42 protein-coding genes, 1 pseudogene and 2 riboswitches (1 of these 45 running past the window's edge) are annotated in these 57671 nt (G+C 69.8%); of the genes and pseudogenes, 11 read left to right on the forward strand and 32 right to left on the reverse strand.

Annotated features, from left to right (window positions below; genetic code table 11):
- Positions 1–70: 70 nt before the first annotated feature.
- From DSC45_RS30670 to DSC45_RS30680, 3 genes are all read right to left on the reverse strand, one after another.
- Positions 71–874: a M23 family metallopeptidase gene (locus tag DSC45_RS30670; RefSeq protein ID WP_119295263.1), complete on the reverse strand. Its 804-nt coding sequence runs from the start codon at positions 872–874 to the stop codon at positions 71–73.
- A gap of 13 nt (positions 875–887) precedes the next feature.
- A riboswitch (cyclic di-AMP (ydaO/yuaA leader) is annotated at positions 888–1081 on the reverse strand.
- A 313-nt stretch (positions 1082–1394) separates the two neighbouring features.
- Complete coding sequence (locus tag DSC45_RS30675; RefSeq protein WP_119295351.1) at positions 1395–2762, reverse strand: M16 family metallopeptidase; 1368 nt, start codon at positions 2760–2762, stop codon at positions 1395–1397.
- Positions 2763–2785: 23 nt separating this feature from the next.
- Positions 2786–4153: a M16 family metallopeptidase gene (locus DSC45_RS30680; protein ID WP_119295264.1), complete on the reverse strand. Its 1368-nt coding sequence runs from the start codon at positions 4151–4153 to the stop codon at positions 2786–2788.
- 328 nt (positions 4154–4481) lie between these two features.
- Here DSC45_RS30680 and DSC45_RS30685 point away from each other — a divergent pair, with 328 nt between their 5' ends.
- Positions 4482–6932, forward strand: a complete 2451-nt coding sequence (locus DSC45_RS30685; protein ID WP_119295265.1) for a DNA gyrase/topoisomerase IV subunit A — start codon at positions 4482–4484, stop codon at positions 6930–6932.
- A 65-nt stretch (positions 6933–6997) separates the two neighbouring features.
- On the opposite strand, the gene DSC45_RS30690 is transcribed toward DSC45_RS30685, so the two are convergent.
- Both DSC45_RS30690 and DSC45_RS30695 read right to left on the reverse strand, forming a co-directional pair.
- On the reverse strand, positions 6998–7543 hold the full coding sequence (locus DSC45_RS30690; protein WP_119295266.1) for a hypothetical protein: 546 nt from the start codon (positions 7541–7543) through the stop codon (positions 6998–7000).
- A 290-nt stretch (positions 7544–7833) separates the two neighbouring features.
- A complete protein-coding gene (locus DSC45_RS30695) occupies positions 7834–8907 on the reverse strand; it encodes a CobW family GTP-binding protein (RefSeq protein WP_119295267.1) in 1074 nt (357 codons plus the stop codon).
- Between the two features lie 301 nt (positions 8908–9208).
- Here DSC45_RS30695 and DSC45_RS30700 point away from each other — a divergent pair, with 301 nt between their 5' ends.
- Entirely contained in the window at positions 9209–9817 is a 609-nt protein-coding gene (locus DSC45_RS30700) for a DUF6082 family protein (RefSeq protein ID WP_119295268.1), read from the forward strand.
- 123 nt (positions 9818–9940) lie between these two features.
- Positions 9941–10177, forward strand: coding sequence for a hypothetical protein (locus tag DSC45_RS30705; protein WP_119295269.1), 237 nt, complete (start codon positions 9941–9943; stop codon positions 10175–10177).
- Positions 10178–10268: 91 nt separating this feature from the next.
- Here the strand turns inward: DSC45_RS30705 and DSC45_RS30710 are convergent, their stop codons facing one another.
- The 5 genes from DSC45_RS30710 to DSC45_RS30730 form a co-directional block, all read right to left on the reverse strand.
- Entirely contained in the window at positions 10269–11897 is a 1629-nt protein-coding gene (locus DSC45_RS30710; protein ID WP_119295270.1) for a glycoside hydrolase family 13 protein, read from the reverse strand.
- Between the two features lie 79 nt (positions 11898–11976).
- Entirely contained in the window at positions 11977–12867 is an 891-nt protein-coding gene (locus tag DSC45_RS30715) for a carbohydrate ABC transporter permease (RefSeq protein ID WP_119295271.1), read from the reverse strand.
- Complete coding sequence (locus DSC45_RS30720; protein ID WP_119295272.1) at positions 12864–13859, reverse strand: carbohydrate ABC transporter permease; 996 nt, start codon at positions 13857–13859, stop codon at positions 12864–12866. The genes DSC45_RS30715 and DSC45_RS30720 overlap by 4 nt, the downstream gene beginning before the upstream one ends.
- A 6-nt stretch (positions 13860–13865) precedes the next feature.
- Entirely contained in the window at positions 13866–15218 is a 1353-nt protein-coding gene (locus DSC45_RS30725) for an ABC transporter substrate-binding protein (RefSeq protein ID WP_119295273.1), read from the reverse strand.
- Between the two features lie 174 nt (positions 15219–15392).
- Positions 15393–16409 (reverse strand): LacI family DNA-binding transcriptional regulator, encoded by a 1017-nt coding sequence (locus DSC45_RS30730; protein WP_119295274.1) that lies wholly within the window; start codon positions 16407–16409, stop codon positions 15393–15395.
- A 157-nt stretch (positions 16410–16566) separates the two neighbouring features.
- Positions 16567–16654, forward strand: a riboswitch (ZMP/ZTP riboswitch).
- Positions 16655–16675: 21 nt separating this feature from the next.
- Between DSC45_RS30730 and DSC45_RS30735 the strand changes: the two genes are divergently transcribed.
- The 3 genes from DSC45_RS30735 to DSC45_RS30745 all read left to right on the forward strand — a co-directional run bounded on the left by DSC45_RS30735 (position 16676) and on the right by DSC45_RS30745 (position 20075).
- Positions 16676–17545 carry a bifunctional 5,10-methylenetetrahydrofolate dehydrogenase/5,10-methenyltetrahydrofolate cyclohydrolase gene (locus DSC45_RS30735; protein WP_119295275.1) on the forward strand — a complete coding sequence of 290 codons (870 nt, stop codon included), beginning with the start codon at positions 16676–16678 and terminating at the stop codon, positions 17543–17545.
- Positions 17546–17757: 212 nt separating this feature from the next.
- Entirely contained in the window at positions 17758–19401 is a 1644-nt protein-coding gene (locus DSC45_RS30740) for an ATP-binding protein (RefSeq protein ID WP_119295276.1), read from the forward strand.
- Positions 19398–20075 carry a response regulator gene (locus DSC45_RS30745; protein ID WP_119295277.1) on the forward strand — a complete coding sequence of 226 codons (678 nt, stop codon included), beginning with the start codon at positions 19398–19400 and terminating at the stop codon, positions 20073–20075. Before DSC45_RS30740 ends, DSC45_RS30745 begins: the two co-directional genes overlap by 4 nt.
- A 9-nt stretch (positions 20076–20084) precedes the next feature.
- On the opposite strand, the gene DSC45_RS30750 is transcribed toward DSC45_RS30745, so the two are convergent.
- The 5 genes from DSC45_RS30750 to DSC45_RS30770 all read right to left on the reverse strand — a co-directional run bounded on the left by DSC45_RS30750 (position 20085) and on the right by DSC45_RS30770 (position 26565).
- Complete coding sequence (locus tag DSC45_RS30750) at positions 20085–21677, reverse strand: solute symporter family protein (protein ID WP_119295278.1); 1593 nt, start codon at positions 21675–21677, stop codon at positions 20085–20087.
- Entirely contained in the window at positions 21674–22243 is a 570-nt protein-coding gene (locus DSC45_RS30755; protein WP_240434942.1) for a DUF485 domain-containing protein, read from the reverse strand. The genes DSC45_RS30750 and DSC45_RS30755 overlap by 4 nt, the downstream gene beginning before the upstream one ends.
- Positions 22244–22338: 95 nt before the next feature.
- Complete coding sequence (locus DSC45_RS30760; protein WP_119295280.1) at positions 22339–23010, reverse strand: response regulator; 672 nt, start codon at positions 23008–23010, stop codon at positions 22339–22341.
- A complete protein-coding gene (locus DSC45_RS30765) occupies positions 23007–24161 on the reverse strand; it encodes a sensor histidine kinase (protein WP_119295281.1) in 1155 nt (384 codons plus the stop codon). The genes DSC45_RS30760 and DSC45_RS30765 overlap by 4 nt, the downstream gene beginning before the upstream one ends.
- Before the next feature lie 283 nt (positions 24162–24444).
- A complete protein-coding gene (locus DSC45_RS30770; RefSeq protein ID WP_119295282.1) occupies positions 24445–26565 on the reverse strand; it encodes a DNA gyrase/topoisomerase IV subunit B in 2121 nt (706 codons plus the stop codon).
- A 461-nt stretch (positions 26566–27026) separates the two neighbouring features.
- Between DSC45_RS30770 and DSC45_RS30775 the strand changes: the two genes are divergently transcribed.
- Entirely contained in the window at positions 27027–27251 is a 225-nt protein-coding gene (locus DSC45_RS30775; RefSeq protein ID WP_119295283.1) for a DUF7455 domain-containing protein, read from the forward strand.
- Positions 27252–28020: 769 nt separating this feature from the next.
- Here the strand turns inward: DSC45_RS30775 and DSC45_RS36665 are convergent.
- From DSC45_RS36665 to DSC45_RS30810, 7 genes and pseudogenes are all read right to left on the reverse strand, one after another.
- A pseudogene (locus tag DSC45_RS36665) lies at positions 28021–28791 on the reverse strand (serine protease); the annotation flags it as partial.
- Between the two features lie 224 nt (positions 28792–29015).
- The gene (locus DSC45_RS30785; protein WP_276145480.1) at positions 29016–30578 is read right to left on the reverse strand and encodes an RNA polymerase sigma factor; all 1563 of its coding nucleotides are present in this window, start codon (positions 30576–30578) and stop codon (positions 29016–29018) included.
- Positions 30579–30939: 361 nt separating this feature from the next.
- The gene (locus tag DSC45_RS30790) at positions 30940–31845 is read right to left on the reverse strand and encodes a FadR/GntR family transcriptional regulator (RefSeq protein ID WP_119295286.1); all 906 of its coding nucleotides are present in this window, start codon (positions 31843–31845) and stop codon (positions 30940–30942) included.
- Positions 31846–32131: 286 nt separating this feature from the next.
- Positions 32132–34045, reverse strand: coding sequence for an ATP-binding cassette domain-containing protein (locus tag DSC45_RS30795; protein ID WP_119295287.1), 1914 nt, complete (start codon positions 34043–34045; stop codon positions 32132–32134).
- A 104-nt stretch (positions 34046–34149) separates the two neighbouring features.
- Entirely contained in the window at positions 34150–34902 is a 753-nt protein-coding gene (locus tag DSC45_RS30800; protein ID WP_119295288.1) for an NUDIX hydrolase, read from the reverse strand.
- A gap of 259 nt (positions 34903–35161) precedes the next feature.
- On the reverse strand, positions 35162–37252 hold the full coding sequence (locus tag DSC45_RS30805) for a glycogen debranching N-terminal domain-containing protein (protein WP_162929396.1): 2091 nt from the start codon (positions 37250–37252) through the stop codon (positions 35162–35164).
- A 695-nt stretch (positions 37253–37947) separates the two neighbouring features.
- Positions 37948–39426, reverse strand: a complete 1479-nt coding sequence (locus DSC45_RS30810) for a DUF4192 domain-containing protein (protein WP_119295290.1) — start codon at positions 39424–39426, stop codon at positions 37948–37950.
- Between the two features lie 133 nt (positions 39427–39559).
- Between DSC45_RS30810 and DSC45_RS30815 the strand changes: the two genes are divergently transcribed.
- Positions 39560–41722, forward strand: a complete 2163-nt coding sequence (locus DSC45_RS30815; protein ID WP_119295291.1) for a RecQ family ATP-dependent DNA helicase — start codon at positions 39560–39562, stop codon at positions 41720–41722.
- 218 nt (positions 41723–41940) lie between these two features.
- On the forward strand, positions 41941–42621 hold the full coding sequence (locus DSC45_RS30820) for a hypothetical protein (RefSeq protein ID WP_119295292.1): 681 nt from the start codon (positions 41941–41943) through the stop codon (positions 42619–42621).
- A 129-nt stretch (positions 42622–42750) separates the two neighbouring features.
- Here the strand turns inward: DSC45_RS30820 and DSC45_RS30825 are convergent, their stop codons facing one another.
- The 6 genes from DSC45_RS30825 to DSC45_RS30850 form a co-directional block, all read right to left on the reverse strand.
- Positions 42751–43383, reverse strand: coding sequence for a hypothetical protein (locus tag DSC45_RS30825; RefSeq protein WP_119295293.1), 633 nt, complete (start codon positions 43381–43383; stop codon positions 42751–42753).
- A gap of 71 nt (positions 43384–43454) precedes the next feature.
- Positions 43455–44159: a ribonuclease HII gene (locus DSC45_RS30830; RefSeq protein ID WP_119295294.1), complete on the reverse strand. Its 705-nt coding sequence runs from the start codon at positions 44157–44159 to the stop codon at positions 43455–43457.
- A gap of 604 nt (positions 44160–44763) precedes the next feature.
- Positions 44764–46227: a DUF4153 domain-containing protein gene (locus DSC45_RS30835; protein WP_240434952.1), complete on the reverse strand. Its 1464-nt coding sequence runs from the start codon at positions 46225–46227 to the stop codon at positions 44764–44766.
- 646 nt (positions 46228–46873) lie between these two features.
- Complete coding sequence (locus tag DSC45_RS30840) at positions 46874–47782, reverse strand: ADP-ribosylglycohydrolase family protein (RefSeq protein WP_119295295.1); 909 nt, start codon at positions 47780–47782, stop codon at positions 46874–46876.
- Between the two features lie 12 nt (positions 47783–47794).
- Positions 47795–48454, reverse strand: a complete 660-nt coding sequence (locus DSC45_RS30845; RefSeq protein WP_119295296.1) for a histidine phosphatase family protein — start codon at positions 48452–48454, stop codon at positions 47795–47797.
- A gap of 105 nt (positions 48455–48559) precedes the next feature.
- Positions 48560–49165 (reverse strand): YdbC family protein, encoded by a 606-nt coding sequence (locus tag DSC45_RS30850; protein WP_119295297.1) that lies wholly within the window; start codon positions 49163–49165, stop codon positions 48560–48562.
- Positions 49166–49253: 88 nt separating this feature from the next.
- On the opposite strand from DSC45_RS30850, the gene DSC45_RS30855 reads away from it, so the two are divergent.
- On the forward strand, positions 49254–49829 hold the full coding sequence (locus DSC45_RS30855; RefSeq protein WP_276145481.1) for a TerD family protein: 576 nt from the start codon (positions 49254–49256) through the stop codon (positions 49827–49829).
- A 172-nt stretch (positions 49830–50001) separates the two neighbouring features.
- Here the strand turns inward: DSC45_RS30855 and DSC45_RS30860 are convergent, their stop codons facing one another.
- Complete coding sequence (locus DSC45_RS30860; RefSeq protein WP_119295299.1) at positions 50002–52893, reverse strand: vitamin B12-dependent ribonucleotide reductase; 2892 nt, start codon at positions 52891–52893, stop codon at positions 50002–50004.
- 147 nt (positions 52894–53040) lie between these two features.
- Positions 53041–53577 (reverse strand): transcriptional regulator NrdR, encoded by a 537-nt coding sequence (nrdR, locus tag DSC45_RS30865; protein ID WP_119295300.1) that lies wholly within the window; start codon positions 53575–53577, stop codon positions 53041–53043.
- A gap of 464 nt (positions 53578–54041) precedes the next feature.
- Here nrdR and lexA point away from each other — a divergent pair, with 464 nt between their 5' ends.
- Positions 54042–54833: a transcriptional repressor LexA gene (lexA, locus tag DSC45_RS30870; RefSeq protein ID WP_119295301.1), complete on the forward strand. Its 792-nt coding sequence runs from the start codon at positions 54042–54044 to the stop codon at positions 54831–54833.
- A gap of 142 nt (positions 54834–54975) precedes the next feature.
- Here lexA and DSC45_RS30875 read toward each other — a convergent pair whose 3' ends face one another.
- Positions 54976–57015: an ATP-dependent DNA helicase gene (locus DSC45_RS30875; RefSeq protein ID WP_119295302.1), complete on the reverse strand. Its 2040-nt coding sequence runs from the start codon at positions 57013–57015 to the stop codon at positions 54976–54978.
- A gap of 50 nt (positions 57016–57065) precedes the next feature.
- Positions 57066–57671, reverse strand: the 3' end of a protein-coding gene (locus DSC45_RS30880) for an IucA/IucC family protein (RefSeq protein ID WP_119295303.1). 1209 nt of this gene lie beyond the right edge of the window; only the last 606 of its 1815 coding nucleotides appear in the window; its start codon lies off the right edge, out of view — the gene reads right to left on this strand; the stop codon is at positions 57066–57068.

Raw genomic sequence — 57671 nt, forward strand, 5'->3', positions numbered from 1 at the left:
GGGGAATCCGGGGCCTTCGGTGTTCTGGGGTCGGGCATCCGTCACGGAGGACGGTGCCCGGCGGCAGGTGTCAGACGTTGACGCCGTGCGAGCGCAGGTACGCGACGGGGTCGATGTCCGCGCCGTAGTCCGGGCCGGTACGGGCCTCGAAGTGCAGGTGCGGGCCGGTGACGTTGCCGGTGGCACCGGAGACGCCGATCTGCTCGCCCGGCGTGACGGACTGCCCGACCGAGACGCCGATGGACGAGAGGTGCCCGTACTGGGTGTACGTGCCGTCGTTCATCTTGATCACGATCTGGTTGCCGTACGCGCCGCCGTCGCCGGCCTCGACGACCGTGCCGCGGCCGACGGACATCACGGAGGTGCCGGAGGCCGCGTGGAAGTCGATGCCGCTGTGGCTGCCGGAGGACCACATGGCTCCGCCGGTCTGGTAGCCGGTGGACACGTAGGAGCCACTGACCGGGGCGGTGTAGGCGTTGAGGCGCTTGCGCTCGGCCTCACGTGCGGCACGCGCCTTGACCGCGCGCTCCTTCTCGGCGCGCGCCTCGGCCTTGCGCTTCGCCTCCGCCTTGCGCTTGGCCTCGGCGGCGGCCTTCTTCTCGGCGGCGGCCTTGGCGGCGGCGCGGTCGGCGGCCTCCTCCTGGGCACCGGCCTGTGCGGCGATGTGCTGGACGACGGCGCCGTCCACGGAGACGGCCTCGTTCAGGACCGACTTGTCGGCGGTGGTGCTGCTGCTGTCGGCGGCGAGGGCCGGAGCGGCCAGGGTGCCGACGACGCCGGTGGTCGCCAGGGCCGCTACGCCCACGACGCCGGCGCCCTTGCGGGTGAGGCGGCTGGGACGGCGGTGCTTCCCGGTGGCACGGGGGAAAGCCATGAAGCGGCGGGATCCTTTCCTTCCTTCTCGCCTACCGGGTTAGCTGACGGGTTCGGAGCAGGAAGGTCTCCTACGGGCACCCCTGACGGGGCATCCGATTCACCCCAGGGATCGTGCCTCTCGGGCCGCAACTGTGGTGCGGCTGGGGAGAGTTGGGTCCCCGGCTCCCCTGGCTCGCGCCGTACGGGGACTCGGCGATGACTGTCCGGTGCCGCGGTTGCGGCGCATGCCTGGCGAACAGCCGGACCGACGCTAAACGGGACATCTTTCAATCAACAAACGGAGACAGGAGTTTGTAGCGGATGCCACAGGACACAACCGGCGACACTCCTGCAATACGGACATAACGGGGTGTTGGTTGTGGTGTCTGGGAGATCGGATGACGCCCCGGACACCACCCGGCCCCCAGACATGAAGACCCCCGCTCACGGACAAGGACACGAAGGGGACCCCGGCGGCGCACACGCCACCGGGGTCCCCTTCGTGTCCTTGTCCGCAGTCGTAGCGGACCGCGACGGTGTCAGCCCGTCACGACCGACACCTCACCGATACCGAGCGCCTTCACGGGCTCCGCGATCTGCGAGGCGTCCCCCACCAGCACCGTGACGAGACGGTCGACCGGGAAGGCGTTCACCGCGGCCGCCGTGGCCTCCACCGTGCCGGTCTCCGCCAGTCGCCGGTACAACTGCGCCTGGAAGTCGTCCGGCAGATGCTGCTCGACCTGGTCCGCCAGGGTGTCCGCGACGGCCGCGGCCGTCTCGTAACGCAGCGGGGCCACGCCCACCAGGTTCTGCACGGCGACGTCCCGCTCGGCGTCCTCAAGGCCCTCGGCGGACACGGTGCGCAGTACCTTCCACAGGTCGTCCAGGGCCGGTCCGGTGGACTCCGTGTCCACCGATCCCTGGATCGCGATGAGGGACACCCCGGTGCCGTCCGCGGCCGAACGGAGCACCTGGGCAGAGGCACGCACTCCGTACGTGTAGCCCTTCTCCTCGCGCAGCACACGGTCCAGACGGGACGTCAGGGTGCCGCCCAGGCAGTAGCTGCCGAGCACCTGGGCCGGCCACACCCGGTCGTGCCGGTCGGCGCCGGTGCGGCCGATGAGCAGCTGGGTCTGTACGGCGCCCGGCCGGTCCACGATGACGACCCGGCCGGTGTCGTCGGCCGTGACGGACGGCACGGGGCGGGACTCTGCCCCGATGCCGGTCCACTGTCCGAGGGTGTCCGCGAGGACCGCGTCCAGATCGGTGCCGGACAGGTCGCCGACGACGACCGCGGTGGCGGCCACCGGGCGCACGTGCGCGTCGTAGAACGCGCGGACCGCCGCGGCGTCGATGCGCTCCACCGTCTCCTCGCTGCCCTGGCGCGGACGCGACATCCGCGAGTCGGCCGGGAAAAGCTCCTTGAACAGTTCCTTGGCCGCGCGCCGCGCCGGGTTGGCCAGCTCGTGCGGGATCTCGTCCAGGCGGTTGCGCACCAGGCGCTTGACCTCGCTGTCGGCGAACGCCGGTGCGCGCAGCGCGTCCGCGACGAGGCCGAGGGCCTTGGCGAGGCGCGAGACCGGGACCTCGAGCGAGAGGCGTACGCCGGGGTGCCCGGCGTTCGCGTCGAAGGTGGCGCCGCACCGCTCGAGCTCCGCGGCGAAATCCTCCGCCGAGTGCTTGTCGGTGCCCTCCGAGAACGCCCTCGCCATGATCGTGGCGACGCCCTCGATGCCCTCGGGCTCGGCCTCGAGCGGCGCGTCCAGATTGATCTCGACGGCGACGAGCTGCTGGCCGGGGCGGTCGCAGCGGAGCACCGTGAGGCCGTTGTCCAGGGTGGTGCGCTCCGGTGCCGGGAAGGCCCAGGGCTTGGCCGTACCGGCCTGGGGCTGCGGGTGGGAGTCCATCGTCACGTCGATGCCGGTGTCGGTCACTTGGCCGCCTCGTCTTCCTGTGCGTCGCCTTCGGCGGCCTCGGCCGCTTCGGTGTCCTCGGCCGCCACCGGTTCGTACACCAGGACCGCGCGGTTGTCGGGGCGCAGCCGGGCCGCGGCGACCTCACGGACCTCGTCGGCGGTGACGTCGAGCACCCGCCCGACGGCGGTCAGTGCGAGCTGCGGGTCGCCGAACAGGACGGCGTACCGGCAGAGTTCGTCCGCGCGGCCGGCGACCGTGCCGAGCCGGTCCAGCCATTCGCGCTCCAACTGGGCCTGGGCGCGCTCCATCTCCTCGTCGGTGGGGCCCTCTTCGGCGAACCGGGCGAGTTCCTCGTCCACGGCCGTCTCGATGACCGGTACCTCGACATCGCCCGAGGTCTTCACGTCGAGCCAGCCGAGCGAGGGCGCACCGGCGAGACGCAGCAGGCCGAACCCGGCCGCGACCGCGGTGCGGTCGCGGCGCACCAGGCGGTTGTAGAGCCGGGAGGACTCGCCTCCGCCGAGCACGGTGAGCGCCACGTCCGCCGCGTCGCACGCGCGCGTGCCGTCCGCCGGGAGGCGGTAGGCGGACATCAGGGCGCGGGCCGGCACCTCCTCCTCGATGACCTCGCGGTGCTCGGAGCCGTGCACGTCGGGCAGTGAGCCGTCGCGCGGCGGCTGCTTGCCGTCGTGCTGCGGGATGGAACCGAAGTACTTCTCGATCCAGGCGAGGGTCTGCTCCGGGTCGATGTCGCCGACGACGGACAGGACCGCGTTGTTCGGCGCGTAGTACGTCCGGAAGAACGTCCGCGCGTCCTCGAGCGTCGCCGCGTCAAGGTCCGCCATCGAGCCGATCGGCGTGTGGTGGTACGGGTGGCCCTCGGGGTACGACAGGGCGGTGAGCTTCTCGAACGCGGTGCCGTAGGGGACGTTGTCGTAGCGCTGGCGGCGCTCGTTCTTCACGACGTCCCGCTGGTTCTCCATCGACTCCTCGTCGAGGGCGGCGAGGAGGGAGCCCATCCGCTCGGCCTCGAGCCACAGGGCCAGCTCGAGCTGATGGGCGGGCATGGTCTCGAAGTAGTTCGTCCGCTCGAAGCTCGTGGTGCCGTTGAGCGAGCCGCCGGCGCCCTGGACGAGTTCGAAGTGGCCGTTGCCCTGCACCTGCTTGGAACCCTGGAACATCAGGTGCTCGAAGAGGTGCGCGAGGCCGGTGCGGCCCGCCACCTCGTGACGTGAGCCGACGTCGTACCAGAGGCAGACCGCGGCGACCGGGGTCAGGTGGTCCTCGGAGAGCACCACGCGCAGGCCGTTGGCCAGGCGGTGCTCGGTCGCTGTCAGGCCGCCGGAGCCGGCCTGCGCTGTGGCCGTGTGACCCATGGGCATGTGGTCCCTTCGATCGCTGGTGGACAAGCTGCTGCAGGCTGGGCCCCGTCGTCGGACTGCCGTCTGCCGTGCGGCCCTGTCACTGTATGCAACCGCCCCGACGTCTGGCGAAGTTCCCGGATTCGTCACCTGCTCGCTAGGACCCGCCCACTGCCCCGGTGACCCGGGCGTTCGCCCTCCGCGGACACCCGGCGCGGCGGCCGTCGCGAGGTCGTCCGGAGTCGGATCCGACGGGTCGCGGTCCGCGTTGTCAGTGGCTCGGTCCACAATGGTCGGCGTCAGAACTGGAGATTGCCCCGCACAGGTACGTGAAGGAGCCGCAGCAGCGATGGCCCGCCGCAGCACGAAGACCCCACCGCCCGACGATTTCGAGGAGCGGATCCTCGACATCGACGTCGTCGACGAGATGCAGGGCTCCTTCCTCGAGTACGCGTACTCGGTCATCTACTCGCGCGCCCTGCCGGACGCGCGGGACGGCCTGAAGCCGGTGCAGCGCCGCATCGTGCACCAGATGCAGGAGATGGGCCTGCGCCCCGACCGCGGGTACGTCAAGTGCGCCCGTGTCGTCGGCGAGGTGATGGGCAAACTGCATCCGCACGGTGACGCGTCGATCTACGACGCCCTGGTGCGGATGGCACAGCCGTTCTCGATGCGTGTCCCGCTGGTCGACGGCCACGGCAACTTCGGCTCGCTGGGCAACGACGACCCGCCCGCCGCGATGCGGTACACCGAATGCCGGATGGCCTCGGCCACTTCGCTGATGACCGACTCGATCGACGAGGACACGGTCGACTTCACGCCGAACTACGACGGCCAGGAACTCGAGCCCGTCGCCCTCCCGGCGGCGTACCCGAACCTGCTGGTCAACGGCTCGTCGGGGATCGCCGTCGGGATGGCGACCAACATGGCGCCGCACAATCTGGGCGAGGTCATCGCGGCCGCCCGCCATCTCATCAAGCACCCCGGCGCCGACCTCGAGACGCTGATGCGCTTCGTACCGGGCCCCGATCTGCCCACCGGCGGACGGATCGTGGGCCTCGCCGGCATCAAGGACGCCTACGCCACCGGCCGCGGCACGTTCAAGATCCGCGCCACGGTCGCCGTGGAGAACGTCACGGCGCGCCGCAAGGGCCTCGTGGTGACCGAACTGCCCTTCAGCGTCGGCCCCGAGAAGGTCATCGCCAAGATCAAGGACCTGGTCGGCTCGAAGAAGCTGCAGGGCATCGCGGACGTCAAGGACCTCACGGACCGCGAGCACGGCCTGCGCGTGGTCATCGAGATCAAGAACGGCTTCGTCCCCGAGGCCGTCCTCGAACAGCTCTACAAGCTGACGCCGATGGAGGAGTCCTTCGGCATCAACAACGTCGCCCTGGTGGACGGCCAGCCGCTCACCCTCGGCCTCAAGGAGCTCCTCGAGGTCTACCTGGACCACCGGTTCAACGTGGTGCGGCGGCGCAGCGAGTTCCGCCGGAGCAAGAAGCGGGCCCGGCTTCATCTCGTCGAGGGCCTGCTCGTCGCCCTGATCGACATCGACGAGGTCATCCGGCTGATCCGCTCCAGCGACAATTCGGCGCAGGCCAAGGAGCGCCTGATGTCCGCGTTCTCGCTCAGCGAGACCCAGACCCAGTACATCCTCGACACCCCCCTGCGCCGACTGACCAAGTTCGACCGCATCGAGCTGGAGTCGGAGCGCGACCGGCTGAACGCGGAGATCGAGGAGCTCACCCGGATCCTCGAGTCGGACGCCGAGCTGCGCAAGCTGGTCTCGACCGAACTGGCCTCGGTGGCGAAGCAGTTCGCCACCGACCGGCGCACGGTACTGCTCGAGTCGGCGGGCAAGCCCACCACGGCCGTGCCTCTCGAGGTGGCGGACGACCCGTGCCGGGTCCTGCTGTCGTCCACCGGACTGCTCGCCCGTACGGCGACCGGCGAGCTGCCGTTCGAGGAGGACGCCAAGCGGGTCAAGCACGATGTGATCGTGTCGGCGGTGCCGGCCACCCAGCGCGGCGAGGTGGGCGCGGTGACCTCGTCGGGGCGGCTGCTGCGGCTTCCGGTGATCGACCTCCCGCAGCTGCCGGAGACGGCGAGTTCGCCCACACTCTCGGGCGGTGCTCCGGTGGCGGAGTTCCTGACTCTGGAGCCCGGTGAGTCGCTGATCTGCCTCATGACGCTCGACGAGTCCTCACCCGGTCTTGCACTCGGCACCGCACAGGGTGTCGTGAAGCGTGTCGTACCCGACTACCCGTCGCACCGCGAGGAGTTGGAGGTCATCACCCTCAAGGACGGCGACCGTGTCGTCGGCGCCTGCGAGCTGCGCACCGGCGAGGAGGATCTGGTCTTCATCACCGACGACGCCCAACTCCTGCGCTACCAGGCCGCGCAGGTGCGCGCCCAGGGCCGGCCGGCCGGCGGGATGTCCGGGGTGAAGCTGACCGAGGGGGCGAAGGTGATCTCGTTCACCGCGGTCGATCCCGGTGTGGACGCCATGGTGTTCACGGTCGCCGGCTCCCGCGGCACGCTCGACGATTCGGTGCAGACGACGGCAAAGATCACACCGTTCGACCAGTACCCGCGCAAGGGCCGCGCGACGGGCGGCGTGCGCTGCCAGCGGTTCCTGAAGGGCGAGGACTGCCTGTCGTTCGCCTGGGCGGGCCCGGTGCCAGCCCGCGCGGCCCAGCGCAACGGCAATCCGGCGGAACTCCCGGAGATCGACCCGCGCCGCGACGGCTCGGGCGTCTCCCTGGCCAAGCCGGTCGCCGCGGTGGCCGGGCCGGTGTAGGTCCGCGACGTCCTGCCGGGGCGCTGCGGCGGCCCCGGCAGGACCCGACCCCGTGGGTGGGCAGACTAGTTGTGGTCCACGAACCACTTGGTGCAGCCCTTGCCCCCTTCGTCCGGGAAGACGCAGGTGCGGACGGCGTAGCTGCGTCCCGTGCCGGGGATCTGCAACTGCACGCCGTCCGTCGCCATCCAGTCGCCGATGTACGCCTCGTGCCAGCTGGCCGTGTTCCGGCAGCGGCCGTAACTGCCCACCTCGCCGGTGGAGGGGTGCTGCGGCTTGTCGGTCATCTTGAACTTCTTGTAGCTCCGCTGGATCTCGACCCGGTCGCCCACCGTGATGTCTTCCACATAGGCGCGGGCCCGCTCGTCCTCCAGCTTCTCGGTCCAGAGTTCGGCGTTGCGCCCCTTGTAGCTCCTGGTGCCGGAGACGCCGTAGATGCCGGCGACGCCGCCGCAGAACGACGCCTTCGCCTCCGGGGCCGCCGCCCCCGAGGACTGCGGACCCGCCCCCGACGACGGGTCGGCAACGGCGGACCCGCTGGCGGCCGCCGTCCCGGCCCCTGCGATCAGAAGCGCAGTGACACCGATTCGGGCCGTACAGTACTTCCTCATGGTTCTCCCCCGTATGCGATGAACTGTCCAGCCTGCGCTTAAGGATGTCGGCTCGAGACGTCGGCTCAGAGCTTCGACGTAAGGCCTGCGCGGCTGCTCGGCCCATCGTCCCGGTCCTCACACATCCGCACCACGGATTACGGCTCCACCCGAAAGTTCCCGGTCACATGGGTGCGATGGCTGCTACAGCGGTGTCGCGGGCGAACGGGCCACAGAGCCCGCCCCGTTCGCCCCTTCTCGCAGGAGTCGTCAGGAGCGGAGAAGAGTCGCAGGACAGATGCTCTTCCGGGTCACTCCGCCTCGGGTACGAAGCGCAGGACACCCCACAGCGCGTCGTCACGGGGCTCCTGCGGCTCCGTGTCCCGGCATGCCTCGAGCTCCTTGGTGAGGGACGCGGCTTCCACGCCGGTGCCGATCAGGACGAGGCCGGTACCGCGCACTTCACTGTCCGGCCACGGCTCGGGGTAGAAGCGCAGAAAGCGGCCCACCGCGTGGAGCACATAGCGGTTGTGCGGGTCGTGGGTGCCGAAGTCCACATACCCCTTGATCCGGTACAGGCCTTCCGTCCTGCGGTCCAGGAAGTCCAGCAGCCGGCGGGGACCGAGCGGCTGCCGGGTGGCGAACGAAACGCTTTCGTAGGCGGCATGGAGATGGCCGTTGTGGGCCCCCTCCCAGGGCGAGTCGCCCCCATCCGCCATGTCCTCGAAGGACAGCTGGCCGAGCCGCTCCGTCTTCGGTCTGCGGTCGAAGAGCAGCTCCGGGTCGATCCTGCCGTACGTGCTGCTCACCACGGCAGCACCGTCGGCGAGCCCGGTCACCGACCGCAGCAACCGCTCGCGGTCCGTCTCCCCCACCCGGTCGGTCTTGTTCAGGACCACCAGATCGGCAAGGGCGAGATGGCGTTCGACCTCCGGGTGGCGTTCGCGGGTCGCGTCGAACTCCGCGGCGTCCACGACCTCGACGAGGCCCCCGTAGACGATGTGTGGGTTGTCGCTGGCGAGCAGCATGCGCACCAGCTCCTGGGGTTCGGCCAGGCCGCTGGCCTCGATCACGATCACATCGAGGCCTACGGACGGACGGGTCAGCCTCTCCAGGTAGCTGTCGAGTTCACTGCCGTCGACGGCGCAGCAGAGGCAGCCGTTCCCCAGGGACACCGTCGAACCGACCTGACCGGACACGGACATGGCGTCGATCTCGATCGCCCCGAAGTCGTTGACGACGACTCCGACCCGGGTCCCACCGCTGCCCCGCAGCAGATGGTTGAGCAACGTCGTCTTCCCCGACCCCAGGAACCCCGCCAGAACGATCACCGGAATCTGAGCTGTCTGTCCCCGGCTCACCTGCGCCCTTTCCCTCGCTGCCATGCTGTCCTGACCAGGGTAGAACCGCCGCGAGCGCACTCCCCCGCGCAGCGGTCCCGGACGTCGCCGGTAGGGCCCGCCCGACTGCACGATTGTCGGCGGCGCGCACGGGGCACACACAGGACACGGCGCCGGTTGTCCAGACATTCGCATACCTCCGCGCGCCCGCGTTCCGCCTCCTGCCGACCAGCGCCGCTCGGCGATCCTGGAGGACGCAAGAGCACCGCCACCTGCTCGCCGGTCCCGCTCTCCGTCGACCCGCACCCGACGACCGGCGGAACGGTCGCCTGACTCGGGGGTTGACATGGCCACACAGATTCGGCTGAGGGGATCCTGTGCCACCGCTGCAGGGCTCACCCTTGCCGTAGCGGGGATGCTGGCGCAGTTCCGTTCGCAGCACCGCAAGTACGACGAACTCCGCCTGCGGATCGACCGGTTGACGGCCGCGGAGGAGCACCATCGGCACACCGCCCTGATCCATCAGCAGCGTCTTCAGTTGACCCTGCTGTGCAAGGCCGTGGACGATCCCGAACTCGCCGACGTCCTGGACACCTACGACGAGCCGCTCGATCCCGGGGTGCGCCGCCAATACCTCTTCGCGAACGCCGTCTACACCAACGCCCTGCTCGCTCTGCGCGTCGGCATCGTCAACCGCGAGGAGCTCTACGGACACCTTCGGATGATCTGCCGCAGCCCCGTGTTCCAGCAGTACTGGCACGCCACCCGCCATCACCGGGCAAGCCTGAAGGACGGTTCGGACGAGGTGGAGCTGGGACTCCTGGTCGACGGCCTGATCCGTGACCTGGAGGACGCCGACACCGACGAGTGGTGGGTGGTGGGCGAGCCGCCCGGGACACCGGACGGAGCCGCACCGACCCGCGCGGGGGACGCAGGCGAGGACCCCGCGACCTAGGCCAAATGGCTTTTCCCCATGGCGAGTTGGGCTAGACTCCGGCGCGCCTTGACGACGCCGCTCGCGCGCGCGGGGCACTGTACCCCCGTTTGCACCACCGAAACTCCTAGGACCGGGATCCCCTTGAAGATCGTGCGCCGTGTTGGTGCTTCGCCGCGTGAGCGAGGCAGTCTGTCCGGGCAGTCGTGTCCGGACATTTTCGAGCTCAGCGACGGCAACTTCGCCGTCATCGGCACCGAGGCCACAGCGAAGCTCGACTCCGAGCTGCCGGCCGACGCCTCGCGTGCGGACTACGAGCGGATCGTGGTCGTGAGCAGGGACACCCTGCTGCGCGCCAAGAGCGACATCCCCGACGCCTGAGCACCCGGCGGCAACGCCACCCGGCCCGGCATCCCCGTGGATGCCGGGCCTCTGCGTGGCGTCGCTGGGCAGCCCGTCCTTGTCTGCCGTGTCAGACCCTCAACCACACCGCCGTATCCGTCTCCAGGCGGCCGTCGGGCGTCAACGGGGCGCTGGAGAGCAGGAGTTCGCCGTGCGCAGGCAGGTCCGCGGCCTCGGCACCGAGGTTGACCAGGCAGACCAGTCCGTCCGGTCGTTCGAAGGCGAGGACTTCGGGCGGGGACGGAAGCCAACGCAGCGCCCCGTCGCCGAACCCGGGCGAGGTGCGGCGCAGCCTGAGCGCCTCGCGATACAGGGCGAGCATCGACTCCGGGTCCTGGCCCTGCAGGTCGGCGGAGTACGAGGCCCAGTCGTCGGGCAGCGGCAGCCAGGGTTCGGCGGCGGCATCGGTGCCGAACCCGGCATGCGGGGCCTCGGCCCGCCAGGGCAGGGGCACCCGGCACCCGTCCCGGCCGGGGTCCCGGCCTTCGGACCGGAAGTGCATCGGGTCCTGGATGCGGTCCAGCGGGATCTCCGCCTCGTACAGGCCCAACTCCTCGCCCTGGTAGACGTAGACCGAGCCCGGCAGCGCGAGGGTGAGCAGGGCCGCGGCCCGCGCCCTTCGGGTGCCGACCGCCAGATCGCTCGGTGTGCCGAACTCCTTGGCGCCGAAGTCGAATCCGCTGTCCGCCCGTCCGTAGCGGGTGACCGTGCGGGTGATGTCGTGGTTGCACAGGACCCAGGTGGCCGGGGCCCCGACCGGCGCATGCTCGGCGAGGGTCTCGTCGATGACCTTGCGCAGCCGGGCTGGCTCCCAAGGGGCGCTCAGAAAGGCCAGGTTGAAGGCGGTGTGCAGTTCGTCGGACCGCAGATAACGGGCGAAGCGCTCGGAGTCGGGGAGCCACACCTCGCCGACGAAGACCCCGCCGTACTCGTCGGCGATCGCCCGCCACGAGCGGTAGATCTGGTGGAGTTCGTCCCGGTCGATGAACGGGTGCGGGTCGGTCCCCTCGACGAAGTCGGGGAGTTCGGGGTCCTTCGCGAGCAGCGCGGCCGAGTCGATGCGTACGCCTGCCACGCCTCGGTCGAACCAGAAGCGCAGGACCTCCTCGTGCTCCTGACGGACGGCGGGATGCGCCCAGTTGAGGTCGGGCTGCTGGGGTGCGAAGAGGTGCAGGTACCACTCGCCGTCCGGGACCCTGGTCCAGGTGGACGCCGTCGGTGCGAACTGGGACGGCCAGTCGTTGGGCGGCAGTTCGCCGTTCTCCCCGCGGCCGGGCCGGAAGTGGAACAGGTCGCGCTCCGGGCTGCCCGGCCCGGCAGCGAGCGCGGCCCGGAACCAGGCGTGCTGGTCCGAGACATGGTTCGGGACGACGTCGACGATGGTGCGTATGCCGAGCGCCCGGGCTTCGGCGATCAGTTTCTCGGCCTCGGCGACCGTGCCGAAGGCGGGGTCGATGACGCGGTAGTCGGTGACGTCGTATCCGCCGTCGACCATCGGGGACAGGTACCAGGGGTTGAACCACAGGGCGTCGACGCCGAGTTCGTTCAGATACGGGAGCCGGGCACGGACGCCCGCCAGGTCCCCCGTGCCGTCGCCGTCGCCGTCGGCGAAGCTGCGGACGTACACCTGGTAGATGGCGGCCGAGCGCCACCAGTCGTCCCGTTCCACGTTGTTCCGGGCAGGGGAGGGCTGTCCCACGGTGCGAACCTTTCGTTGTGCCGGTTGAGGGAGCTGCCGGGGCCGGCCCGGAGGTGTGCGGCCACCGGGCCTGTCGGGGTCAGCCCTTGGTGCTGCCCGCGCTGATGCCGGCGATGATGTGGCGCTGGAAGACCAGGAACATGACCACCATGGGGATCGAGGCGATCACCATGGACGCGATCACCACGGTCTGGGAGATGTTCTGGGTGAGCTGGACGAGCGCCACGCTGATCGGCTGTTTCGAGGTGTCGGAGAAGACCATCAGCGGCCAGAGGAAGTCCTGCCAGACGGCGACGAGGGCAAAGATGGAGACCACCCCGAGCACGGGCCGCGACATCGGCAGCACGATGGACCAGAGCGTGCGCAGCCGTCCTGCCCCGTCGATCTCGGCCGCCTCCAGGACGTCGCGCGGGATCTGGTCGAAGAACCGCTTCAGGAGATAGAGGTTGAAGGCGTTGGCCACGGCGGGCAGCCAGATCGCCATGGGGTCGTTGAGCAGACTGATGTGCAGGATCGGCAGGTCGGCGACCGTCAGGTACTTCGGTACGACCAGGGCCTGCGCCGGCACCATCAGGGTGGCGAGGATGCCGCCGAGGATCACCTTGCCGAAGACGGGCCGGAGTTTGGACAGCGCGTAGGCGGCGGCCGTGCAGAACACGATCTGCAGGATCCAGGCACCGCTCGCCTGGACCACCGTGTTCCACAGATGCGTGGGCAGCCGCATCAGGTCCCAGGCGTCGGTGTAGCCGCTCACGTGCCAGGAGTCGGGCACCAGGGTCGGGGGCGTGCGCACCAGCTCGTCCGGCGACTTCATCGCACCGGTGACCATCCAGTACACCGGGAACAGGAACGCGACGGCGAAGAGGAGCACCACCCCGGTGAACACGCCCCAGTAGGCGGCCTTCCCGCGCCGTTTGGCGAGCGCGAGCGGCGAGACGAGGGTGCGGGTGGCGGACGAGGGCGGGGTCATACGGCGTCCTCCTGGGATCGCGTGAACCGCAGATAGATCGCGGAGAACGCGCTGAGCAGCAGCAGGAGCATCACGCTGAGCGCGCAGGCACCGCCGAAGTCGTTGTAGAGGAAGGCGTACTTGTAGATCAGGTAGAGGACGGTGACCGTCGAGTTCTCCGGTCCGCCTCCGGTGATCACGAACGGCTCGGTGAACACCTGCATGGTGGCGATGATCTGAAGGAGCATCAGCATCAGGATGATGAAGCGCGTCTGCGGGATGGTGACGTGTCGGACCCGCTGCCACAGGTTCGCCCCGTCGAGCTCCGCCGCCTCGTACAGCTCGCCCGGGATGCCCTGCAGTGCGGCGAGGTAGATCAGTACCGTGCCGCCCATGGCGGCCCAGGTGGACACGATGACCAGCGATACGAGGGCGGTGTCCGCGCCGTTCGACCAGTTCGAGGTCGGTAGGTGCAGGAAGCGCAGCGTCTCGTTGGCGAGGCCGGCGCCCGGGTCGTAGAACCACTTCCACAGCAGTGCGCTGACCACGGGCGGGATCATCACCGGCAGGTAGACGACCACCCGGAAGAACGCCCGGGCGTGCCGCAGTTCGTTGAGCACGAGTGCCATCACGAACGGGACGGCGAAGCCGATGAGCAGGGCGAGCAGGGTGAACGTCAGAGTGTTGCGCCAGGCCGCTCCGAACTCGGGATCCTGGAACACCCGGGTGAAGTTGGCCGTGCCCACCCACTCCGGGTCGGAGCCCGGCGTGTACTTCTGGAACGCGATGATCACCGCGCGTACGGCCGGGTACCAGGAGAACAGCGCGAAGCAGAGCAGTCCGCCGAGCAGGAAGGCGTAGGCCCGCGACTGGTCGGCGATTCTGCGGCGCAGCGGCCGGCGGCGGCTCGCGGGCCCCGGGGTCGGGGCGGGACCGCCCGGCCGACCTGCGGCGGGCGGCCCTGCCCCGGCATCACCGGAGCGCGCGGACTCATGAATCGATACGGTCTTCATCGTGCGTCAGCCCCGGGCCAGGATGCCGTCGATCTTGCCGGAAGCCTCCTTGAGGAGCTTGTCGATGTCGGCGTCCTGCTTGGTGAGGACAGCGGACACGGCACCGTCGAGCACGGAGTAGATCTGCTGGGCCTTCGGCGGCTCGATCTTCTGGTCGAGGTTCTCGTTGCCGTCCAGGAAGGCCTTGTAGTTCTCGACCGGGACGTTCGCGTACTTCTCCTTGACCTTCTGGTCCTCGGCGTCGGACGTGCCGGTCCAGAGGCGGGGTTCGGGCAGGCCGACGGGGGCGTCGTTCTTCTTGTCGCGCGCGTAGTCGAAGTTGAAGCCCTTGCCCGGGGTCAGGAACATCTCGTCGAGCAGTTTCAGACCGGCCTTGATCTGCTCCGGCGAGGCCTTCTTGTTGAACATGTAGCCGTCACCGCCGAGGAGGGTGCCTTCACCTCCCGGCATGGGGGCCAGGGCGAGGTCCTTGTAGTCGCCGCCCTTCTCCTGGACCAGGATCGGAATGTTGTCGGGGGCGGCGAGGTACATGCCGAGCTTGCCCGAACCCATCATCTGCTGGACGTCGTTGAGGATCAGCAGCTGCTTGCTGCCCATCGAACGGTCCTTCCAGCGCATGTCCTTGAGGGTCTGCAGGACGGCCTTGCCCTCCGGGGTGTTCACGGTGGCCTTCTTGCCGTCCTTGCTGACCACGTCGCCGCCCTGCGAGTAGACCTCGGCGGTGAAGTGCCAGCCGCCTTGGTTCTGGGCGCTGTAGTCGGCGTATCCGACCGTTCCCTTGCCGAGCGCGGCTATCTTCTTGGCCGCGGTGCGGACCTCGTCCCAGGTGGCCGGGGGCTTGTCGGGGTCGAGGCCGGCCTCCTTGAAGAGTGCCTTGTTGTAGATCAGGCCCATCGAGTAGTTGGTGCGCGGGATGCCGTACACCTTGCCGTCGACGGTGTAGATGTCCTTCAGTTCCTGCTTGATGTCCTTGTACCCCTTGAGGTCCTTCACGTAAGGGGTCAGGTCCGCGGCCTGGTTGATGTCGACGACGTGCTTGGCGTCGGTGAAGTACGTGTAGAACACGTCTTCCATCTGGCCGCCGGCCAGTTTGGCGTCGAACGTCTTCGGGTCCTGACAGGGGAACGCGTCGTGCGGATCGACGTCTATGTCAGGGTTCCCCTTCTCGAACGTCCTGACGTCCTCCTGGAAGAACTTGCGGTCGAGCTTGGCGCTCTTCGGCGGCATGCAGTTGATCGAGATCTTGGTCTTGCCGCCGGAGCCGCCGTCCCCTCCGGAGCCGCAGGCGGCGAGGCCGCCGATGGCGATGGCGGTGGCGGTGACGGCCGTGCAGGTACGTCGGAACCCTGAACTTGTCATGGGTGGACCCCTCTGGACGCGTGGGAGCCCACAGCGACTCGCTGTGGCGGCGCTCACTCAAGCACCACCACCAGCCGAACGCAATATATCGAGCAGATTTCGCAAAAGATTGACAGCGAGGCGTCCGCTCGTGAATTCCGGGAGCCGGGTCCGTGCCCCGGGCGGGCGGGGCGCCTACGGGGCCGTGCGCCGCGCCTGACCCGTGGAGCCCCGGACCACCAACTCCGGTTCGTAGAGCAGCTCTTCGGGCGGTACGGCACTGCCGACGATCTGTGCGGAGAGCAGCTCGACCGCGGCCCGGCCCATCGCCTCGATGGGCTGCCTGACCGTGGTGAGCGGTGGCTCCGTGCAGTTCATGAACGCCGAGTCGTCGTAGCCGACCACCGAGACGTCCCCGGGGACGGACTGGCCCCGGCGCCGGGCGGCACGCACCGCGCCGAGGGCGATGGGGTCGCTGGCGCAGACGATCCCCGTGACGCCGCGCTCCAGCAGGCGCGCGGCCGCGGCCTGCCCGCCCTCGAGCGAGAACATGGCGCGTGCGACGTGTTCGTCGGGCAGCGGACTGCCCGAGTCCGCGGCGATCGTGCGGGCCGCCGCAAGCTTGCGCTGCGAAGGCATGTGGTCCGCCGGGCCGAGGACGATGCCGATGCGCTCGTGCCCGAGCGAGGCCAGGTGGCGCCAGGCCTGCTCGACCGCGACGACGTCGTCACAGGAGACCGCGGGGAAACCGAGATCCTCGATCGCCGCGTTCACCAGGACCACCGGGATCTTGCGGGCGGCGAGCTGGGCGTAGTGCTCGTGCGGCGCGTCGGCCTGGGCGTACAGACCACCCGCGAACACCACGCCCGAGACCTGCTGTTCGAGCAGCAGCTCGACGTAGTCCGCCTCCGAGACGCCGCCCTTGGTCTGGGTGCACAGCACCGGGGTGAGCCCCTGCTGCGCGAGGGTCCCCCCGATGACTTCGGCGAAGGCGGGGAAGATCGGATTCTGCAGTTCGGGGAGTACGAGACCCACCAACCGGGCCCGCTCGCCCCGCAGTTGTGTCGGGCGCTCGTAGCCGAGCACGTCCAGGGCCGACAGCACCGACTGGCGCGTGGCCTCGGAGACTCCCGGCTTGTTGTTCAGGACTCGGCTGACGGTGGCCTCGCTGACCCCCACCTTCTGCGCCACTTGAGCAAGTCGTCGCGTCATGTGCGCAAGATTAACGCAATTCTTGCGCAGCTGTTGCGTCGTCACGAAACTGCTGCACCCTACACACGGCGTACAGAATTCCCCGCGCCCTGCGGTCGGCGCCGGACGCGACGAGCCGAGGAGACCCCTCGCGCCGCCCTGCCTGTCCACTACGGTGATGGCGGGCCGTGACTGGCGCTGAGGTGGAGCCACCACCGGGGAGCGGCTCCGAGAAGATGTGAATGCCGCGCGCCTGGGCGATTGGTCGAGAGCGCCTGGAGGCAGCGATGTCCACGACCCGGACGGCCCAACTCATGGACGGCAACGGACTTGCCGCACGCATCGTGGCCGAAACCGCCGACAGGGCGGCGGAGATCGCACGGCGTGCGGGCAGCAGCCCCTGCCTGGCGACCGTGCTCGTGGGAGACGATCCGGCATCGGTCACCTACGTCCGCATGAAGCGCGCCCGGTGCGCGAAGGCGGGGATCAGGTCCCGGCACATCGCACTGCCCGCCACCGTCACGACCGCCGAGTTGACCACCGCTCTCACCGGCCTGTCCGAAGATCCCGACGTGCACGGCATCCTGCTCCAGCATCCGTGTGGCCCGCACATCGACGAACGAGCGGCGTTCGAGGCGATCGCCCCCGAGAAGGACGTCGACGGCGTGACGATGCGCTCCTTCGCCGCGATGAGCTTCGGGCTGCCGGGCTACGTGTCCTGCACGCCGGGCGGAATCATGCGGCTGCTCGAGGCGTACGACGTCGATCTGGCCGGCCGGCACGCTGTGGTGGTGGGGCGCAGCCCGATTCTCGGCAAGCCGGTGGGGATGCTCCTGCTGGCCCGCGACGCGACCGTCACGTTCTGCCACTCGCGCACGGCTGACCTGTCCGCCTCGGTCCGGGCAGCCGACGTCGTGGTGGCAGCCGTCGGCCGGCCCCGGCTCGTCCGCGGTGACGACATCAAGCCGGGCGCCGTGGTGATCGACGCCGGGTACAACCCGGGCAACGTCGGTGACGTCGACTTCGAGGCCGCCCGCACCCGCGCCGGTCTGATCACGCCGGTGCCCGGCGGCGTCGGGCCGATGACCATCGCCGTCCTGCTCGCGCAGACGGTGGACGCCGCCGCGGAACAGCTCGGGGTCCCTCGCACCGCCTGACGGCACTGCCTGGCGACCCGGCCCCTCCGCAGGAGCAGCCCGTCGGCCCTCGCGCTGTGCCCGGGCCGAATGGACCTCGGTGGTAGCGAGGATCACACGCCGAGGAGAATCCCAGCCCAGGCCGGGGCGGCGCCCGACCACCGCATCGACCGCGATGCGGTACGCGGGCCGGCAATTTCGGGCTCGGGCCGAGGGACCGTACCGTTCGTCGCATGAGTGCAGGTCGCAGGGTGCGTATCGGGATGCCCAAACGGGTCTTCTCGCAGGTCCTGCTCATGCAGCTGTCGATCGCCGCCGGCGTGGCCGTGCTCGCCACCGGACTCTTCCTGGCCCCGCTCAGCGAGCAGCTCGACGATCAGGCGATGCGCCGGGCCCTGGCCATCGCGCAGACCACGGCGGCGCAGCCGCAGGTCGCGGCCGATCTGCGGGATACGGCCCCCGCTGTCGACGGCCCCGTGCAGGAGGAGGCGGAACGCGTCCGGCGGGCCACCGGCGCCGAGTACATCGTCGTCGTGAACACCCGCGGAATCCGCTGGTCGCACACCAGCCCCGACGAGATCGGCCGCATGGTGTCCACCGATCCGGGCGAGGCCCTGGCCGGGCATGAGGTCATGGAGATCGACAACGGCACCCTCGGCCGTTCCGCCCGCGGCAAGGTTCCCCTGCGCAGCGCCGACGGGGACGTCGTCGGCGCGGTCTCGGTGGGCATCGAGTACGACAGCGTCCGGGACCGCCTCGTGCACACCATCCCGAGCCTCTTCGCGTACGCGGGCGGCGCCCTGGCGGTGGGCGCGCTGGCCGCGTACCTGATCTCGCGCCGGGTCCGGGGACAGACCCGCGACCTCGCCTTCTCCGACATCTCGGCGCTCCTCGCGGAGCGCGAGGCGATGCTGCACGGCATCCGTGAGGGCGTCGTGGCCCTCGACGCGAGCGGTCGCATCCGGCTGCTCAACGACGAGGCACAGCGCCTGCTCACCCTCGGCCCAGAGGCGATCGGCGAACCTCTCGACACCGCCCTCGGCGCCGGCCGCACCACGGACGTCCTGACCGGCCGCGCCACCGGCACCGACCTGGTCACCGTGCGCGGTCAGCGCGTCCTGGTCGCCAACCGGATGCCCACGGACGACGGCGGCGCCGTCGCCACCCTCCGCGACCGCACCGAACTCGAACGCCTCGGCCGCGAACTCGACTCCACCCGCGGACTCATCGACGCCCTGCGAGCCCAGGACCACGAGCACGCCAATCATCTGCACACCCTGCTCGGGCTCCTGGAACTCGAGATGTACGACGAAGCCGTGGAATTCGTCGGCGAGACCGTGGGCACCCATCGCGCCACCGCCGAGCAGATCACCGAAAAGGTCGGCGACCCGCTGCTCGCCGCGCTCCTGGTCGGAAAAGCCACGGTCGCCGCGGAACGGGGCGTCGCACTGCGAGTGTCCGACGACACCCGGCTGCCGGACCACCTCGTGGACCCGCAGGACCTGGTCACCATCGTGGGCAACCTGGTCGACAACGCCCTGGACGCCTCCCTCGGCACCGACCACGCGCGCGTGGAGGTCGCCCTGCGCACCGAGGGGCGGTCCGTCGAGCTGCGGGTACGCGACTCGGGTCCCGGCGTGCCGCCCGAGCGCCAGGAGCTGATCTTCACCGAGGGCTGGTCGACCAAGGAGCCGCCGGCCCACGGACGGCGCGGGCTCGGTCTGCCCTTGGTGCGCCGACTCGCCGAACGCCAGGGCGGTACTGCCCGGGCGGCGAACACCCGCGGGGCAGGCGCCGAGTTCACGGTCGTACTGCCGGAGGCTCTGACTCCGCAGGCGCGGGACGTACAGCCGGGGACCGTCGAGGAGGCACGGTGATCGACGTACTGGTGGTGGACGACGACCGGCGGGTCGCCGCGGTGAACGCGGCATACGTGGCGAAGGTCGCCGGCTTCCGCGTCGCGGCCCAGGCGCACACCGCCGCCGAGGCGGTGGAGCGGATCGAGGCCCTCCATGTCGACCTGGTGCTCCTCGACCACTATCTGCCCGACGCCACCGGCCTCGACGTGGTACGCAGCCTGCGCGAGAGCGGCCGGCAGACCGACGTGATCATGGTGACGGCCGCGCGGGACGTCGCCACCGTCCAGTCCGCGATGCGGCACGGGGCGCTCCAGTACCTGGTGAAGCCGTTCACCTTCGCCGGACTCCGCTCGAAACTCGACGGATACGCGGCCCTGCGCCGCACCCTCGACGGTGGCGGCGAGGCCGAACAGACCGAGGTGGACCGGATGTTCAGCGCCTTGTCCGCCACACCCGCGCCGGAGCTGCCGAAGGGCCACTCCCCCGGTACCGCGGATCTGGTGCGGCGTGCCATGACGTCCGCGGACGGCGCCCTGTCGGCCCAGGAGGTCGCCGACAGGACCGGCCTCAGCCGGCAGACCGCCCAGCGCTACCTGAAGCTCCTGGAACGCACCGGCCGAGTCCGCCTCACCCTGCGGTACGGCGACACGGGCCGCCCGGAGCACCGCTACGAGTGGGCCACCGGGCGCTGACCACCGGTCTCAGACCGCCCCGGCGCCGGTCAGGGCGCGGACCTCCGTCTCCGCATGCTTGGCCTCGTCCGCGGGCTCCCGTGAAGTGACGGTGCCGATCCAGCCGGCCAGGAAGCCGAGCGGGATGGAGACCAGTCCCGGGTTCTCCAGCGGGAACAACTGGAAGTCGAGCCCCGACAGGATCGACGCCTCGCTCCCGGACACCACGGGCGACAGCAGGACGAGGACGAGGGCGGGGACGAGCCCGCCGTACACGGACCACACCGCTCCGCGAGTCGTGAATTGCCGCCAGAACAACGAGTACAGCAGGACCGGCAGGTTGGCGGATGCGGCTACGGCGAAGGCGAGACCGACCAGGAACGCCACGTTCAGGTTCCGGCAGAGCAGGGCGAGGGCGATGGCCGCTACGCCGATCCCGATGGCTGCCACGCGTGCCACGGCGACCTCGCTGTGCTGCTTGGCGTGCTTGCGGCGGAGCGATGCGTAGAGGTCGTGCGCGACCGACGCGGACGAGGCGAGGGTGATGCCGGCGACCACGGCCAGGATCGTGGCGAAGGCCACGGCGGCGACGATCGCGAAGAGAACCGTGCCGCCCGTCGAATCCGCGCCGCCACCGAGGTCGAGCGAAAGGAGCGGAATCGCCGTGTTGCCCGAGCTGTTGGAGCGGCGGACCTCGTCGGTGCCCACGATCGCGGCGGCACCGAACCCGAGCACGATGGTCATCAGGTAGAAGCTGCCGATGAGGCCGATCGCCCACACCACCGAACGCCGTGCGGCGCGGGCGGTCGGCACGGTGTAGAAGCGCGACAGGATGTGCGGGAGCCCGGCCGTACCGAGCACCAGCGCGAGTCCGAGACTCATGAAGTCGAAGCGCGCGGTCCAGTCGCCGCCGTAGTGCAGTCCTGGGGCCAGGAAGTCCGCGCCGTGCCCGCTGCGGTCCGCGGCGGTACGCAGCAGGTCGTTGAAGTCCCCGTGGAAGCGCACCAGTACGAGCACGGTGAGGGCGAGGGCGCCGCCCATCAGGAGCACGGCCTTGACGATCTGGATCCAGGTGGTGGCACGCATGCCGCCGAACGACACGTAGACGACCATCAGCGCACCGACACCGATCACCGTCCAGGTCTGCGCCGCCTGTCCCGTGCCGCCGAGCAGCAGGGCGACCAGACTGCCGGCGCCGACCATCTGCGCCACCAGGTACAGCACGGAGACGGTCACCGACGAGGTGCCGGCCGCGATCCGCACCGGCCGCTCCCGCATCCGGGCGGCGACCACGTCGGCGAGGGTGAACCTGCCGCAGTTGCGGACGAGTTCGGCGACCAGGAAGAGGACGACCAGCCAGGCGACCAGGAAGCCGACCGAGTAGAGGAGGCCGTCGTAGCCGAAGAGGGCGATGAGGCCCGCGATGCCGAGGAAGGAAGCGGCGGACATGTAGTCGCCGGCGATGGCGAAACCGTTCTCCATCGGTGAGAAGAGCCGGTTGCCGGCGTAGAACTCCTCCGGCGAACCCTGCCGCGTACGGCTCACCCAGGTGGTGATCGCCAGCGTGACGGCGACGAACGCACTGAACAGAAGCAGCGCCAGTGTCTGGTGATTGCCGGTCAACGGTCGATCCCTCGGGTCAGTTCCTGAGTGTTCCAGCGCAGTTCGAGCGCGGCACGGTCGCGGCGCAGCCGTGCATGACGGGCGTACGCCCAGGTCAGCAGGAATGTGGTGAGGAACTGCCCGAGCCCGGCGAGCATCGCGACGTTCACCGCGCCGGCCACCGGCCGGGCCATGAAGTCCGGAACCGTCGTGGCCGCCACCACATACGCCAGGTACCAGGTGAAGAAGGCGATGACTGCGGGCACCACGAACCGCCGGTAGCTTCCACGCACTTCCTGGAACGCCGCGCTGCGCTGCACTTCGAGGTAGATGTCGCCGGCGCTCGCGGCCGCCGTCGCGGATTCGGTGCGCGGGCCGGGAGGCGTCGCTGCGGCCCACGGAGCGTTGGCCGGGGCGGCAGTTGTGGTGGGAAGAGCCTTCGTCGCGGCAGGCACCCCGGCACCGTCGAATCCGCTGTCGAGTTCGCCCCAGCCGGAGGCCGAGGCGTCGTCCCACGGGTCACGGTGATCGCCGGGGTCACCGACCCGGACACCGTGCCCGGTCTCGCGGCTGTCGTGCTGGTCCACCGAAGTCTCCTTGTCCGCGGCCGGACGCGGCCGCGGACCCAAGGATGGACAGAACGGGAAGATCCAGGACTCTCCTCCCGGTGCTCTTCACTCCATCAGGTGACTCGCTTCCCGGGTGGGTACGCGATCCCGTGCCGGTACGCATAGCGCACGGCCTGCGCGCGGTCCCGCACCCCCGTCTTCGCGAAGATCTTGTTGATGTGTGTCTTCACCGTGGCCGTGGACACCTGGAGACTGCGGGCGATCTCGGCGTTGGTGAGCCCTTCGGCGATACGGCCGAGGACCTCGCCCTCGCGTGCGGTCAGACCGTCCGGCAGCTCCTGGGGCGGCTGCGGCACGGCCGCGGACTCCGAGAGCCGCTCCAGGAGCCGGCGTTGGATCTGCGGGGCGAGGCCCGCCTGTCCCGCGAGTACCGCGTGCACGGCCCGCACGATCTCGTCGCCGCCCGCGTCCTTGGTGAGATAGCCACGCGCTCCGGCGCGCAGTGCGGGGAAGAGCGACTCGTCGTCGACGTACGTCGTGAGCACGACGACCTGGGTCTCCGGATGCTGTTCACGGATGCGCCGGGTGGCGGTGACCCCGTCGCAGCGCGGCATCCGCAGGTCCATCAGCACGACGTCCGGGGCCAGTCGGGCCACCAAGGACACCGCCTCGTCACCGTCGCCCGCCGATCCGACGACCTCGATCCCCTCCAACAGGTCCAGGATCATCACGATGCCCTCGCGCACCACGGTCTGGTCGTCGACGACCACCACTCGCGCTGTCATGCCGGCACTCGCAGCCGCACCACGAAGCCCTCCCCCTCCGGCTCCGCCCGCAAGGCGCCGCCGAGCAGCTCTGCCCGTTCCCTCATCCCGAGCAGACCGTAGCCGGAACCGGACTCGCCCGGTGGGGCCGCTTCCCGCGTCCGCCCCGAGTCCCTGACCTCCAGGGTGACTTCACTGTGCTCGTATCCGAGCCGCACCTCGATCCGTGCGCCCGGTGCATGTCTGCGGGCGTTCGTCAGCGCTTCCTGCGCGACGCGTCGCAGCGCCTGGGACACCTCGGCCTCCAACGACCTGGGCTCACCGGCCACTTCCACACGGGCGCCGTCCATCGCCGCGATCTCGCGCAGGTACTCGTCCACGGGGATCATTTCACCGCGCAGGGCGGACAGCGCCTGGCGCGTCTCCGCGAGCCCCTCGCGTGCCATCACACGCGCCGCCACCACTCGTTCGAGTATCTGCTCCCGCCCGGCGTCGCGCTCGATCAGCAGCCTGGCGGCCTCCAGGTGCACGGTCTGTGCGGACAGACTGTGGGCCAGCACGTCATGGATCTCCCGGGCGATCCTGGCCCGCTCCCCCAGCGCCGCCGCCATGGTCTCGGCGGCGCGGATCTCCCGCTCCTGGGCCAGGAGCCGGTATCCGGCGCCCCGGGCCTGCTCGTCGACCCGCAGGGTGACTCCGATCAAGGCCACCGCCCCGGCACTCAGCAGGACCTCCCCCAAGCCGTCCCGGGTCACCGCCAAGAGGCCCACGAGGAGCAGCAGTTGCGCGACGACCCCGGCGATCGGCGGCATCCGGGACATGGCGAGCACCGCGACCGACATCCAGAGCAGGACCGCCGGCTGATACGCCCCGGCCAGATGACCGACCAGGCCGACCACACCGAGCACGGAAAGCAGCGCGCACGACAGCCACAACCGGTTGTCCTGGGTGGCTCGCTGAAAAACGGCCGCAGCGGCGATGCAGGTGCCCACCGCACCCAGCACCACGATCTGACCGGCTCCAGGAAGCACATGCGCGTGGTACGCGCCCAGCAGCAGCCACAGGGCCAACCCCGCCCGCAGTGCCAGATCGAGGCCCATCCTCGCCTTCGGCACACCCACTCGCGAGAGCGCCTCAGGCGTGGGCCATTCCGTCCACCTACGCCACCCCATACCGTTCCCCTCCACCTCCGGACACCGCGCCGCGGGCCGGTCGTGCACCGCTTCACTCACCCATCACGGACGGGGTGCCGAGAGCCCGCTCTCCCCCGACATCACCGGTCCACGTCCAAAGTCCTCTGGTCAGGACGATGCTGTCTTCGACGTTACTGGTGTCCGGCGTGCGGCGGATCGGAGCGCGGGTGGATCTTGGGTGGGCCCTGGGTGGAGCCTCTCTCCACCCAGGGGTGCACTCGCTCGCGGGGCACGGCGTCCGGCCGCTGCCCCGCGAGCGAGTTCAGGCGTCGATACGCGAGCGGTCGAGAGTGGCGGCGGAGCTGGTGATGAACTCCTTGCGGGGCGCGACCTCGTTCCCCATCAGGAGGTCGAAGACCTGCTCGGAGGAGTCCAGATCGCTGATGTTGATCCGGCGCAGGGTGCGGAACCGGGGGTCCATGGTCGTCTCCGCGAGCTGATCGGCATCCATCTCGCCGAGGCCCTTGTAGCGCTGGATCGAGTCCTTGAAGCGGATTCCCTTGCGCTCGAACTCGAGCAGGGTCGAACGCAGTTCGTTGTCGGAGTACGTGTAGACGTACTTGTCCTGGCCCTTCTTGGGCTGGACGAGCTCGATCCGGTGCAAGGGCGGGACCGCCGCGAAGACCCGGCCGGCCTCGACCATCGGCCGCATGTACCGCTGGAAGAGAGTCAGCAGCAGGATGCGGATATGAGCGCCGTCCACATCGGCGTCGACGAGCAGGATGATCTTCCCGTAGCGGGCCGCGTCGAGATCGAAGGTACGGCCCGACCCTGCTCCTATGACCTGGATGATCGCCCCGCACTCGGCGTTCTTGAGCATGTCCGAGACGGACGCCTTCTGAACGTTGAGGATTTTGCCGCGGATCGGGAGCAGCGCCTGGAACTCCGAGTTCCGGGCGAGCTTCGCAGTGCCGAGCGCGGAGTCCCCCTCGACGATGAAGAGCTCACTGCGGTCGACATCGTCACTGCGGCAGTCGGCGAGCTTGGCCGGCAACGAGGACGACTCGAGCGCGGTCTTCCGCCGCTGCGCCTCCTTGTGCTGACGGGCGGCGATACGCGTCCGAGCGGCGGCGACGGTCTTCTCGAGGACCGCCCGCGCCTGGGCCTTGGCGTCCCGCTTGGTCGAGGCCAGGAACGCCTTGAGCTCCTTCGCCACGACGTTGGCCACGATGCGGTTGGCGGCGGAGGTGCCGAGCACCTCCTTGGTCTGCCCCTCGAACTGCGGCTCGGCGAGACGGACCGTGACCACTGCGGTGAGCCCTTCGAGGGCGTCGTCCTTGACGACGTCGTCCTCGGCGACCCGCAGCACCTTCTGTGCCCGGAGCTGCTCGTTCACCGTCTTGGCGAGCGACCGCTCGAAGCCGCTGACGTGGGTGCCGCCCTTGGGGGTGGCGATGATGTTCACGAAGGACTTGATCGTGGTGTCGTACCCCGTGCCCCAGCGGAGCGCGATGTCCACACCGAGCTCACGGGTGACCTCGGTGGGCGTCATGTGCCCGAGATCGTCGAGCACCGGGACGGTCTCCTTGAAGGTGCCCTGACCCGACAGCCGCTGGACGTCGCAGATCGCCTTGTCCTGAGCGAGGTACTCGCAGAACTCACTGATTCCGCCGTCGAAGCGGAACGTCTCCTCGCTCTTGCCGATGCCCTCGAGGTCGCGCTCGTCCCGGACGACGATCGTCAGACCCGGAACCAGGAAGGCCGTCTGGCGGGCGCGCTGGTGCAGCGTCTCGAGCGAGAGCTTGGCGTCCTTGAGGAAGATCTGCCGGTCCGCCCAGTACCGCACCCGGGTGCCGGTACGGGTCTTCGGGATCCGCTTGCCCTTGACGGTGCCGCTGGAGGCCTCGAAGGGGGCGTCCGGCCCCTCCTTGGAGAACTGCCCCGGCACCCCGCGCCGGAAGCTGATCGCATGCGTGGCGCTGCGCAGGTCGACCTCGACGTCGAGGCGCGCCGACAGCGCGTTGACCACGGAGGCACCGACACCGTGCAGGCCGCCGGAGGCCGCGTAGGCGCCACCGCCGAACTTGCCGCCGGCGTGCAGCTTGGTCATGACGACCTCGACGCCCGAGAGCCCCGTCTTGGGCTCCACGTCGACCGGGATGCCCCGGCCGTTGTCCCTGACCTCGACGGAGCCGTCGTGGTGCAGGATCACGTCGATGCGGTCGCAGTACCCGCCGAGAGCCTCGTCGACGGAGTTGTCGATGATCTCCCACAGGCAGTGCATGAGTCCGCGGCTGTCCGTCGACCCGATATACATACCGGGGCGCTTACGGACGGCTTCCAGCCCCTCGAGGACGAGAAGGTGCCGCGCGGTGTAGTTGGAGCCGTCCCGGTCTGCTCCGGTCAGCAGCGCAGTGGACGGCACGGACGTCTCGGCGGTCACGCGTTTCGCTCCTCGCTGAATTCTGATGAAGACCCCAGTGAACAGGGTCCGGCGTCGGTCGCCGGTCAGAGGGTACCGAGGCCTGGTAGAGCCGATGTACCGCCACCCTCGTCTGCGCTCAGACTAGTCCACGGTCGCATGGGTGTTCGATCCCTCGATGGGGTGATGCGGATATCACGTTCCCAAGCGCGCATGAACCATTTAGGCTCCGGGCACGTCCTCATGAACAACCAGCCGCACCTGGCTGGGAGGGCCAAGATGATCCACAACCCATTCGACATACGAACTCGGCAGACCAAGCGAAAACCGTAAGACACGTAATACGGCACATTCGCCGCCAACCGGCAGCAGACAGCCGCCTCGGAAAGAATTTTCGAGGGAATGCCACGAGCGGGAACGTTTTGGGGCTGGTTGGATGTTGACCCTGGTACGACAGCTCGTCGAGCTAGAGAAGAGGCGACGTGACTACTGTTCTGACCCCCGCGACCCCGCTGACGGCCGCAGACCGGTGCGACCGCTGCGGCGCCCAGGCATATCTGCGCGTCGTCCTGTTGAGCGGCGGTGAACTGCTCTTCTGCGCCCACCACGGCCGCAAGTTCGAGCCGGAACTCAAGAAGATCGCCGCTGAGATACAGGACGAGACAGAACGGCTTACGGCCGTGCCTGCAAACGACGAGGATCACTGACGCCTCGCACAACGACGAGCCTGGACCGGCTCGAGGCCGGTCAATGGGCGGTGACCCCTGGATCCACCAGGGGCCACCGCCCGTTCTCATGTCCGCGTCCCGCGCGTCGGGTCGCTCAGGACTTACCCGCTCCCGCACGGCCCGGCCCTGAGCCCGCCGCACGCGGGAGCTCAGCACGCTCCGCTGCGCCCGTGTCGGACGTCGGACCGTGCGTACCCCCGTCCTGGCGCGCGCCGTCCTGAGCGGCAGCCCTGGAGGCCTTCTCGGTCCGTTCCGTGGGGCGCTCCGCCGGCGACGCGTCTGCCGGTGCCTCGGCGCCCTCCGCCTGTGGCGCGCCACCAGCGGGTCCTCTGCCACGTGCGGCGGGGCCCGGGGAAGCCGACTGTTCGCCGGCGTCCGACCCTGGACGCCCGCCGCTCTCCTGGGGATCCGTCTCCGTCGCGTCCGGTGCGGAGCTTGCTGAAGCCGACGGTTGCGGGCTACCGGTGGGCCGATCCGTGGCCGGCTGACGGGGCGGCTGGTCCAGCCCGCCCTCGTCCAGTGGCACGCCTTCGTCCGAGCCGGACTCGACGGGGGCGTCGGACTCCCCGGACGGCGCATCGGCGGGCGGACGCGGAGTCTCCGATTCCGAAGCTCCCTCCTCTGCCGGCACGTCGGAGCCGCCGCTCTCGGCAGGACCGTCGCCCGATTCGCCCAGGCCGCCGTCGTCTTCCTTCGTGGGAGACGGGCTGGTGCCGCGCGCCGTCTCGGGGTTCCGGCGCACCACGTCGGAGATCCGCGTGTAGACCCCTGGACTGCCCGCCTTCCCGCAGCCACTGCCCCACGAGACGAGGCCGATGAGCCGCCCGCGCGCCACCAACGGGCCCCCGCTGTCGCCCTGGCACGCGTCCCGGCCACCCGCTTCCTCACCCGCGCAGAGCATGGACGCCTTCAGATACCTGCCGTCCGCCGTGCCCGGGTAGGCCTCCTCGCAATCCCTGTCCGGCAGCACCTTCACCCGGGCAGCCCGCAGCACCGATGCGTAGTCCCCAGTTCCGGTCGTATCCCCCCAACCGAGGACGTCCGCCGGTGTGCCCGCGCGGTACGCCGAGTCGTCGCCCTTCTCTGCCAGAGGCACGGCCGTGGACTTCGGCAGATCGGCGTCCACCGTGAGCACGGCCACGTCCCCGGCGTTCGTGTACTCGTCGTACTCCGGGTCGATCCACACGTCCTGCACGGGCAGTTCACGGCCGTCCTTCTCGCGGAGGTCGCCGCGCCCGGAGATCACCCGGAGGTCCCGCACCTGCCCGAGCGGCGCGCCCAGCACGTCCTCACCCAGACAGTGGGCGGCCGTCAGGACGGTCCGCTTTCCGATCACCGCGCCACCGCAGAACTGGCCGGAACGCGTACCCCCGAACCGGTCACGACTGGAGACCGCGACCGTCCATGGGTGATCCGCGACCTGCACCGGCCGACCGCCGACAATCACGCTGTCCGCCACGGCGGGTGGCGGCGCGACCAGCGGGGCGATGACCGCTGTGACCGTCGCGAGCAGGCCCAGCGTTCCCGGCCACGACCCCGGTGGCGTACTCGTCGGCGTACTCGACTCCGTACCTGCGAAGGGACGGCGACGCATGCGCTCTCCTCACACTGGGTTGCAATGCCACACTCAGCGTCGTCGAGGCCTCACAGCCGCGCATGCGCGCAAAAGCACAGGGCCCGGACTCCTGAGGAGTCCGGGCCCTTCGGCGCGGGGGACGGACCGACCGTCCCCCGACCGGCTGTCTAGTCCAGGTAGTCGCGCAGTACCTGGGAGCGGGACGGGTGGCGGAGCTTGGACATCGTCTTCGACTCGATCTGACGGATGCGCTCGCGCGTCACCCCGTAGACCTTGCCGATCTCGTCGAGCGTCTTCGGCTGACCGTCAGTCAGACCGAACCGCATCGAGACGACGCCCGCCTCACGCTCGGAGAGGGTGTCGAGCACCGAGTGCAGCTGCTCCTGCAGCAGCGTGAAGCTGACCGCGTCGGCCGGAACGACCGCCTCGGAGTCCTCGATGAGGTCACCGAACTCGCTGTCTCCGTCCTCGCCGAGCGGAGTGTGCAGCGAGATCGGCTCACGGCCGTACTTCTGGACCTCGATGACCTTCTCCGGGGTCATGTCGAGTTCCTTGGCCAGCTCCTCCGGCGTGGGCTCGCGGCCCAGGTCCTGGAGCATCTGCCGCTGCACACGCGCGAGCTTGTTGATGACCTCGACCATGTGCACCGGAATACGGATGGTGCGGGCCTGGTCGGCCATCGCGCGCGTGATCGCCTGACGGATCCACCAGGTCGCGTACGTCGAGAACTTGTAGCCCTTGGTGTAGTCGAACTTCTCGACCGCACGGATGAGGCCCAGGTTGCCCTCCTGGATCAGGTCCAGGAAGAGCATGCCGCGGCCCGTGTAGCGCTTGGCGAGCGAGACGACCAGGCGCAGGTTGGCCTCGAGCAGGTGGTTCTTGGCCCGGCGACCGTCCTCCGCGATGATCTCCAGCTCGCGCTTGAGCTTGGGGGCCAGCTTGTCGGAGTTCGCCAGCTTGTCCTCGGCGAACAGGCCGGCCTCGATCCGCTTGGCGAGCTCGACCTCCTGCTCCGCGTTGAGCAGCGGGACCTTGCCGATCTGCTTCAGGTAGTCCTTGACCGGGTCGGCCGTGGCTCCGGCGACCGCGACCTGCTGCGCCGGCGCGTCGTCCTCGTCGTCGTCGGAGAGGACGAAGCCCTTGGCCTCGCCGCCGGTCTCCTCGGTCTCCTCCTCGCCCGGCTTGGCGGGGGCGGCGGCGGTCTCCTCGACCGCGTCGTCGCCCTCGACGAGCTCGTCGAGGTCCTTCTTGCCCGCGGTCTTCTTCGCCGCGGTCTTCTTCGCGACGGTCTTCTTCGCCGTCGTCTTCTTCGCCGGTGCCTTCTTGGCGGCGGCCTTCTTCTCCGGAGCGGTCTCCTCGGTCTCCTCGACCGGGGCGTCGGATGCGGTCGCAGGCGCGGTGGCAGTCGCCTTCTTCGCCGTGGCCGCCTTGGCGGCGACGGTCTTGGTAGCGGTGCGCTTCACCGGACTCTTCGCTGCGACGCTCTTACGGGGGCGCTTCGGCGACTCCGCGGCACTGACCATCAGCGTCACACCCTCTTCCTCGAGGATCTGGTTGAGGCTGCGCAGAACGTTCTTCCACTGAGTGGCCGGAATCTGGTCAGCTTCGAAGGCTCGACGCACGTCGTCGCCGGCGATCTGCCCCTCGGCCTTTCCCCGCTCGATGAGCGCCATGACAGACTCGGACTCGGCGATCTCCGGCGGGAGCGTACGGGATGTGCTGGCCGACACGAACAACCTCTCGGAACGATGGAAACGGCTTCCGGCACCGTCCTCATGGGACCGGAACCGCTGACCGCCGACTGGGGATGGCCGACGGCACGGGCGGGGCGTCAGAGCTGGACAGCGCCGTGAACGGCTGCTGTATTCCCTCCTCGACTGTCGCCTCTTAGGTCATCGCGCTACCTCGTGGAGCGTTACGCCCAATCCGCGTGGCCCGAGTCACACCCCGTAACCGTCTAAAACGGTCAGTGCTTGACATTTATGTACAGATAGCCACCCATGCGCGAGTCGCCGGGCCCGATGGGGAGCCGGCGACTCGGCACGGAGTCCGGAACGGCGCGTGCACCGACGAGGGAGCGCGCTCCGGGGGTCAGTGCTCGCGCGGTGCGGGGACCTCGCGAGGCGCCGGAACCACACGGTCGACGTCCGGGAGCGCGGTCAGCAGCTGCCGCATCGCCCCTTCGGCCGAAGCGCCGTCGCCGGCCGCGAGCGCGTCGACGATGCGGCCGTGCTGGGCGAGCGAAGTGTCGGTCGGACGGTCGCAGCCGGTGACCGGACCGCCGGAGACGTGCAGGGCGGCAGAGACGATGCCCGACAGGTGCTCCATCATGCGGTTGCCCGCGACCTGGATCAGCAGGGAATGGAACTCCGCGTCCGCGCGGGAGAACGTGATCGCGTCACCCGCGTCCAGCGCCCGGCCCATGATGTCGACCATGTCGGCGAGACGCTGCTGGACATCTTCGCGTCCGTGGCCCGCGGCGAGGCGTGCGGCCAGCGGCTCGATCGTCCAACGCAGCTCACTGAGCTCGCGACGCTGGTCGTCGCGCTGCGGGCCGAAGGCGCGCCATTCGATGATGTCGGGGTCGAGCAGGTTCCAGTCGCTGACCGGGCGGACTCGCGTGCCCACGTTCGGGCGGGCGCTGACCAGGCCCTTGGCCTCGAGGACGCGGAGCGACTCGCGGACGACGGTCCTCGAGACCTCGAAGCGCTGGCCGATCTCCTCGGGGACGAGTGGACGGTCCGCCCCGAGGTCACCCGAGACGATCATCTGCCCCAGCTGCTGGACGAGTTGGCCGTGCAGTCCGCGCCCGCGGCTGCCTGCGGGGCGTCGTCCGACCCGTCCGAGGTCGGACTCCGCCCCCTCCCAGGAAGGCGCCGGGGCGCGCCCCGCCGCAGAGGGCTCTGCATAGGGATAGCGGTCGAGTTCACCCGGGCCGGCAAGGCCTGAGCCGGCGGAGCGGGCGGTGGTCATCATGGTGTGCGCAAGGGTACTCACGCATCCTTTGTCGGCTCCGCCTCCAACCCCCTTGAGGTCTTTGGTGAAAAGCACACGAAAGGGTGATCGCTTACCTTGCCGCAATTGACGGCTTATCGTGATGAATCAGACATATTGCTCGGTAACTGTGTGCGATTGCCGGGAGTTGGGATTCGCGTGCCTCAAGTTCCGTTCACTGCACGATTCGTGAGGCCAGACGGTTGCCGTCGCAGTAGAGCGCGGCGGCCGGCGGCAGATTGCCGACAGATCTGTGACCCTCTGTGAACTACCCCGGCACAACGGTCCTCTAGCGAGCCCGGGGCCGCGGCCTGAGCGATGTCAGAACGTAGGCGACGAGGAGGGCGCCCAGGCTCAAGAGGAGGGCGCCGCCCACCGGTTGAGCCAGAATCCGCACAACGGAGGCGACATAGTGGTTGCCGCCCGCCGGCCACGGCACAAGGGCCAGTTCCCGCAGCCTCTCCGGGAGTCCCGTTGCGGAGCGCACGGCCGGTCCGGCCAGCAGCTTCTGCACGGCCGGCACCAGCGCCACAGGAACCGCGAGGACGGCCGCCAGCCCTGCCGCGGTGGACCGGAACACTCCTGCCGCCAGCACCCCGGCCCACGCACAACCCACCGCGAGGGCGATCCAACCCGTCAGCAGAGACGGCCAGTTGCCGGGCACCGCCGTCATCTCGTCGCCGTAGAACAGGTGGAGGGTCGCCCTGTCCGTGAGCAGAGTGATCACTGCGAGGATCGCTGCGGTTACTGCCGAGACGAGCAGTTTCGCCAGCAGGAGGCCGATCCTGCGTGGCACGGTCCCCCGGTCCACTGCCAGCGCAGGGTGCCGGAACTCGTCACCGAACGCCAGGGCACCCAGCAGTCCGGCGCCCAAGGCCGCGGGGGGCAGCGGCATCTCCAGGTGCCAGGCGGCCAGGAGGCGGGGCACCGGAGTGTGACCTGTCCTCGCCAGGACCACGGCGGTCACCGCCGACACGGCCAAGACCGACAGGACGACCAGGAAACCGGTGCTCACGCCGAGTGCCCTCCGCAATTCGTACCGCAGCGGGCGCAACGGCGCCCTCGACGGACGTACGGAGATGGGCGGCGGGAGTGGCGACAACGCTTGGTCCGGCGTTACCGGAAGGGAGGCAGCCACCGGGGACGGTGCGCGGGCCGGCTCCGCACCGCGGGTGGATGCGGTGGCGCCCGGGGCAGTCGTGGTGGTGCATTCGTCCGCTGCCTCGGGCGTGGGCGGGGCCGTCGGAGCCTGGTCGAGATCGCCGTCGGTCCATTCGTGATCGTCGCCGGTCACGTTGCCGGATTCTTCGTGCGGCAGCGGTGCCGATGGGCCGGAGTCGCCTGTCTCGTCAGCGAGTTGATGCACCAGGACGCCGTGCCTGAAGGCGATATCGCCCACCGCCGCACAGCTGCTGCCGTATACCGACAGCCGGTTGCCCCCTTCCCGTGCGACCTCTACCGAACGACGCCCGACCCGTGCCTCCTTCGTGAGGAGAGCAGCGAGCCGTGCCGCGTAGGGCGACACCACTGCGACCCGCGGACGGAGCCGGGTGCGGGCAAAGTCCTCAACTGCCTGGTCACCGACGATCTTTCCGCGCTCAAGAGTGACGACGTGGTCCGCGGTACGGGCCGCCTCCTTCGCATCCGCGGTCGCGAACAGCACCGTGCCACCCTGGCCGGCGTACGCCCGCAGAACGCCGTGCAACCAAGCCGCCTCGCGCGAGGACAGCCCGTCCGCGGGCGAGTCGAGCACCAGAGTGTGCGGGTCACCCAACAACGCACAGGCCAGTCCGAGACGACGGTCCAGGCCACGGGAGAGCGTCCCGAGCCGCTCGTCCCGCAGACTGACCAGCCCGACGACCTCCAGCACGTCGTCAGCTCTGACCACCGGCACGCCCACGGCCGCGCACAGCATGCGCAGTTGCCCCCTGACGGAACGTCCGGGGTGTCCGGGCACCTGCCCCAGCAGCACGCCCACCTCGCGCGACGGATGTGGGATGCGGTGCAGCGGGCGGCCTCTGAAGTACGTGACGCCTCGGCCGGGTTGCAGCTCGAGCATCAGCCGCAGCGCGGCGCCGGTGCCCGAGCCTGCGGCACCGAGCAGAGCCGTCACACGGCCGGCTCGGGCCTCGAAGGACACGTCGTCGACGGTGGGCGGCTTGCCCTGTCGGGTGTGAGTGGTCAGTCCAGTGGCCTGAATCATCGCTTCTCTCGCGGGACGTAGGGATCCCGAAGGGTCTCCAGCAAGATAACGCGATGTTTCCGGCAATTCGGGCAGGGGCTGGGCGGCGAGTGTGGCCGCCACCCTCACACTTCGGGGCGCAGCATCGGTGGGTTGAGAAGCGTGGCCCCACCGGCCCTGAACAGTTGTGCGGGACGGCCGCCTTGGCGGGTGGTCGTCCCACCGGTGGGCACAAGGAACCCTGGCGTACCCGTGACCTTGCGGTGGAAGTTGCGCGGATCCAGCACTACGCCCCACACCGCCTCGTACACCCTGCGCAGCTCCCCCACCGTGAACTCGTTCGGGCAGAAAGCCGTGGCCAGGGAGGAGTACTCGATCTTCGATCGTGCCCGCTCCACGCCGTCGGCGAGGATCTGACCGTGGTCGAAGGCGAGGGTTCCTGTGCCGTCGCTGTCCTGCTCGAGGAAGGCGTCGACGGCTGCCCAGCGGGCACTGTGCGCATCGCCACCGGCCCGGGGTGCGGGCAGGTCGGGCGCGAGCGCGAGGTGCGCGACGCTGACCACACGCATCCGGGGGTCGCGCTTCGGGTCGCCGTAGGTGGCGAGCTGCTCGAGGTGGGCGTCATTGCCGGCTGACGGCGCGGAAGCGTCTGCGTCGTGGACCCGCAGGCCCGTCTCCTCCACGAGCTCACGCGCCGCCGCGGCGGCCAGGTCCTCGTCGTCCCGTACAAAACCGCCGGGCAGGGCCCAGCGCCCCTGGAACGGCGGCTCTCCCCTGCGCACGGCCAGTGCACACAGCTCGTGCCGTCGAACGGTCAGCACCACCAGGTCGACGGTGACGGCGAAGGGCGGGAAGGCCGACGGGTCGTAGGGCGACATGCCGTGATCATAGTCGTCTGCCTGACGATAAACACTCCCTTGCGGAGGAAGATCGACGCTCGCCGGCCACAACTGGTGGCCTGCGCCGGCCGGCCCGCCGTGGGCCGGACGGGCGACGGAGTCGGGCAGTGCGTGGCCGGACCAGGCAAGCCGACGATCGTCCGGCCGAACCTCCGAACGTTCCCCAGCGGCCCCCAGCCCGTACGAGTGGGCCACTGCGCCATCGTCCCAACCCGGCGTTCGTTCGTACCCCCGCGCCTCAAGTCCGCAGACGCATGCCTGGTTTCACCTCCTCGACCATGGCCAGCCCATGTCCGTCGACTCGGGCGGTGAAGGGACTACCGGCCAGCGCGAGTCCCGTGAGAGTCAGGTCGCCGAGCGGCACACTGCGCGCGGGCCGGAGTGTCACCGTCCCCGCCGGGACGTCGGGCCTGACGCCCACCAGTGCGATCAACATGTGCAGCGCCCCGGCGGCGGCCGTGGCAGCCGGCCTGCATGCCGCTGGATGCGGCAACGGAGCGCTGCGCTGCACCCGCTGAAGCCCACCGACCATTTCGGGCAGTCGGTGACCGAAGAACTGAGACACGCACAGCGAACCCCTGACCAACGAAGCAGCATCCGCCTCCCGGCCGACGGCCACCAGACCTGCTGCCGCCACGGCCGTGTCGTGGAGGTGCACCGCTCCGTTGCGCCGGCCCAGCGGGCTGAAGCCACGCTCCGTCGTACCGAGGCTCCGCAGTCCCCACCCGGAGTTCATGGCGGGGCCCCCGAGGAGGTCGGCCAGCCTCCCGCTCTGCCCGCCGTCCAGGAGGGCGGGCGCGAATTCACCCGCTGCGGACAGACCTGGATCCAGGAGGTGCGCCGACCTGCTGTTGAGTGCGACATGGGGCCGCCCGTCGTCGGCCAGGTACGCGGCGGGGCGCCCTCCGTCGCGGTCCGCGACCCAGAAGTCCCTGCGAAACGACCTGCGTAGCTCCCGAGCCCACTGGCGCCAGGCCTCGGCCCCCGGCCAGCCGTAGGCATCGAGGAGGTCGGCGCCCAGAAGCGCGGCCCGGTGCGCATGCGCCTGCGTCGCGGCCCGGAACAGTACGCGCGGCCCGGGGGCCGGGACGTAGGACCCGTCCCCCACCGCTCGTCGGAGCCAGTCGAGGCATCGTTGTGCTGTCGGCACGAGCGGCGCCGCTTCGTGATCCGCCAGCCCCCAGAGCCGCGCCTCCGCGAGCAGGGCGGGGAAGAGCAGCGTCGCTTCGACTTCCGATGCGGACGCGTTCGAACGCCGGCTGGACGTCGCCTGCCCCCGGGATCCGACCAACAGCCCGAACTGCCTCCCCGGCTCCTGGTGTTGAGCCCTCGCCAACGTCCGCATCGTTCCGAACGCGAGCCCCGTTCCCAGCGGCAGGCACATGCGCGCGGCGGCGACGGCCTCACCCGGTGACAGGCCACAACGCCAAGGGACTCCAGCGGCCAGGTACAACTCCCCAGCGTGTTCAGGATCAGGAACAAGCAACCCGCGCAGATCCTGCAGGCAGGTGCGGAGCATCCGGGACGGTCGCGGATCACCGCAGATCGCTTCAGCAGCCGAGAACGGTCCGCGCAACCCCGGCCTTACGGGTGGCCGGACGGCCTCGACGGCCTTCCTCCGACGCATCACCGGACCGGTTGGCTCGACCATGGTCTTCGCGCCTGCCCGTCCGGACGGACGGGCGCGAGTTCGACGGTCCGGCAGGCGCGGCGGTTCACTCGCGGCGTGTACGGCTCGGGTCCGGCCGGCCCAGGCCTGACTCTCCTTGAACGGCTGCACGGTCAGATCGACCACGAAGGTGCCGGCGGGCGGCAGTTGGATGTTCCAGCGCAGCAGTCCGGATTGGGCCAGGGCGTCGTCCGGCGGCGGATCGGCCGTGACTACGCAATCTCCGTCGGCCGACGTCCAACGAAGCCCGGCCGAGCACACCCCGGCCGGAACGCTCGCCGAGCCGAAGCCGTTCACGAGCGCGTCGATATCCGCCAGGTCCGTACCCAAAGAGACCTCAACCGGCATGCGGAGAGCCCGCTGCGCCGCGCTGCGCAGCACGATCCGTTCCCTGCCGGCCGCCACCCTGACGCGCTCCACGATCAGGACCGGATCGGGGCTGCCGGAAGCACTCAGGAGGCCGACGAAGGCGGCTCGGTCGGCCCGCACCATCCGGGCCTGGAGAGGAGTCGGTTCCTGCCCTGCCACCCGCAGGCGACACTGGGAGAGAAGGCGCTTGCCGCCGCTGTAGAACCCTTCGAGTCCCGATCCGGTGATCTGACCGTGCCTCGCCCCGATGAAGAGACGGGGAAGCGCGACACCGATCAGCGCATCGTGCATGGCCGGTACGCGGAACCGGGGCGGGGCAGCCGCACGCCCCTTCCGTCCTCCTGCGACGCCCGCGGTCGGGGCCCGCCGACGTCGCGCTGGGTGCGGGCGGCGCGACGTCCCGGAAGGAAGCGTCGCAGCGGCCGAGGGCGCAGGTGCAGGTGCAGGTGCAGGCGCTTCAGAAAGACGGTGCGGATGCCTGCCCGTACTCGACGCTCGCATCATCTCCGGCCCCTCGCGTCGCCCGACGGGCACCCCTCCCGACGGCGCCGGAGCGGGAGGGGGTGCCGCAACCCGAACCGGAGCCGGTGCGACAGCGTCCGTGGATCGGGCTCGCGATGCCGCGGGACCTCTCGTCACCTCTGCCCTCACCGCTACGTACCGGCCCACCCGATCCGCTTCGCCCGCGATCCTGGCGTCGACACGTCGCACCGGGAACTCCACTCCGTAGCCTCCCGCACCCGAGCGCCCGCTCCGGCGCCGGCGCCGTCCGCGAGGGGTCGCTCGGTGCCCGGCACCGGTCTCCCGGCACGAGCCAGGCGGCGCCGTCCGGTCACGTCCTGCGCCGCCATACCTCACGTCGGTCACTGACACAGCAACACCGGCGCCGACTCCGACGGGCAGACTGGACGGCACACAGGGAGCGGGACGCCGGATCTTCGGCCTCCGCCGCCACCAGCCGGTCCAGCTCCCCGGACCCCAGAGCCTCATCGCCGGCTCCGCGAGCCCGGCGTGCCCGAACGGCGATCGCGCCCTACCGGGCCCGACGCCCTCGAGCCGGGCGAGCGTACGTCGCTGCGTGTCGTCCGCGGACGTCGTGTGCGGTCTCCTCCCCACGGTCCGTTCACGGCTCGGCGAGAAGTGGCCCGACGTTGCCTCGGCACGAGGGGCTTCGGCGCAGGAGTGGGTTTCGAATCCCCCTCCGTGGCCGGCACGCCGGAGTCCGGGTCCGCACCTGGGGAAGTTCCCGCGGTCGCTGCCGTCTCGGTGTCGTCCTGCTCGGGCTCCCGGCCGGAAGCGTCCGGCTCAGGCTCGACAGGGGGCCCGTCCATGGGCTGGGGCGAAGAACCGCTCGCCCGCAGGCATTTCCGCACCGACTCCGGATCGAGTCCTTCGATGATCGCGTGATGCAGGAGACGGGCGAACGTGTAGTCCGGAACACGGCGCAACGCCATGCACAGAACAGCCCGGGCCTCGATCTCGTCCCCCAGGGACCAGGCGACCCACCCGGCCAGCGTGAGTGGGGCGGCCGCGTGCTCGGCGTAGGCCCCCACGCAGCGCCTGGCGAGCGAGCGCCAGAGCCGCAGCGCCGCTGCACCGTCCTGTCCTTCCATCCACTCCGCCGCCCGGTCCCGAGTCGTGCGGTCCTGGAGACCGATGATGAGCGTCGCGGCCTGTCGTTCGCTGAGCAGTGTGTCGTCGCCGATGTCGGCCATCACCCGGCCCGCAGCCGGCGCCGCTGCCCGAAACTGCTCAAGCGCCCTGCCGACCGCCGCCACCGTCTCGTCCGCGGTCTCTGCCCGCGTCTCTTGCTCCAGGATCCGGGGGACCAGCATGCGCGCCGCTGCGTCCAGAGCCCGTTCCTGAGCCTCGGAAGCAGAGCCCTCCAACGGGGTGTACCTGTTCTCCATCTCCCGGATGGATCCGCGTACCTGGAGCCCTGCATAGGCCGCAGCCGCGGCGATGACCGAGGTGCCGGCCACGCTCAGCGGCATTCCCTCGGGCGCGCAGCAGCGAGGGTCCGGGCACAGATAGGACCAGTAGCGCCCGCCCGACAGGCAGAGCGACTCGCTCACAGGAACGCCGGCAGCGACGCAGGCGTCGCCGAGCGCCTCGGCGAGGGGCCGCAGGTACTCCATCACCTGCCGTCCGGTCTGGCCGTCACGCGGCTCGCGACACAGATACACGACCATGGCGTCCGGCTTGGCTCCGCGCCGCACACCGCTCTTGATCAGGCAGTTGGCAAGTTGCTCGGCCGTTTCGGGCCAGTCCTCGACGGATTCCGGGAGGCCCAGGCGTACGCGGCCGCCGAGGGCGCCCTCATCGCCATGTGTGGCTGCCAGGACGACACTCTCGTCGGGGTGGAAGCCCATCAAGTAAGGGAGCGCATCGGCCAGTTCGGCCGGGCTGCGCAGAACGATCGGACGGTTGCCGGAAAGGCCCGTGGCCTCGTTGTGATGCGTCATGCGGCGACCTTCTCCCGAAACGGAAAATTCCGCTTATGCCTGTGGATAACCTGAGCCATGGGCATGCTCAGACTTGTCCACAGATCCCGAAGAGCATTGGCCGGATGTCGGACCCATCGGGTTGCATGGACACATGAGCAACGAAGAACTCCGCACGGCCGCCGACTCCGTACTGGCTCGACTCGTCGGCGACCCCACCGGCCGCGCCAGGCTGCGCGAGGACCAGTGGCGCGCGATCGAGGCCCTGGTCGCCGACAAGCGACGGGCCCTGGTCGTACAGCGCACGGGCTGGGGGAAGTCAGCGGTGTACTTCGTGGCCACAGCGCTGCTGCGGGAGCAGGGCGCCGGACCGACGGTGATCGTCTCCCCGCTCCTCGCCCTGATGCGTAACCAGGTGGAAGCGGCCGCCAAAGCAGGCATCCGCGCCCGGACGATCAACTCGTCGAACAACGAGGAATGGGACACGGTGCAGCAGGAGGTCGCCGCCGGCGAGGTCGACGTCCTCCTGGTGAGCCCCGAGCGGCTCAACAACCCGGACTTCCGTGACGAGGTACTCCCCAAGCTGGCAGCCGCCACCGGCTTGCTCGTCGTCGACGAAGCACACTGCATCTCCGACTGGGGCCACGACTTCCGGCCCGACTACCGGCGCCTTCGCACCATGCTCACGGACCTGCCGCCGGACGTGCCCGTGCTGGCGACGACCGCCACCGCCAATGCCCGGGTCACCGCGGACGTCGCGGAGCAGCTGGGCACGGGCCAGGGCACGGACGCCCTGGTGCTGCGCGGCCCTCTCGACCGGGAGAGCCTCAGCCTGTCCGTCCTGCAACTCCCGGACGCCGCACACCGGCTGGCTTGGCTCGGGGAGCACCTTGAGGATCTGCCGGGGTCCGGAATCATCTACACCCTCACAGTGGCGGCGGCCGAAGAAGTGACGAGCTTCCTGCGCCAGCGCGGCCATCCGGTCCAGTCGTACACGGGGCGTACGGAGAACGCCGACCGGCAGCAGGCCGAGGACGACCTCCTGGCGAACCGAGTCAAGGCGTTGGTCGCCACCTCCGCCCTCGGAATGGGCTTCGACAAACCCGACCTGGGCTTCGTGGTGCACCTCGGGTCCCCGTCGTCCCCGATCGCGTACTACCAGCAGGTCGGCCGTGCGGGCCGCGGCGTGGAGCATGCGGAAGTCCTGCTGCTGCCCGGCCGCGAGGACGAGGCGATCTGGCGCTACTTCGCTTCGGTCGCCTTCCCTCCGGAGGAGCAGGTGCGCCGCACCATCGACGCGCTGGACCAGGCAGGCCGCCCCTTGTCGCTTCCTGCGCTGGAACCCTTGGTCGAACTGCGCCGCTCCCGGCTCGAGACGATGCTCAAGGTGCTGGACGTCGACGGCGCCGTGAAGCGGGTCAAGGGCGGCTGGATCTCCACCGGCCGACCGTGGGCCTACGACGCCGAGCGCTATGCATGGGTGGCCAGGCAGCGGGAGGCGGAGCAGCAGGCCATGCGGGACTACGCGACGACCGCCGGTTGCCGCATGGAGTTTCTGCGCCGCCAACTGGACGACGAAGCGGCCACGCCCTGCGGTCGCTGCGACAACTGCAAGGGCGCTCGGTTCACCACGGATGTCGCATCCTCCGCGCTGACCTCCGCCCGCGGCGAGCTGGAGCGCGCCGGTGTCGAACTCGACCCGCGCAAGATGTGGCCCACCGGCCTCGCCGCAGTGGGAGTCGGCCTGAAGGGCCGCATCCCCGCCGGTGAGCAGGCGGGTACGGGCCGGGCCCTCGGTCGGCTCTCCGACATCGGCTGGGGCAATCGCCTGCGGCCGATGCTGGCGACGCAGTCCCCCGACGGCCCCGTGCCCGACGACGTGGCGCGCGCCGTCGTCGAGGTACTGGCGGACTGGGCCAAGGGGCCCGGAGGTTGGGCGACCGCCGACGCCTCGACGCCCCGCCCGGTCGGTGTGGTCGCCATGCCCTCCCACACCCGCCCACAGCTGGTCGGCTCTCTGGCCTCCCACATCGCCACCGTGGGACGCATGCCGCTCCTTGGTTCGCTCTCCTACGCGCCCGGCGCCCTGGAGGCACCTGTCCCCCGGTCCAACAGCGCCCAGCGGCTGCGCGCGCTCGACGGCGCCCTGGAAGTCACGGACGAACTGACAGCAGCCCTGCGAGGAGCACCCGGCGGACCGGTGCTCCTGGTGGACGACATGAGCGACACAGGCTGGACGCTCGCTGTGGCGGCCCGGCTTCTCCTGCGCAGCGGAGCAGAGGGGGTGTTGCCGCTGGTCCTCGCCGTCCAGGGATGAGCGGGCGTCACCAGGGCGGCGCGCGGGCAGGGATATTGGTGCCGCACTCACACATTCCGGTCGGCGATGCCAATTGCTCGTTGCCGCAAGCGAGTCGGGCGGCGAGAATTGAAGTCGCTCCCCGCGTGGCTCGTCCGTGGCCCGGCAGGGCTGTGCCGTGGTGCGCTTCCCAGTCAGACCTCGCCCGCAGGTGTGGGCGCGTAGCCGAAGGGAGGACCGTGACCTTCGGATTCGCTCCGTCCGCAGGACAGCCGACGCCTCGAGCTCCAGGTTCCTTCGGGATGCCCTCCGACTCCAGCAACCAACTGGCCAGATCGCTCGAGCCCGCCGAGTGGGCCGCCGCCGGGATCCCGCTGCTACGAGATCCGCGCGAGGTGGTCACCGGGCTGCACGCGCGGCATCTGCCGCCACCGCGAACAGCAGTCGTGGCGGTGCTCGACCAGGAGGAACGGCTCAGGGCGAGCGCGTCCTTCACCCAACGCGCCGACGCAGCGGACGGCTGGGTGTTCCGCAACGCTCTACTGTCCCAGCTCCGTCGGGTGATCCCGCACGACCTGCGGCGGCGCACACCGGTGCGTACGGCCGTGCTCCTCTACTGCAGAGACGGCGAGGAGCAGTGGACGCAGGAGGACGGCGCCTGGATGTGGGGGCTGCGCGACGCCTGCACGTTGCACGGGCTGCGGTGCGGCGCGTACATCACGCTGACCCGCGCAGGCTGGCGGGTTCTGGGTGAGGGGCGCAGCGGCCGTCGCCCTCAGGCCGAGGCGTCCCGACGGCAAACTGACGCCTCTGCTTCGAGGCCGCCACAGCACCGTGAGCCGCCGACCGGAGTGGAGGCACCGCGGGGCCGGCTCGGAGGCGGCGGCATCGAGCCGTTCCGACGCGCGACCGCGATGTGACGAGCGCGCTTTCGCGCGGGTTGTCGTCGCGGCCCAACACAAGGGGCTGCGGCGTGGCCGATGGCACGGCCACCGTCGAGCCGTCACCTCTGCCGCACAACCGGGAGACCCGGCCGCGCGGCAGAGGTGTCAAACGCCGACGCCGAGCGCGGAGTTGATCCGCTGCGGGTCGCCGCAGACGATCAGCAGAGCCTCCGCCCGCCCGAGGGCGAGCGGCAGTGCTGCGGCGGCCGCACTGTCGTCACCGCCGTTGAGGGCGACGACGACCACGGGCCGGACCGAAGCACGGGCCAGGTCCGTGGCACCGGCGTGGAACACGTCGTCGCGCGCGTCGTGCTGCGCCCAGTAGGCACTGTCGCCGAACGAACGCTCATGCGTGGCCCACGGATGCAACTCACCCGTGGTGATCACCAGGACGTCGCCGGGCGGACGGCCGGAGTCGAGAAGCAGGTCGACCGCTTCCTCGGCTGCGGCAAGTGCCCCCTCGACAGAGGCCGGAATCAGCTGGATCTGCGGGGAATCGGATGCCGCCGCGGCCGCCGGAGCAGCAGGTGCGGCCGGAGCCGGCCTGGCCGAATCGCGCGTGCTGCGCTGGGCCGGAGGCTTGGGCTGAGCAGGGCCCGGACGGCCGGGGCGCGAAGCTGCCGCGGGACGGGGGCCGGGTACGGGGCGGGGGGTCGGCACGCTGCGGCCGCTGGCCGAATTCGTGCGGGGACCCTGGGCGCTCTCGGGAATCTGAGGCTCCTCGGGAATGAGAGGCATGGTTGGTTGTCTATCAAACGCCGGTGCGAGTCGCATCGGCGGGTGGCACATACGTGCGACCGGCAATGGTGTCAGAAATCGAAGCCGAGTTGCCCCTCGATTTCCGCGGCGGCAGGGCGGGGCGCCGGGACCCGGTTCTTCTTCAGGTGCCGCCACTGGGGCAGCGCGTCGAGGTACGACCACGACAACCGGTGGTGTTCGGTAGGGCCGGACTCGGCGAGGGCCGCCTTGTGCACCGGCGAGGGGTAGCCCGCGTTGGCCGCGAAGCCGAAGGGGGCGTAGTCCGCGTCCAGTTCGGCCATCATGGCATCGCGCCGCACCTTGGCGATGACGGAGGCCGCCGCCACTGCGATGCAGGACTGGTCGCCCTTGATCACGGTGCGCACCTTCCACGGGTCGCCGAGATAGTCGTGCTTCCCGTCGAGGATGACGGCGTCGGGACGTACCGGCAGCAAGTCCAGCGCCCGTACGGCGGCGAGACGCAGAGCCGCGGTCATACCCAGCGCGTCGATCTCCTCCGGGGAAGCATGACCGAGTGCGCAAGCCGTCACCCAGTCAGTGAGGATCTCGGCCAACTCGTTGCGCCGCTTCACGGTGAGCAACTTGGAGTCGGTGAGCCCTTCAGGCGCGCGACGCAGGCCGGTGACCGCGGCACAGACCGTGACGGGACCGGCCCAGGCCCCCCGCCCCACCTCGTCGACACCGGCAATGATCTTGGCCCCGGTCGTGGCGCGGAGTGAGCGCTCGACGGTGTGGGTGGGTGCTTCGTACGGCATGGCGTCATCAGGTTACGCCGCCTCCCGTGCGCGATGACACCCCGGCCCGGATCGGAACTTCCCACCGCTCACGAAACGCCGACCCGACTCTGCTCGGATCCCCTGCAAGGGGCGCCTCCGCCCGGAGGTCGCAGGGCGTGACGACGCCGACAGTTCGTCGACCATCGGGGCGGCCCGCGCCGCAGCGCCGTTCACTTTCGTACACGTCAGAGCCGTGCGTCATTGGTGCCGGACGGCGACGCGACCGCCACCTTCACCACGATCTCAACTCACGGAATCAGACGGCGTGCAAGCGACGGCTCCCACCTCAGCCCAACGGCCGTACGGCACCGACGACGATCAGGTGTCGGGGCGCACCACGAAACAGCCGTCGCATTCGTGAACCCCGAGGCCGTTCCTGTCGGCCTCCGGTCCCGCCACGGCCGACAGCACGGACGACGCTCCTACGCCTGACCATCCGGCCACCGGGCAAGCAGGAGGAGCTCACTCGAAACTGCCCCCACCTCCCGCTCCCTTGCCGTACTCGCCCCACTCATCGCGCGGTGTTCGACAGGATGACGGTCCATCGGGTGGCCGGCGTCGACCGCCCGCCGGCCACCCGCGCTCAGTAGCTGTCGCGATCCGACCCGGTGGGACCGTCGGGTGACGCGTCCGCACAAGCCTGGCGATCTCCCCCAGCCGGCAGCTTGGCGTCGACACGGCGCGCCCTGGCCTCACCGAGGCTGGTGGCGTACCAGGGCTTCCGCTCGGCGCCGAGCCCGTCGACAATTCCGCTCACAGCGCAAGAACGCAGCGGCTCCGGCAGGGACTTGAAGGCCGACACCGCATCGGCCGACAACCCCTGGGCGTACTCCAGATCGAAGTGGCCGGTGTCCTCGTAGCGCTGCACATTGCGTTCCGCGATCAGCCCGTCGGGCGATACGAGGCCGAACACGAGGACGCCTGCCGCAGCCGACACCACAACGGCACGTGGCAGCCAGCGCGCTCCCCAGATCCCGGCCGCGACGATCAGCACGATCACCACGCCGAACCAGATCTCCGCAGCCATCACCGAGATCCGTAGCCGGGTGAGTCCGTAGGCGTCGACGTACATGTCGAGGCGGCGGAGGGCCGACGCCACCACGATCAGCGTCATCCCGCACAACGTACCGAGGATGCCGCGGACCAGAGTGCGATCACCCCGCGGTGCCCAGCGCGACGCGAGAGCGATCACCAAGAGGGTGAGCAGAGTCGCGAAGAGCAGTTGCCAGAAGCCCTGTCGGGCGTAGTCCGCATACGTCAGCCCCTGGCGCAGCGCCGCGTCGTATCCGCCGAACAGGACGGCGAGCTGGATGACGTTGAAGACGCCGAAGAGCAGGTTCAGCACGACCAGCGGCAGCGCCCACTCGAGTCGGCCGCGTGGGCGGCCGGGCGCCACCGTGAGACGGTCCCAGCTCAGCGGGGCGGCCGCGCTGTGTGCCGCGGCCAGCGCCAGGAGCGCTCCGAGCGCGAACAGGAGCACCCGCCAAGGCCCGTCGGATACAGAAGTGTCGGGGATCAGCCCGCTGAGCAAGCTACTGAACGCCTGATCCGCACTCGCGAAAAGCGCTCCGAAGACCATCAGCAGAACCGCGCTCACCACCACCGCCCGCAACACCGGGCCCGCGCGCCCGTGTCCGGAGCCGACACGGTCACGAAGCCCCCGCCACGCCCAGGCAACGCCGGAACCGGAGGCTCCGATCACCCCGAGTGGGTTGAGGAGCGCTCCGAGCCACGTACGGCTGCCGTGCACGGCGAGTGATCCCATACCGAACGCCGCGACGACGGCCAGGAACGACGGCCATCCGGCATCGCGCAGCGCCGGCACCACGAGCAGCCCGAGGCCGACGGCTGCCCAGAGCCAGGTGAGCGGCCGCGGACGCCGACCGGCCGCCTGCCCGGCGAAGAACACGGCCAGAGCCGCGGGCACCGCGACGATCAGCAGATTGAGCGCGAGGCCCTCGCCGAGGAGCAATGAGCTCAGTACGGCGGTGCCGAGCGCGGCCCAGAGCGTCGCGACCCGGATCGGCGCCGGCGCATCGGCCGCTATTCGGTCGGCCCAAGTGGGGTGCGAGCCTCCGGCTTCGGCCGGATAGGACCAGCTGTCCCGGTGGCCGGTGGTTCGCCGGGCGACTGCCCGGGCGCCGTGCTGCGGCTCTGGCCGGACTCCGGAGTGCGCGCGTCCGGACTGCCCCGGTGGTGCCGCGGCTGCCGGGATGGCGTCGGCGGGCTCGCGCCTGGCGGACGGCACCTCGGTGCCGGAGGGTTCGTCGGCGGTTGCCGCGTCCTCGCCGCCGGGTGGTTGCTTCCCCTGCGACAGCCCCTCGACGGCCCGCGCCTTCTCCTCGTCGGCCCGCCCCCCGGCTGCTGTTTCCTCGCCGGACGGCTGCCGACCGGACTCTTCCCCTCCGGACGGTTCGTGCTTCGCTTCTGACACGGGACCCCCTCCCGGCCGCCCCGCCCCGTGCTGCCGACGATGAGCGGCATCTCTTGTACCCGCCCGCCATGATCAACAGACGGTGTGGCGCCACAGAGTAGCCCCGTCACGGGGGGATGGCGCCCGCCCCTGCGACTCTTTGTGGCGCGACCGTGACGGCCGCCGGAGTCAGGACAGACGGATACGCAGTCAGGCGCGTAGGCGCGAAACGCGTCGCCCGCTCAGACGCAGAACCGTCGATCCACCGGAGTCGACCGGCTCAGGACACCTTCGAGGGCAGCCATTCCGGCAGCTCCTCGGTCCGCTCCACCCATGCCGCGGGCGGCGCCCCGCCCGTACCCGCGGCGAGCACCCCGCCGACGATCGCGCAGGTCGTGTCCATGTCGCCGCCGACCCGGACGGTGTCCCAGAAGGCGGCTTCGAAATCCCCCAGGCTCCGGGCCGCCGACCAGAGAGCGAAGGGCACCGTGTCATGCGCGGTGGTACGCCGACCGCAGCCGAGCACCGCCGCCACGGTCACCGGGTCGCTGTAGTCGAGCATGTCGCGTGCGCGCCGGAGCCCGGCGCCGACCGCACTGCGCGGGACCAGATCGATCACCGCGCCGAGCAGTTCGTCCGGGGTGGGCGGCTCGGCCCCTGCCGCAACGATCGCCGCGGCAGCGGCCACCGCCATGGCGCCCACGACTGCCTCGCGGTGCTGATGCGTCGGGTACGCGGAGATCTCCGCCTGGTGGGTGGCCTGCTCTGGGTCGTCCGCGTACCAGGCACCGATCGGGGCGACGCGCATCGCCGCGCCGTTCCCCCACGAGCCCTGGCCCTTGAACTGTGCGGCCGCCAGCGCCCGCCAGTCTCCCCCGTCCCGCACCTGTGCGAGGAGCCGGTCGACGGCTTGGCCGTACTTCCGGTCCCGGTCCTGGTGTGTCGCGAAGGCCTGGGCCAGTTCGTCCTGGTCGATCCGGTGATGCGCGGCGAGCACCGCGAGGACGGAGCAGGCCATCTCGGTGTCATCGGTCCAGGGCCAGGCACCTTCGGGCACCTCACGTCGCTGCAGCAGGCTGTAGTTCGCCGGGACGAAGTACCGGGAGCCGAGGGCATCCCCCACCGCCAGCCCGCGCAGCGAGGCCAGCGAGCGCTCCAGGCGCCGGTCGGAAGACGAGTAAGCGATCATCGCTCACCCACCTTATCCGGTGTGCCCGTAAGGCTCGGGAGTCCGCCAGTGCTCGAAGGGCCGGTCGAGGGTGTACTTCCCGTCGGCTCCGAGCTGCAGAATCCGGACCTCGCCGTTCCCTGGATTGGACAGCGCCTCGAACTCGTCCACGGACCAGTGGAACCAGCGCATGCAGAACAGCCGCATCGTCAGCCCATGGGTCACCAACAGAACGTTCGGCGGGTGGTCGGGCGCCTCGAAGCTACGGAAGAGGCTCTCCAGGAAGGCGCCCACACGGTCGTACACATCGGCCCCGGACTCGCCCTGCGCGAAGCGGTAGAAGAAGTGCCCGTACGCGTCCCGGTACGCCTTCTGCAGACGGACGTCGTCACGGTCCTGCCAGTTGCCCCAGTCCTGCTCGCGCAGGCGTGGCTCCTCGCGGACCCGCATCCGGCCGGGGTCGAGCGCGAACGACTGCAAGGTCTCGTGCGTGCGGCGGTACGGCGAGACGTAGACGCTGACGCGCTCCTGCGCGAACAGCTCCCGGAGTCGTGCTCCCGTCTCCTCCGCCTGCCCGCGGCCCTTCGCGGTGAGGGCCAGAGCATGGTCCGGCTCCCTCTCGTACACCGTGTCGTCGGCATTGCCCTCGGACTCGCCGTGCCGGACGAGGACGATGCGCCGGGGTCGTGCCATGCGGAAACCCTAGTTCGCGGCACCGACAATCGCGCGATCGCCCCTGCCCAACGCTTCCACCCGCCACGTCGACGAGAAGTCACCGGCGCAGAGCGGCAGCGCGGATCAGATCGTCCAGGAGGGCTCGAGCTCGACGACATCCCCAGTGACGGACGCCACATCTGCATCGGTCTGTGCTCGCACGGAGAGCCGTTCCACGCGGTCCGCGCGGTACTTGCCGAACTCCTGCGCGGACTGCCACATCGAGAGCACCACGAACTCGTGCCCCGGCGCCTCGCCGAACAGGCCGCGCACCATCCCCGGCGATCCCGCCATCGCCGGATTCCACACCTTCTCCTGCATGTGGGCGAAGTGCTCCACCCGGTCCGCATGCACGCGGCAGTGCGCCACCCGCAGCACATCGGCGTCGCTGAAGCGGGGCTCGAACCCGGTCTTCACATCGAAGCGGTAGTCGAACAGCTTCGTCCGGAGGTCCCTGTACGTACCGGCCTGCGCGGCGTGCAGCCGGTCGTGGGAGCGCGCCATGAAGGAGTCGTAGAAGGCACGGCTCTCCCAGAACGCGAAGACATGCACAACCGACGGCGCTGCCCTGCTCCACCCCCCGCCCTGCGCTCGGAACCCCGGCTCCCCCAGAAGCCCAGCCCACTTCCGCTGCCCCCGCTCGAATCCCCGACGGTCCACCACGGTGCAACGAATCCACTTGACCAGCACCGAGCCATCGTACGGTGCCGGAGCAGAGCAGGATCCTCTCCAACGACCCTTCAAGATGGTGCAGTTCACAGAGTGCGCCACCGTGTGATTGCGTGGCAGCTCTGATCCACAGAGGGGGAAGGAAAGTGTGATGAGCAGTCTGAGTAAGGGGCTCGCCAAGGTCGAAGTGGGCCTGGCCTGGGACCCCAGCGGCCAGGGCGAGCCGCCGCACGACCTCGACATCGTCGCCGCGACGTACACGACCGAGGACACGTCCGGGCGGCCCGAATACCTGGTGCATTTCGACAGCCGCTCGCCGGACGGCACCATCACCCTCAACCGGGACAGCAAGACCGGACAGGGTTTCGGGTTCGACGAGGTGATGACGCTCGAGCTGGACCGGCTCGCGTCCACCTACGCACGCGTCGTCATCGGGGTGACGATCCAACAGACCAGCGGAGAGCTGGTGTTCGGGGACGTCGGCAATGTGCGCGTACGTATCAGGGAAGACCACGTCGACCTGCTGGAACACGGGTTCACCGACATCCCCAACGCCCGTTCGGCCACGGTGGCCGAGTTCGTCCGCGACGAGGACGACACCTGGGAGATGCGGGAGATCTACCAGGGGTTCGACGCCGATCCGAGCGCCTTCGCCGACCTGATGGGCGGCTCCGGCTCCTCCTGACTCCCATAGCCCCACGGAGCCAAGTGGGTGCCGACCGTTGGTCTCAGGCACGACGGCACAACGGCACGACGGCACGACGAAGGGGACCGACCACACGGCCGGTCCCCTTCGTGAACTCCGATCAGCTACCAGAGCGAGCTACATCGAACCTTGCGTCCGACTACCGCCCGTTCTAGCTGCAGCCGCTCGTCGAGCCGCAGCCCTCGCAGATGTAGCAGGAGCCGGCGCGCTGCATCTTCGTACCGCAGGAGAAGCAGAGCGGAGCATCCGCGCTGATACCGAGCTGCATCTCGACCAGTTCGGCCGAGGTGTGCGCCTGCTGCGGCGCGGGCTCGGAGCCCGGTGCCGCGACCGACTTCAGGAGCTCCTGGGCGGGCGGGGCGGACTGGGCGAGAGCCTCGACGTCCACCTCGTCCTCGGCCGGCTCGTACGAACCGGTGTCCAGGTGCCGCTGACGCTCCTCGGCCGAGTGGATGCCGAGCGCCGAACGGGTCTCGAACGGAAGGAAGTCGAGCGCCAGCCGACGGAAGATGTAGTCGACGATCGACTGCGCCATCCGCACGTCCGGGTCGTCCGTCATACCGGCCGGCTCGAAGCGCATGTTGGTGAACTTCGAGACGTAGGTCTCCAGCGGAACGCCGTACTGCAGACCGACCGAGACGGCGATCGAGAAGGCGTCCATCATGCCCGCGAGGGTCGAGCCCTGCTTGGACATCTTCAGGAAGACCTCGCCGAGACCGTCGTCCGGGTAGGAATTGGCGGTCATGTAGCCCTCGGCACCGCCGACGGTGAACGAGGTGGTGATGCCGGGACGGCCCTTCGGCAGACGCTTGCGGACCGGACGGTACTCGACGACCTTCTCGACGGCGCCGCGGAGCGCGTCCTCGGTCTTCTCGGCGATCTCCTCGACCTCCTTCTCCTTCTTCTTCGCGGAGAGGGGCTGGCCGACCTTGCAGTTGTCGCGGTAGATCGCGAGGGCCTTGACGCCGAGCTTCCAGGCCTCGAAGTAGACCTCCTCGACGTCCTCGACGCTCGCCGTCTCCGGCAGGTTCACCGTCTTGGACAGCGCACCGGAGATCCAGGGCTGGATCGCGGCCATCATCCGGACGTGGCCCATCGCGGAGATGGAGCGCTCGCCCATGGCGCAGTCGAAGACGCTGTAGTGCTCCGGCTTCAGGCCGGGAGCGTCGATCACATTGCCGTTGTCGGCGATGTGGGCGACGACCGCCTCGATCTGCTCCTCCTGGTAGCCGAGCCTGCGCAGCGCCTGCGGCACGGTGCCGTTGACGATCTGCATCGAGCCGCCGCCGACGAGCTTCTTGAACTTGACGAGCGCCAGGTCGGGCTCGAGGCCCGTGGTGTCGCAGGACATCGCGAGACCGATGGTGCCGGTCGGCGCGATCACCGAGGCCTGCGAGTTACGGAAGCCGTTCTTGTCGCCGAGACGGACCACGTCCTGCCAGGCCTCCGTGGCGGCGGCCCAGATCGGGGTGTCCAGGTCGTCGACACGGACGGCCTTGCCGTTGGCGTCGGCGTGCTGCTTCATCACGCGCTTGTGCGGGGCGGCGTTGCGCGCGTAACCGTCGTACGGACCGACCACCGCGGCCAGTTCGGCGGAGCGCTTGTACGAGGTGCCGGTCATCAGCGAAGTGATGGCACCGGCCAGTCCGCGGCCGCCGTCGCTGTCGTACGCGTGGCCGGTGGCCATCAGCAGGGCGCCGAGGTTGGCGTAGCCGATGCCGAGCTGGCGGAAGGCGCGGGTGTTCTCACCGATCTTCTGCGTCGGGAAGTCCGCGAAGCAGATCGAGATGTCCATCGCCGTGATGACCAGCTCGACGACCTTCGAGAAGCGCTCGGACTCGAAGGACTGGTTGCCCTTGCCGTCGTCCTTGAGGAACTTCATGAGGTTCAGCGACGCCAGGTTGCACGAGGTGTTGTCCAGGTGCATGTACTCGCTGCAGGGGTTCGAGCCGTTGATCCGGCCGGACTCCGGGCAGGTGTGCCAGGCGTTGATGGTGTCGTCGTACTGGATGCCGGGGTCGGCACAGGCCCATGCGGCCTCGGCCATCTTGCGGAAGAGGCTCTTGGCCTCGACCTCCTCGATGACCTCGCCGGTCATCCGCGCACGCAGACCGAACTTGGAGCCGGACTCGACGGCCTTCATGAACTCGTCGTTCACACGCACGGAGTTGTTGGCGTTCTGGTACTGGACGGACGTGATGTCGTCCCCGCCCAGGTCCATGTCGAAGCCCGCGTCGCGCAGGGCGCGGATCTTCTCCTCCTCCGTCACCTTGGTCTCGATGAAGCCCTCGATGTCGGGGTGGTCGACGTCGAGGATGACCATCTTGGCCGCGCGACGGGTGGCACCACCGGACTTGATCGTTCCGGCCGAGGCGTCGGCGCCGCGCATGAAGGAGACCGGTCCGGAGGCGTTGCCGCCGGAGGAGAGCAGCTCCTTGGAGGAGCGGATCCGGGAGAGGTTCAGACCGGCGCCCGAGCCTCCCTTGAAGATCATCCCCTCTTCCTTGTACCAGTCGAGGATCGAGTCCATGGAGTCGTCGACCGACAGGATGAAGCAGGCCGAGACCTGCTGCGGCTGCGGCGTTCCGACGTTGAACCAGACCGGGGAGTTGAAGCTGAAGATCTGGTGCAGGAGGGCGTACGCCAGCTCGTGCTCGAAGATCTCCGCGTCGTCGGCCGAGGCGAAGTAGCTGTTGTCCTCACCGGCCTTGCGGTAGGTCTTCACGATCCGGTCGATCAGCTGCTTCAGGCTGGTCTCCCGCTGCGGCGTGCCCACGGCACCCCGGAAGTACTTGCTGGTGACGATGTTGACCGCGTTCACCGACCAGAAGCCGGGGAACTCGACGCCACGCTGCTCGAAATTGACCGAGCCGTCGCGCCAGTTGGTCATGACGACGTCACGGCGGTCCCACTCGACCTCGTCGTACGGGTGCACGCCGGGGTTGGTGTGGATTCGCTCGATGCGCAGGCCTCGGCGGGCAGCTGTCGCTGCCTTGGATCCCTTGCGGGAACCCCGTGCCGGACCACTCGTCGTCTCTGTCATGCCGCCTCCCTGTATCGGGCTAAAACGCCCTGAAGTGCCGCGTTCTTCCCGTGGCACGATGTTGTCTCTGATGCCCTGAGCGCCGCTGAGGCCGCCCCTGACAGGTCTCGATCGCCGCTGAATCCGCCGGATCGCGCCGGCTCCGGTTCAGTCGGCCGCTGTGGCGGGCACGGGGACCTCGGCGGTCCCGGTTGAGCCGCACTCACCCTCGGCGCCCTGCCCCTCACCGTCGCCGCCGCCCCGTTGGGCGCGCAGCTCCTCGATGGCCGCTTCGAAGTCGTCGAGCGAGTTGAAGGCCCGGTACACGGACGCGAAACGCAAGTACGCGACCAGGTCGAGCTCACGCAAGGGGCCGAGTATGGCCAAACCCACGTCATGCGTGGTCAGTTCGGCGCTGCCGGTGGCCCGTACCGCCTCCTCGACCCGCTGGCCGAGCTGGGCGAGGGCGTCCTCCGTGACCGGGCGCCCCTGACATGCTTTCCGTACGCCGTTGATGACCTTGGTACGGCTGAAAGGTTCCGTCACCCCGCTGCGCTTGACGACCATCAGCGAGCAGGTCTCCACCGTCGTGAATCGACGCGTGCAGTCCGGGCACTGACGCCGCCGGCGGATCGACGTGCCGTCGTCGGTGGTGCGGCTGTCGACGACCCGACTGTCGGGGTGCCTGCAGAAGGGACAGTGCATGGCTCCCAACCCTCCCTCACAGCACGACTGAATGGCCTCACCAGGGGACCGAGGCCCCCTCGAAGCAGCCTCCAGCATAGGTGATGCCGGAGCCTCCGAAAGACTCAGGACCACAACTTGTGGGCTGCTGATGCAATCCAACCACTAGATCTGGGGTTTGGCCGCACAATCGACATCAAGCGTGTCGCGAGCCCCGCGGCGCCATGAGCGTACGGGACAGGGGTCCCTCCGCCTCACGCCGGGCCTCGAGTGGCAGACTGCCCGCGCCGGCCCAGCACGGCGGCGCGACCGTGAGCAGTACGGCAATCAACCGAAATGCCCGCTGTTCGATTTCCTGGCACTACACCCGAGCACATGACCGCGTCAGCGTTTTCCGGCTTTTTCACTCGAACGTGTGTTTGGCGCAACCTTTCGAAAGCAACTACCGTTGTCCAGCTAGGGAGAACATCTCGAGAGGGGCCGCCATGACCACCACCGCAGACAGCGCCACCATCACCGCCCAGGACCGCACTCGCGGTCAGGGCCGACTCGAGTCGGTGCACGCCATGAATGACTCAGGCACGAACCCTGAGGCGCCGAAGCCTACGCGCTCGCTGCCCGGCCGACCTCCGGGTATCAGGGCGGACAGCTCGGGGCTGACCGATCGGCAGCGGCGTGTGATCGAGGTGATCAGGGACTCCGTGCAGCGTCGCGGTTACCCACCGTCCATGCGGGAGATCGGGCAGGCGGTGGGGCTCTCCAGCACCTCGTCGGTGGCCCACCAGCTGATGGCTCTCGAGCGCAAGGGATTCCTGCGCCGCGACCCGCACCGTCCGCGCGCCTACGAGGTCCGGGGATCGGACCAGGCGAGCGCGCAGCCGACGGACACGTCGGGGAAGCCCGCGGCTTCGTACGTGCCGCTCGTGGGCCGGATCGCCGCCGGTGGTCCCATTCTCGCCGAGGAGTCGGTCGAGGACGTCTTCCCGCTCCCCCGACAGCTGGTCGGTGACGGCGAGCTCTTCGTGCTCAAGGTCGTCGGCGACTCGATGATCGAGGCAGCCATCTGCGACGGCGACTGGGTCACCGTCCGCCGCCAACCCGTCGCGGAGAACGGCGACATCGTGGCGGCGATGCTGGACGGCGAGGCCACCGTCAAGCGCTTCAAGCGCGAGGACGGGCACGTCTGGCTCCTCCCGCACAATGCTGCCTACCAGCCGATCCCCGGCGATGAGGCCACCATCCTCGGCAAGGTCGTGGCGGTGCTGCGGCGGGTCTGAGTACCCCGCCCCTCAAACCGGGCCCCGGGACCAACTGCGCCGGTCCTGGGGCCCTGTTCGTACGCACGGATCACGCGCCTCGCTCACGATCCGCTGCTCACCGGTTCGCACGCACCGGGCTGTGCGTGCGGCCCGCGCCTTCTCAGCTGTCGGCCGCCGCCTCGGCCGAGCCCGCCTCCGCGGCTTCAGTCTTGTCCGCCCCGGCCCTGGCCGCCGCGTCGATGGCCGCCAGCGAACGACGCACCTGATTTCGGTCCGTCGTGTACCAGAAGTCCGGCATCGAAGCCTTGAGGTAGCTGCCGTAGCGGGCGGTCGCGAGCCGCGGGTCGAGCACCGCGACCACGCCCCGGTCGCCCGAGGCTCTGACCAGGCGCCCCGAGCCCTGCGCCATCAGCAGTGCGGCATGCGTCGCCGCGATCGCCATGAAGCCATTGCCACCCGCCTCCTCCACCGCCTTCTGACGAGCGCTGAGCAACGGATCGTCGGGGCGTGGGAAGGGAATCTTGTCCATCACCACGAGTTGGCAGCTTGCACCGGGCACATCGACGCCCTGCCACAGCGACAGCGTCCCGAACAGGCACGTCCGAGGATCCGCCGCAAAGCCCTTGATCAGCTCGCCGAGCGTCTCCTCGCCCTGAAGCAGGATCGGGTACTCGGGAATGCGTGATCTCAGCTCCTCGGCCGCCTCCTGCGCACCGCGCATCGACGAGAAGAGACCCAGCGTGCGTCCGCCACTGGCCTGGATCAGCTCGGTCAGTTCGTCGAGCATGTCCGTACGAGCCCCGTCCCTGGCCGGCCGGGACAGGTGCTTGGCGACGTAGAGGATGCCCTGCTTGCCGTAGTCGAAGGGCGACCCGACGTCGAGGCCCTTCCAGACCGGGAGCTCCTCGGATTCCTTGTCCGGCGCCCGGGTGGTGCCCTCGGGGGCCAGGCCGAGGGAGGCACCGACACCGTTGAAATCGCCGCCCAGTTTCAGTGTCGCCGAGGTGAGGATCACCGATCGGTCGGCGAAGAGTTTCTCGCGCAGCAGCCCGGAGACCGACATGGGGGCCACCCGGAGTGACGCCCCGAACCGGTCGTGGCGCTCGTACCAGACGACGTCCCACTCGGAGCCCTCGGTGATGCGCTCCGCGACATCGTGCACGTTCTCGACCGCGGCCATGGCCTGCTTGCGCACCGCGTCCTCGTCGGTGACCGACTTGTCTCTGGTCGCGCCCATGGACGAGATGACGTTCCGCGCGGCGTCGCGCAGGGCGAGGAGCGCGTAGCCCAGGTCCTCGGGGACCTCTTCGAGCCGACCGGGCAGCGCCAGTTCCATGATCCGCTCGAACGTCTCGGCGGCGGTCTGCAGTTGGTCCGCCGCCTTCTCGTTGACCAGCTTGGCCGAGCGTCGGACCGCGCGGTTGACCTGCCCCGGGGTGAGTTCGCCGGTGGCGACACCCGTGACCCGTGAGACCAGCTCGTGCGCCTCGTCCACCACGAGTACCTCGTGCGAGGGCAGGACGGGGGCGCCCTCGATGGCGTCGATGGCGAGCAGCGCGTGATTGGTGACGACCACCTCGGAGAGCTTCGCTCGCTCCCTGGCCATCTCCGCGAAGCACTCCGCGCCGTACGCACACTTGGACGCCCCGAGGCATTCCCGGGACGAGACGGAGACCTGGGCCCAGGCCCGGTCGGATACCCCGGGCGTCAGGTCGTCCCGGTCCCCCGTCTCGGTGTCGTCCGCCCAGTCCCGCATCCGCAGCAGGTCCTGTCCCAGCTTGCTGGTCGGTGCTGCTGCCTCGAACTGGTCGAAGAGGCCCTCCTCCTCGTCCTGCGGGACGCCCTCGTGCAGGCGGTGCAGGCACAGGTAGTTCGACCGGCCCTTGAGCATGGCGAACTGGGGACGGCGGCGCAGCAGCGGATGCAGGGCGTCCACCGTGCGCGGCAGGTCACGCTCGACCAGCTGCCGCTGCAGGGCGAGCGTGGCTGTCGCGATCACCACCCGCTCGCCGTGCGCGAGGGCCGGCACCAGATAGCCGAGGGACTTGCCGGTGCCGGTGCCGGCCTGAACCAGCAGGTGGGCGTCGCCGTCGATCGCTTCGGCGACCGACTCGGCCATGGTCACCTGACCAGGGCGCTCCGTGCCGCCGACAGCGGTGACGGCGGCGTGGAGGAGTTCGGAGAGGGAGGGCTTCGTCATAGCTCGACCACCCTAAAGGGAGCCACTGACAATCCCCTCCGCCACTTCGGTCACGACGCGTGCAGGGGATTGGGGACCGTTCCGTGGACCGCGGCGTGCGGGCGGTCGGGGCGGTCACGGTAGCCGTCCAGGTGGAGGCGGTTGCGGTTGAGACAGAGCCGCTCGATCCGTTCGGTGAGCAGGTCGAAGGTGTCGAAGCGGTCCTTCAGCTCCGGGAACCGTGCCTGGTGGCGGAGGATCTCCGCGCGTACCAGCGACCAGAACTCCCGTTCCGGCACGGCGAGATGCTCCTCGCAGAGCGGCGCCAAGTAGCGGAACACACCGACGAACAGGCCGGAGTGAATGAACTGGGTGAGGAACTCGGGCGGCTCGGTCAGCAGCACCCGGCGCACGTCGTCCGGCATCGCAGCGTGCTCCGGGAGCGGTGTGGCACTGATGTTCACGTCGTCCACGAAGTCCTTGACGGCGAGCCGCACCGGCACGTCCTTCTCGTCGAACACCACGATGGCGTTCTCACCGTGCGGTGAGAACACGGTTCCGTAGCGGTACAGGAAGTGCAGGAGCGGCGGCAGCAGCGCCGCGAAGAGATGCTGCAGCCAGACCCGCGGCTCGAGGCCCGAGCGTTCGACGAGTTCGGCGGTGAAGGAGCGGCCCTG

Source organism: Streptomyces sp. YIM 130001, assembly GCF_003574445.1.
In the GTDB taxonomy this organism is placed as follows: domain Bacteria; phylum Actinomycetota; class Actinomycetes; order Streptomycetales; family Streptomycetaceae; genus Streptomyces.

What these genes read in the sequence shown, in the direction of transcription:
- DSC45_RS30685 (WP_119295265.1), top strand. Translation starts at nt 4,482, where the DNA reads ATGGCCCGCCGCAGCACGAAGACCCCACCGCCCGACGATTTCGAGGAG.
- DSC45_RS30805 (WP_162929396.1), bottom strand. Translation starts at nt 37,252, where the DNA reads ATGCACGATGCGCTGATCGGTGTCGCGCTTCCCCGTCTCTTCATCGGG.
- DSC45_RS30715 (WP_119295271.1), bottom strand. Translation starts at nt 12,867, where the DNA reads ATGACCCCGCCCTCGTCCGCCACCCGCACCCTCGTCTCGCCGCTCGCG.
- DSC45_RS30720 (WP_119295272.1), bottom strand. Translation starts at nt 13,859, where the DNA reads ATGAAGACCGTATCGATTCATGAGTCCGCGCGCTCCGGTGATGCCGGG.
- DSC45_RS30690 (WP_119295266.1), bottom strand. Translation starts at nt 7,543, where the DNA reads ATGAGGAAGTACTGTACGGCCCGAATCGGTGTCACTGCGCTTCTGATC.
- DSC45_RS30810 (WP_119295290.1), bottom strand. Translation starts at nt 39,426, where the DNA reads ATGACGCATCACAACGAGGCCACGGGCCTTTCCGGCAACCGTCCGATC.
- DSC45_RS30815 (WP_119295291.1), top strand. Translation starts at nt 39,560, where the DNA reads ATGAGCAACGAAGAACTCCGCACGGCCGCCGACTCCGTACTGGCTCGA.
- DSC45_RS30725 (WP_119295273.1), bottom strand. Translation starts at nt 15,218, where the DNA reads ATGACAAGTTCAGGGTTCCGACGTACCTGCACGGCCGTCACCGCCACC.
- DSC45_RS30700 (WP_119295268.1), top strand. Translation starts at nt 9,209, where the DNA reads ATGGCCACACAGATTCGGCTGAGGGGATCCTGTGCCACCGCTGCAGGG.
- DSC45_RS30860 (WP_119295299.1), bottom strand. Translation starts at nt 52,893, where the DNA reads ATGACAGAGACGACGAGTGGTCCGGCACGGGGTTCCCGCAAGGGATCC.
- DSC45_RS30825 (WP_119295293.1), bottom strand. Translation starts at nt 43,383, where the DNA reads ATGCCTCTCATTCCCGAGGAGCCTCAGATTCCCGAGAGCGCCCAGGGT.
- DSC45_RS30735 (WP_119295275.1), top strand. Translation starts at nt 16,676, where the DNA reads ATGTCCACGACCCGGACGGCCCAACTCATGGACGGCAACGGACTTGCC.
- DSC45_RS30730 (WP_119295274.1), bottom strand. Translation starts at nt 16,409, where the DNA reads ATGACGCGACGACTTGCTCAAGTGGCGCAGAAGGTGGGGGTCAGCGAG.
- nrdR (WP_119295300.1), bottom strand. Translation starts at nt 53,577, where the DNA reads ATGCACTGTCCCTTCTGCAGGCACCCCGACAGTCGGGTCGTCGACAGC.
- DSC45_RS30760 (WP_119295280.1), bottom strand. Translation starts at nt 23,010, where the DNA reads ATGACAGCGCGAGTGGTGGTCGTCGACGACCAGACCGTGGTGCGCGAG.
- DSC45_RS30765 (WP_119295281.1), bottom strand. Translation starts at nt 24,161, where the DNA reads ATGGGGTGGCGTAGGTGGACGGAATGGCCCACGCCTGAGGCGCTCTCG.
- DSC45_RS30845 (WP_119295296.1), bottom strand. Translation starts at nt 48,454, where the DNA reads ATGGCACGACCCCGGCGCATCGTCCTCGTCCGGCACGGCGAGTCCGAG.
- DSC45_RS30670 (WP_119295263.1), bottom strand. Translation starts at nt 874, where the DNA reads ATGGCTTTCCCCCGTGCCACCGGGAAGCACCGCCGTCCCAGCCGCCTC.
- DSC45_RS30680 (WP_119295264.1), bottom strand. Translation starts at nt 4,153, where the DNA reads ATGCCCATGGGTCACACGGCCACAGCGCAGGCCGGCTCCGGCGGCCTG.
- DSC45_RS30800 (WP_119295288.1), bottom strand. Translation starts at nt 34,902, where the DNA reads ATGTCGCCCTACGACCCGTCGGCCTTCCCGCCCTTCGCCGTCACCGTC.
- DSC45_RS30795 (WP_119295287.1), bottom strand. Translation starts at nt 34,045, where the DNA reads ATGATTCAGGCCACTGGACTGACCACTCACACCCGACAGGGCAAGCCG.
- lexA (WP_119295301.1), top strand. Translation starts at nt 54,042, where the DNA reads ATGACCACCACCGCAGACAGCGCCACCATCACCGCCCAGGACCGCACT.
- DSC45_RS30840 (WP_119295295.1), bottom strand. Translation starts at nt 47,782, where the DNA reads ATGATCGCTTACTCGTCTTCCGACCGGCGCCTGGAGCGCTCGCTGGCC.
- DSC45_RS30830 (WP_119295294.1), bottom strand. Translation starts at nt 44,159, where the DNA reads ATGCCGTACGAAGCACCCACCCACACCGTCGAGCGCTCACTCCGCGCC.
- DSC45_RS30675 (WP_119295351.1), bottom strand. Translation starts at nt 2,762, where the DNA reads ATGGACTCCCACCCGCAGCCCCAGGCCGGTACGGCCAAGCCCTGGGCC.
- DSC45_RS30740 (WP_119295276.1), top strand. Translation starts at nt 17,758, where the DNA reads ATGAGTGCAGGTCGCAGGGTGCGTATCGGGATGCCCAAACGGGTCTTC.
- DSC45_RS30695 (WP_119295267.1), bottom strand. Translation starts at nt 8,907, where the DNA reads ATGGCAGCGAGGGAAAGGGCGCAGGTGAGCCGGGGACAGACAGCTCAG.
- DSC45_RS30875 (WP_119295302.1), bottom strand. Translation starts at nt 57,015, where the DNA reads ATGACGAAGCCCTCCCTCTCCGAACTCCTCCACGCCGCCGTCACCGCT.